The 56866-nt window shown below is 72.0% G+C and carries 50 protein-coding genes (2 of these 50 only partly in view); 32 read left to right on the top strand and 18 right to left on the bottom strand.

Annotated elements, in window-relative coordinates; all coding sequences use genetic code 11:
• Both ACOJVX_RS15400 and ACOJVX_RS15395 read left to right on the top strand, forming a co-directional pair.
• Positions 1 to 77: the 3' end of a helix-turn-helix domain-containing protein gene (locus ACOJVX_RS15400; protein WP_016699280.1), read on the top strand. The gene continues 133 nt to the left of window position 1, outside the view; 77 of the gene's 210 nt are visible here — the last part of the coding sequence; the start codon falls outside the window, past its left edge; it ends in the stop codon at positions 75 to 77.
• 300 nt (positions 78 to 377) lie between these two features.
• Complete coding sequence (locus ACOJVX_RS15395; RefSeq protein ID WP_422646876.1) at positions 378 to 1145, top strand: phosphotransferase; 768 nt, start codon at positions 378 to 380, stop codon at positions 1143 to 1145.
• A gap of 58 nt (positions 1146 to 1203) precedes the next feature.
• Here the strand turns inward: ACOJVX_RS15395 and ACOJVX_RS15390 are convergent, their stop codons facing one another.
• Entirely contained in the window at positions 1204 to 1935 is a 732-nt protein-coding gene (locus ACOJVX_RS15390; protein ID WP_026418823.1) for a 3-keto-disaccharide hydrolase, read from the bottom strand.
• 102 nt (positions 1936 to 2037) lie between these two features.
• Entirely contained in the window at positions 2038 to 6243 is a 4206-nt protein-coding gene (locus tag ACOJVX_RS15385) for a PQQ-dependent sugar dehydrogenase (protein ID WP_418155829.1), read from the bottom strand.
• A gap of 419 nt (positions 6244 to 6662) precedes the next feature.
• Here ACOJVX_RS15385 and ACOJVX_RS15380 point away from each other — a divergent pair, with 419 nt between their 5' ends.
• Positions 6663 to 7271, top strand: a complete 609-nt coding sequence (locus tag ACOJVX_RS15380) for a TetR/AcrR family transcriptional regulator (RefSeq protein ID WP_026418825.1) — start codon at positions 6663 to 6665, stop codon at positions 7269 to 7271.
• 54 nt (positions 7272 to 7325) lie between these two features.
• Here the strand turns inward: ACOJVX_RS15380 and secD are convergent, their stop codons facing one another.
• Positions 7326 to 9674, bottom strand: a complete 2349-nt coding sequence (gene secD, locus ACOJVX_RS15375) for a protein translocase subunit SecD (protein ID WP_422646875.1) — start codon at positions 9672 to 9674, stop codon at positions 7326 to 7328.
• Positions 9675 to 9764: 90 nt separating this feature from the next.
• Entirely contained in the window at positions 9765 to 10199 is a 435-nt protein-coding gene (locus ACOJVX_RS15370) for a hypothetical protein (protein WP_418155825.1), read from the bottom strand.
• A gap of 232 nt (positions 10200 to 10431) precedes the next feature.
• Here ACOJVX_RS15370 and ACOJVX_RS15365 point away from each other — a divergent pair, with 232 nt between their 5' ends.
• A complete protein-coding gene (locus tag ACOJVX_RS15365) occupies positions 10432 to 13740 on the top strand; it encodes a UvrD-helicase domain-containing protein (RefSeq protein WP_422646874.1) in 3309 nt (1102 codons plus the stop codon).
• Here the strand turns inward: ACOJVX_RS15365 and ACOJVX_RS15360 are convergent.
• A complete protein-coding gene (locus ACOJVX_RS15360) occupies positions 13722 to 14282 on the bottom strand; it encodes a GNAT family N-acetyltransferase (RefSeq protein ID WP_418155823.1) in 561 nt (186 codons plus the stop codon). The genes ACOJVX_RS15365 and ACOJVX_RS15360 overlap by 19 nt on opposite strands.
• A 446-nt stretch (positions 14283 to 14728) precedes the next feature.
• On the opposite strand from ACOJVX_RS15360, the gene ACOJVX_RS15355 reads away from it, so the two are divergent.
• The 4 genes from ACOJVX_RS15355 to ACOJVX_RS15340 all read left to right on the top strand — a co-directional run bounded on the left by ACOJVX_RS15355 (position 14729) and on the right by ACOJVX_RS15340 (position 16778).
• Positions 14729 to 14932, top strand: a complete 204-nt coding sequence (locus tag ACOJVX_RS15355) for a cold-shock protein (protein WP_026418830.1) — start codon at positions 14729 to 14731, stop codon at positions 14930 to 14932.
• A 112-nt stretch (positions 14933 to 15044) separates the two neighbouring features.
• Entirely contained in the window at positions 15045 to 15476 is a 432-nt protein-coding gene (locus ACOJVX_RS15350; protein ID WP_156038808.1) for a hypothetical protein, read from the top strand.
• A 261-nt stretch (positions 15477 to 15737) separates the two neighbouring features.
• Positions 15738 to 16301, top strand: coding sequence for a TIGR03086 family metal-binding protein (locus ACOJVX_RS15345; protein WP_026418832.1), 564 nt, complete (start codon positions 15738 to 15740; stop codon positions 16299 to 16301).
• Positions 16302 to 16340: 39 nt separating this feature from the next.
• Positions 16341 to 16778: an ester cyclase gene (locus ACOJVX_RS15340; RefSeq protein ID WP_026419822.1), complete on the top strand. Its 438-nt coding sequence runs from the start codon at positions 16341 to 16343 to the stop codon at positions 16776 to 16778.
• An 82-nt stretch (positions 16779 to 16860) separates the two neighbouring features.
• On the opposite strand, the gene ACOJVX_RS15335 is transcribed toward ACOJVX_RS15340, so the two are convergent.
• Positions 16861 to 17790 carry a S66 peptidase family protein gene (locus ACOJVX_RS15335; protein ID WP_422646873.1) on the bottom strand — a complete coding sequence of 310 codons (930 nt, stop codon included), beginning with the start codon at positions 17788 to 17790 and terminating at the stop codon, positions 16861 to 16863.
• Positions 17787 to 19766, bottom strand: coding sequence for a S9 family peptidase (locus ACOJVX_RS15330; protein WP_422646872.1), 1980 nt, complete (start codon positions 19764 to 19766; stop codon positions 17787 to 17789). The genes ACOJVX_RS15335 and ACOJVX_RS15330 overlap by 4 nt, the downstream gene beginning before the upstream one ends.
• Before the next feature lie 118 nt (positions 19767 to 19884).
• On the opposite strand from ACOJVX_RS15330, the gene ACOJVX_RS15325 reads away from it, so the two are divergent.
• Together ACOJVX_RS15325 and ACOJVX_RS15320 are read left to right on the top strand one after the other, a co-directional pair.
• On the top strand, positions 19885 to 20463 hold the full coding sequence (locus ACOJVX_RS15325; RefSeq protein ID WP_026066394.1) for a DUF3090 domain-containing protein: 579 nt from the start codon (positions 19885 to 19887) through the stop codon (positions 20461 to 20463).
• A gap of 14 nt (positions 20464 to 20477) precedes the next feature.
• Entirely contained in the window at positions 20478 to 21272 is a 795-nt protein-coding gene (locus tag ACOJVX_RS15320) for an SCO1664 family protein (RefSeq protein WP_030105278.1), read from the top strand.
• A gap of 71 nt (positions 21273 to 21343) precedes the next feature.
• Here the strand turns inward: ACOJVX_RS15320 and ACOJVX_RS15315 are convergent, their stop codons facing one another.
• On the bottom strand, positions 21344 to 21844 hold the full coding sequence (locus ACOJVX_RS15315; protein ID WP_418154663.1) for a MarR family winged helix-turn-helix transcriptional regulator: 501 nt from the start codon (positions 21842 to 21844) through the stop codon (positions 21344 to 21346).
• 206 nt (positions 21845 to 22050) lie between these two features.
• Here ACOJVX_RS15315 and ACOJVX_RS15310 point away from each other — a divergent pair, with 206 nt between their 5' ends.
• Entirely contained in the window at positions 22051 to 24237 is a 2187-nt protein-coding gene (locus ACOJVX_RS15310) for an MMPL family transporter (RefSeq protein ID WP_051314196.1), read from the top strand.
• Between the two features lie 128 nt (positions 24238 to 24365).
• Positions 24366 to 25610 carry a cysteine--1-D-myo-inosityl 2-amino-2-deoxy-alpha-D-glucopyranoside ligase gene (gene mshC, locus ACOJVX_RS15305; RefSeq protein ID WP_418154661.1) on the top strand — a complete coding sequence of 415 codons (1245 nt, stop codon included), beginning with the start codon at positions 24366 to 24368 and terminating at the stop codon, positions 25608 to 25610.
• Between the two features lie 21 nt (positions 25611 to 25631).
• Here mshC and ACOJVX_RS15300 read toward each other — a convergent pair whose 3' ends face one another.
• Positions 25632 to 26291 carry a SanA/YdcF family protein gene (locus tag ACOJVX_RS15300; RefSeq protein ID WP_337661884.1) on the bottom strand — a complete coding sequence of 220 codons (660 nt, stop codon included), beginning with the start codon at positions 26289 to 26291 and terminating at the stop codon, positions 25632 to 25634.
• Between the two features lie 256 nt (positions 26292 to 26547).
• Entirely contained in the window at positions 26548 to 27444 is an 897-nt protein-coding gene (locus ACOJVX_RS15295; RefSeq protein WP_026419816.1) for a PAC2 family protein, read from the bottom strand.
• Between the two features lie 49 nt (positions 27445 to 27493).
• Here ACOJVX_RS15295 and metH point away from each other — a divergent pair, with 49 nt between their 5' ends.
• Both metH and ACOJVX_RS15285 read left to right on the top strand, forming a co-directional pair.
• A complete protein-coding gene (metH, locus tag ACOJVX_RS15290; RefSeq protein ID WP_418154658.1) occupies positions 27494 to 31054 on the top strand; it encodes a methionine synthase in 3561 nt (1186 codons plus the stop codon).
• A gap of 57 nt (positions 31055 to 31111) precedes the next feature.
• The gene (locus ACOJVX_RS15285) at positions 31112 to 31792 is read left to right on the top strand and encodes an HAD family hydrolase (protein ID WP_418154666.1); all 681 of its coding nucleotides are present in this window, start codon (positions 31112 to 31114) and stop codon (positions 31790 to 31792) included.
• 6 nt (positions 31793 to 31798) lie between these two features.
• On the opposite strand, the gene ACOJVX_RS15280 is transcribed toward ACOJVX_RS15285, so the two are convergent.
• On the bottom strand, positions 31799 to 32194 hold the full coding sequence (locus ACOJVX_RS15280) for a GNAT family N-acetyltransferase (RefSeq protein ID WP_030105287.1): 396 nt from the start codon (positions 32192 to 32194) through the stop codon (positions 31799 to 31801).
• A 335-nt stretch (positions 32195 to 32529) separates the two neighbouring features.
• Between ACOJVX_RS15280 and ACOJVX_RS15275 the strand changes: the two genes are divergently transcribed.
• Both ACOJVX_RS15275 and hisG read left to right on the top strand, forming a co-directional pair.
• Complete coding sequence (locus ACOJVX_RS15275; protein ID WP_016698532.1) at positions 32530 to 32793, top strand: phosphoribosyl-ATP diphosphatase; 264 nt, start codon at positions 32530 to 32532, stop codon at positions 32791 to 32793.
• Positions 32794 to 32812: 19 nt separating this feature from the next.
• Positions 32813 to 33658, top strand: coding sequence for an ATP phosphoribosyltransferase (gene hisG, locus ACOJVX_RS15270; RefSeq protein ID WP_026419812.1), 846 nt, complete (start codon positions 32813 to 32815; stop codon positions 33656 to 33658).
• Between the two features lie 22 nt (positions 33659 to 33680).
• On the opposite strand, the gene ACOJVX_RS15265 is transcribed toward hisG, so the two are convergent.
• Positions 33681 to 34610: a RecB family exonuclease gene (locus ACOJVX_RS15265; RefSeq protein WP_418154656.1), complete on the bottom strand. Its 930-nt coding sequence runs from the start codon at positions 34608 to 34610 to the stop codon at positions 33681 to 33683.
• A 113-nt stretch (positions 34611 to 34723) separates the two neighbouring features.
• Between ACOJVX_RS15265 and ACOJVX_RS15260 the strand changes: the two genes are divergently transcribed.
• Both ACOJVX_RS15260 and ACOJVX_RS15255 read left to right on the top strand, forming a co-directional pair.
• A complete protein-coding gene (locus ACOJVX_RS15260; RefSeq protein ID WP_422646871.1) occupies positions 34724 to 35869 on the top strand; it encodes a M50 family metallopeptidase in 1146 nt (381 codons plus the stop codon).
• Positions 35870 to 36064: 195 nt separating this feature from the next.
• A complete protein-coding gene (locus ACOJVX_RS15255; protein ID WP_026419809.1) occupies positions 36065 to 36895 on the top strand; it encodes a tRNA (adenine-N1)-methyltransferase in 831 nt (276 codons plus the stop codon).
• 12 nt (positions 36896 to 36907) lie between these two features.
• On the opposite strand, the gene ACOJVX_RS15250 is transcribed toward ACOJVX_RS15255, so the two are convergent.
• Positions 36908 to 37453, bottom strand: a complete 546-nt coding sequence (locus tag ACOJVX_RS15250; protein ID WP_026419808.1) for a hypothetical protein — start codon at positions 37451 to 37453, stop codon at positions 36908 to 36910.
• Between the two features lie 96 nt (positions 37454 to 37549).
• Here ACOJVX_RS15250 and ACOJVX_RS15245 point away from each other — a divergent pair, with 96 nt between their 5' ends.
• Positions 37550 to 37885 carry a hypothetical protein gene (locus tag ACOJVX_RS15245; RefSeq protein WP_155886218.1) on the top strand — a complete coding sequence of 112 codons (336 nt, stop codon included), beginning with the start codon at positions 37550 to 37552 and terminating at the stop codon, positions 37883 to 37885.
• 188 nt (positions 37886 to 38073) lie between these two features.
• Here ACOJVX_RS15245 and ACOJVX_RS15240 read toward each other — a convergent pair whose 3' ends face one another.
• A complete protein-coding gene (locus ACOJVX_RS15240; protein ID WP_026419806.1) occupies positions 38074 to 38994 on the bottom strand; it encodes a hypothetical protein in 921 nt (306 codons plus the stop codon).
• A 280-nt stretch (positions 38995 to 39274) separates the two neighbouring features.
• Here ACOJVX_RS15240 and arc point away from each other — a divergent pair, with 280 nt between their 5' ends.
• The 3 genes from arc (at position 39275) to ACOJVX_RS15225 (ending at position 43460) form a co-directional block, all read left to right on the top strand.
• A complete protein-coding gene (gene arc, locus ACOJVX_RS15235; RefSeq protein WP_026419805.1) occupies positions 39275 to 41071 on the top strand; it encodes a proteasome ATPase in 1797 nt (598 codons plus the stop codon).
• Positions 41072 to 41906: 835 nt separating this feature from the next.
• Complete coding sequence (locus ACOJVX_RS15230; protein ID WP_418154653.1) at positions 41907 to 42449, top strand: DUF3558 family protein; 543 nt, start codon at positions 41907 to 41909, stop codon at positions 42447 to 42449.
• 45 nt (positions 42450 to 42494) lie between these two features.
• Complete coding sequence (locus tag ACOJVX_RS15225; RefSeq protein WP_030226756.1) at positions 42495 to 43460, top strand: aldo/keto reductase; 966 nt, start codon at positions 42495 to 42497, stop codon at positions 43458 to 43460.
• A 6-nt stretch (positions 43461 to 43466) separates the two neighbouring features.
• Here ACOJVX_RS15225 and ACOJVX_RS15220 read toward each other — a convergent pair whose 3' ends face one another.
• Entirely contained in the window at positions 43467 to 44009 is a 543-nt protein-coding gene (locus tag ACOJVX_RS15220; RefSeq protein ID WP_026419802.1) for an NUDIX hydrolase, read from the bottom strand.
• A 201-nt stretch (positions 44010 to 44210) separates the two neighbouring features.
• Here ACOJVX_RS15220 and dop point away from each other — a divergent pair, with 201 nt between their 5' ends.
• The 4 genes from dop to prcA all read left to right on the top strand — a co-directional run bounded on the left by dop (position 44211) and on the right by prcA (position 47721).
• Positions 44211 to 45710 carry a depupylase/deamidase Dop gene (gene dop / locus ACOJVX_RS15215; RefSeq protein WP_026419801.1) on the top strand — a complete coding sequence of 500 codons (1500 nt, stop codon included), beginning with the start codon at positions 44211 to 44213 and terminating at the stop codon, positions 45708 to 45710.
• 96 nt (positions 45711 to 45806) lie between these two features.
• Positions 45807 to 46001, top strand: coding sequence for a ubiquitin-like protein Pup (locus ACOJVX_RS15210; protein WP_016697490.1), 195 nt, complete (start codon positions 45807 to 45809; stop codon positions 45999 to 46001).
• A gap of 54 nt (positions 46002 to 46055) precedes the next feature.
• Positions 46056 to 46904 (top strand): proteasome subunit beta, encoded by an 849-nt coding sequence (gene prcB / locus ACOJVX_RS15205; RefSeq protein WP_418154650.1) that lies wholly within the window; start codon positions 46056 to 46058, stop codon positions 46902 to 46904.
• 58 nt (positions 46905 to 46962) lie between these two features.
• Positions 46963 to 47721 carry a proteasome subunit alpha gene (gene prcA, locus ACOJVX_RS15200; protein WP_026419799.1) on the top strand — a complete coding sequence of 253 codons (759 nt, stop codon included), beginning with the start codon at positions 46963 to 46965 and terminating at the stop codon, positions 47719 to 47721.
• 24 nt (positions 47722 to 47745) lie between these two features.
• On the opposite strand, the gene ACOJVX_RS15195 is transcribed toward prcA, so the two are convergent.
• From ACOJVX_RS15195 to ACOJVX_RS15185, 3 genes are all read right to left on the bottom strand, one after another.
• Positions 47746 to 48183 (bottom strand): universal stress protein, encoded by a 438-nt coding sequence (locus ACOJVX_RS15195; protein ID WP_030105304.1) that lies wholly within the window; start codon positions 48181 to 48183, stop codon positions 47746 to 47748.
• Between the two features lie 36 nt (positions 48184 to 48219).
• The gene (locus tag ACOJVX_RS15190; protein ID WP_162147325.1) at positions 48220 to 48366 is read right to left on the bottom strand and encodes a hypothetical protein; all 147 of its coding nucleotides are present in this window, start codon (positions 48364 to 48366) and stop codon (positions 48220 to 48222) included.
• 196 nt (positions 48367 to 48562) lie between these two features.
• The gene (locus ACOJVX_RS15185; protein WP_422646870.1) at positions 48563 to 50068 is read right to left on the bottom strand and encodes a bifunctional phosphatase PAP2/diacylglycerol kinase family protein; all 1506 of its coding nucleotides are present in this window, start codon (positions 50066 to 50068) and stop codon (positions 48563 to 48565) included.
• A gap of 66 nt (positions 50069 to 50134) precedes the next feature.
• Here ACOJVX_RS15185 and pafA point away from each other — a divergent pair, with 66 nt between their 5' ends.
• The 6 genes from pafA to ACOJVX_RS15155 all read left to right on the top strand — a co-directional run.
• Entirely contained in the window at positions 50135 to 51493 is a 1359-nt protein-coding gene (gene pafA, locus ACOJVX_RS15180) for a Pup--protein ligase (RefSeq protein ID WP_026419795.1), read from the top strand.
• A gap of 89 nt (positions 51494 to 51582) precedes the next feature.
• The gene (locus ACOJVX_RS15175) at positions 51583 to 52563 is read left to right on the top strand and encodes a helix-turn-helix transcriptional regulator (RefSeq protein WP_026419794.1); all 981 of its coding nucleotides are present in this window, start codon (positions 51583 to 51585) and stop codon (positions 52561 to 52563) included.
• A complete protein-coding gene (locus tag ACOJVX_RS15170) occupies positions 52560 to 53534 on the top strand; it encodes a helix-turn-helix transcriptional regulator (RefSeq protein WP_026419793.1) in 975 nt (324 codons plus the stop codon). The genes ACOJVX_RS15175 and ACOJVX_RS15170 overlap by 4 nt, the downstream gene beginning before the upstream one ends.
• Positions 53535 to 53557: 23 nt before the next feature.
• Positions 53558 to 53809: a hypothetical protein gene (locus tag ACOJVX_RS15165; protein ID WP_245588892.1), complete on the top strand. Its 252-nt coding sequence runs from the start codon at positions 53558 to 53560 to the stop codon at positions 53807 to 53809.
• 59 nt (positions 53810 to 53868) lie between these two features.
• Positions 53869 to 54177, top strand: a complete 309-nt coding sequence (tatA, locus tag ACOJVX_RS15160; RefSeq protein ID WP_026419792.1) for a Sec-independent protein translocase subunit TatA — start codon at positions 53869 to 53871, stop codon at positions 54175 to 54177.
• 36 nt (positions 54178 to 54213) lie between these two features.
• Positions 54214 to 56866 carry the 5' portion of a DEAD/DEAH box helicase gene (locus tag ACOJVX_RS15155; protein WP_026419791.1) on the top strand. Its footprint extends 131 nt past the window's final position, so only the first 2653 of its 2784 coding nucleotides appear in the window; it begins with the start codon at positions 54214 to 54216; its stop codon lies beyond the right edge, outside the window.

Genomic DNA, 56866 nt, shown 5'->3' with positions numbered 1-56866 from the left:
TCGTGCATCGCGTGCTCAGCGAGTCCGGTGTGCAGCTCCGCGGTCGTGGCGGTGCGACCAGGAGCAAGAAGAAGTAGGCGATGCCCCCAGGTGACGTCGCGGCTAGGCCTCCCGCCCGCGTGTCCGGACACCCCGGAACGCGGGCGGGCCCGCGTCCGGCCTCGGAAGCGGGGCGTCCTCGGTCCAGGTGAACCGCCGTCACCCACGACCAGCCAGCCCGGCTGGACCCCGCCGTCACGAGAACGCCCCGCCACCCCCTTCCCGGCGGACCGGTCGCCAGCGATCATGGTCGGAACAGCTGGCCGAACGGGACGACGGCCGCTCCGGTGCTCCTCGCGTCGGGCCGCCCTCCCCCGTCGAGGGAGCGGGAGGGCACCGTGGAGGAACCGTTGCCGGGCGGGAACGCCGACGCCGGACAGGTGGTGCGGGTCGGGGACACCGTGCGTCGGCCGGGGAGGCCGTGGACCCCGGCGGTACTGGCCCTGCTGGCTCACCTGCGTGATCGAGGCCTGTCGTGGGTGCCCGAACCGCTGGGGGTCGACGAGCGGGGGCGGTCCGTCCTGCGCTACCTGCCCGGGGACAACCCGTTCCCCGCAGGTCTCTCCGCCTTCGCCACCGACTCCGCCGCCCACCGCGTCGGCGCGATGATCCGCGATCTGCACGACGCGGTCGCCGACTTCGTGCCACCAGCCGACGCGCGCTGGCAGGTGCTGTACCCGCACGCGGGGAACGAGATCATCGCCCACCAGGACCTGGCGCCCTACAACGTGCTGGTCCACGGCGACGAGTGGTACCTGATCGACTGGGACGCCGCCGCGCCCGGTGACCGGCTCTGGGACCTCGCCTACGCCCTGCGGGGTTTCGTCCCGTTGAGCGGGGACGGCGCGTGGGAACCGGGCGGTACCGAGCGGCGGCTGCGGCTGGTGGTGGACGGGTACGGCGCCACCGGCCCGGAACGGGAGCTCCTGGCCGGCCTGGTGGTCGAGCGGGTGAGATCGATGGCCGAACTCCTCCGGAAGGGGTGGCGGCACGGCCGGCAGCCCTGGGCGCGGATGTACGCCGAGGGCCACGGGCCGTACTGGGCGGCGGAGGCCGGGTTCGCCGCCGCACGCGTCGAGACCTGGCGGAGGGCGCTCCTCGCGTGAGCGGCGTCCCCCGCCAGGTCAGCTCCCGCCCCGGGTCAGCCCGCTCGGCGGCGCCCGATCAGCGGCAGGACTCGACCAGCCAGATGTCGCGGAACTGCGTCCGGGTGTCCGGGTCGTGGTTCTGGAGCCCGATGTGCCCGACGGTCCCCCGGTCCGGGTCGTCACTGGTGAAGTCGTTCACCAGCTCTCCGTTGAGGTAGACCCGGTAGCGCTCGCCCTCGACGCGCAGCGCGTACCGGTTCCACTCGCCGACCGGCCTGGACGGGTGGGAGGTGGCGTCCTGCTGGTTGTAGATCGCTCCCGTCTTCTGCGGGTCGCCGCCGGGGTTGTCGTTGATCTGCACCTCGTACCCGTGGTCGACGGCGACCCAGGGGTCGTCACCCGGGTCGGGGAAGCGCAGGAAGACACCGGAGTTGTCGGTCTCGGCCGTCACCCTCCAGTCGAGGAACAGGGTGTAGTCGCCGAACGGGGCGCGGTCATACCACAGCAGACCCATCCCGTCCCGGGTCTGGAGCGTGCCGTCCACGACGTCGAAGCCGCCCGGACCGGCCTGCGACCAGCCCTCCAGCGTCTCACCGTCCCACAGGCGGGTGATGCCGTGCCCGGGCAGGCCGCCGGGCAGGCCCGCGCAGCGCAGGGCACGGGGCACGTCCCGCGCCGAGGCTTCCGCCGCTTCCGGAACCGGGGTGTCCTGGGTGGAGGGGTCCGAGGAGGTCGGGGTGGGTCCGGCGAGGACACCGGGGGTCACCAGGGCGAGGCCGGCGACGACGGCCGAGATGAGTGCGCGCATGACGTTCCCTTCTCCGTGTTGTCGGCATGGGGTGCCGGAGGGGGGCGGCACGCGCCGCCCCCCTCCGGCCCGAGGGCCGTCCGAGCTGGTCGGTCGGTGCGATCAGTCGCGTCGACCGATGTCGGACGAGACCGCGGCGTGGATGACCCGGGCCCGTTCCGCGGTGTCGAGCAGCCCCTCCGCCGCGAGGTCGGCGGTCAGCTGGCGGACGTGGGCGACGAACACGGCGTGGCCCGACCACTCCCTCGTCTCGTCCACCAGGTCGTTGACGGTGCACCCGTCATCCCTGACCCGGTTGGGGACGCCGCTGTCCTGGCCGGCGTGGACGGTCTCCCGGAGATCCGAGCCGGGGCAGGCGTCGTGGCGGATCACGAAGGAGAGCTCCGCCTCCTCCGACACCGCGCCCCCCGCCGTCCGCGAGCGGTAGCCCAGGACGTGTTCGCCCTCCTCCTCGCTGGTCAACGGTTCGGAGTAGGTGCTCCAGTCGCCGTCACCCCACCGGTACTCGATCTCGGTGCCCTCGCCGCCCTCCTCCACGGAGAGGGTGGCGGTGACGGGGGAGTGGTAGGTGCCCTCCCAGTCACCGTGCGGGTCACCGTTGGGCTCGGCCGGGTCCAACGCCGCGGTGACCGCCGGGGCGCCGGGCGGCTGCTCGTCCTCACCCAACGGCTTGATCCGCAGGTTCCGGAAGCGCAGCTGCGAGTCGGCGTTCTCGACGCCGATGTGACCGCTCAGCCCCCGGCTGCCGTCACCGGTGTACTCGGTGACGATCCGGTCGTTCAGCGTCACCGTGTACTGCTGGTCGACCACCTCGATCTCGAAGGTGTTCCAACCCCCGTACGGCGGATTGGCGGTCAGGTACTTCGCCGCCATGTAGCCGTTGATGGAGCCGGTCCGGTTGATGGCGTCGTCGACCCGGTCGAGGATCGCCACCTCGTAGCCCTGGTCCGAGGGCACCGAGAGGTCGCCCCGAGGGTCGGGGAAACGCTGGTAGAGACCCGAGTTCGCGCTGACGCTGTAGGTCTCGTACTCGGCCTCCAGCACGTAGTCGTCGAACTCCCGTTCGGCGTACCAGAGGATGCCCCGGGGGCCGTGCGGGCGCAGCGTGCCGTCCTCGTCGACGGTGAACCCGCCGCCGCCCAACTGCTCCCAACCGGCGAGGCTCTTCCCGTCGTAGAGGTTGAGGAAGCCGTCCTCGTCGGCCACCACCTGCCAGCTGGCGGCCGCCGTGGCCGTGGACAGGTCGGTGCGCAGGTTCAGGATGTCGGTGCCGTCCGCCCCACCGGTCACGAGGGTGTCCCCGCCCCGGACGCAGCCGCCCCCGTAGCCGAGGCAGGCCACCACCCTCTCCTCCGAGGTGACCGTGCTCGCGTAGTCCAGGGTGACGGTGCCGTCCTCGTCCGGTGTGCCCACCGTGCGTTCCACCAGCAGGTGGGGGACCCCCTCGTCCTGCCCCGGGGGGAGGGGGCTGGCCGGGGACCGCCGGTAGACCTCCAGGGTGACCTCCGCGTCGCGGGCCTCCTCGCTGACCGTCGCGGTCACCGTGTGGGTGTCGTCGGTGGTCAGCTCGGCCCCGGCGGGGTCGACGTCCAGCGTTCCCGTGACCGCGTCGTGCACGGTCACCTCCACGGTGTCGGTCGCCCGCACCACCCCGTCCGGGTCGGTGACCGTCACCGTCGCCGTGTGCTCACCGGTCTCGGTGTAGGTGTGCTCCACGGCATCCCCGGACGCGGTGGCACCGTCGCCGAAGTCCCACTCGAAGGACGAGCCCTCCGGCAGCGCCTCGCCCTCCGCGGTGAAGGCCACGTCCAGCGGTGCCGGGCCACGGTCGACGTCACCCACGGCCTCGACGTGCCGAGGTCCGGCCGCCCCGAGGCCCTGGAACGAGATGTGGTCGAGGTCGAACAGGTTCGAGCCCTCTCCCGCGAAGACGAGGAACAGTTCGTGCGTGCCCCCGGGGTCGGTCAGTTCCACCGGGTCGAGGTCGACGAACTCGCCGTCGCCCGAGGGCACCGGCAGCGTCGCGACCAGCTCCCCGTCCGGCGCGCCGAGGCGCAGCTCGACGGCACCCTCCGCGTCACCGGTGGCGACCCGCAGGTTGACCCCGTCGATGTTGAGCAGGTTCATCGGGCGGTAGGAGATCCAGTCGCCCGGGTCGATCTCGGTGACGACCTGACCGCCCTCGGCGCCCTCCCGGTCGCCGACGCTGATCCCCTCGGACGAGGAGAAGTGCTGCGCCTGCTTGGTCTTGGGCTGGAGGATGATCTCCTGCTCGCTCGTCGTCGAGCCCACGCCTTCCGAACCCCGGTCCGAGTAGCTGGTCCGCGCCACCCAGAACAGGTTCGCGTCACCGCTGTGCGAGCCGGACTCGGGGGAGAACACGCCCTGGCAGTTCTGGAAGTTGTCCTGCGGGTGGGCGTGCGTGTCGTGCCCGAGCGCCGTCTGCGTGGTCACCTCCGTGCAGGAGATGCCGTCGCCGATCGACCCGTCCTCGACGTCGTCGACCTCGACGCGGTACGCGATCTGGTCCTCCCAGTCGAACATGCTGCCGTCGGGAGGCGTCGAGAAGCGGACGTCGGGCGCGTTGTTGCCGATGGTGATCGTGATGCGTTGCACCGTCTCGCGACCGGCGGTGTTGCTGACCGTCAGCTTGGCGTGGTAGATGCCGTTCTCGGCGTAGGTGTGCCGCGCGGTCGGCCCCTCAGCGTCGTCCACGCCGTCACCCTCGAAGTCCCAGGCGAAGGTCAGCTCACCGCCGTTGGGATCCGTGCTCCGGCTGGCGTCGAAGGACACCGGCAGCGGGGCCTCACCGGAGGTCTGGTCGACGCTCAGCTCCACGGCCGGCGACTGGACGCCCTGGGTGTGGTCGATGCGGTACAGGCCGGCGTAGGTGCCCGGCGTGAAGAACCCACCGCCGTACTCGAGGACGTAGAGCGAGCCCTCCGGCCCGAACTCCATGTCCATCGGCTGGTTGAAGTCGAGCTCCTCGAGGAACGGCGTCATCGACTCGTACTCGCCGGACTCGTCGAACCGGACGTCGGCGACGAAATTGCGGGAGTATTCGTAGAAGAAGTGGGCGCCGTCGAAGGACTCGGGGAACTTCGTGTTCGACTCGAGGTTGGGGTCGTAGCGGTAGACGGGGCCGCCCATGGCGGTATTGCCGCCCTCGCAGGGCAGCTCGGGGAATTCGTCCGAGCAGCCGTAGGAGTACCAGACGTCCGCCGCCGTGGCCGGGGGGAGCTCGGCGAGGCCCGTGTTGTTCGGCGAGTCGTTGACCAGGTTGGCGCAGTCGAAGGTCTCACCCGACTGACCGTTGGTGAAGTCGTAGTCCACGTAGGGGGTGTTGTTCCCCATGCAGTACGGCCAGCCGCCGTTGCCGGGCCCGTCCATCAGGTAGACCTCGTCGAAGGCCTCCGGACCGCGTTCCGGGTGCGCGTCCCGCGCGTCCGGGCCCACGACGCCGAGGAAGATCCGCCCGGTCTCCTGGTCGACGCTGAAGCGGAAGGGGTTGCGCAGGCCCATGTAGTAGATCTCCGGGCGTGTCCCCTCGGTCCCCTCCTCGAAGAGGTTGCCCTCCGGGATGGTGTACCCGCCGTCGTCCTGGACCGTGATCCGCAGCAGCTTGCCGCGCAGGTCGTTGGTGTTGCCGGAGGAGCGCTGCGCGTCGAAGGGTTCCCGTCCCTCCCGCTCGTCGATCGGGGTGTACCCGTCGGACGCCCAGGAGTTGGTGTTGTCCCCGGTGGAGAGGTAGAGGTTGCCCTCCGCGTCGAAGTCGATGTCGCCACCGACGTGGCAGCACAGGTCCCGCTGGGTCGGCACCTCCAGGATGACCTGCTCGCTGGCGAGGTCGAGGGTGTTGCCGTCCAGTTGGAAGCGGGAGAGGACGTTGCGCGGTTGCGGGTCCGGCGGGGCGTAGTAGGTGTACACCCAGCCGTTGTCCTCGAAGTCCGGATCGAGGGCGATGCCCTGGAGCCCGTCCTCCTCACCGGCGTAGACCTCGATGTGGCCGGCGGTCGTCACGTTGTACGAGTTGGGGTCGAAGATCTTGATGGTGCCCCGGCGGTCGGTCATGAGCACCCGGCCGTCCGGTGCCACGGCCAGGGCCATCGGCTCCCCGACGTCCTCGGTGAGCTGGATCTTCTCGAAGTCCCCGTCGACGGCCGCGTACGGCCGGAGCGTCGCCGTCGAGCTGACGTGGACGGCGTCGTCGGGATCGTCCGGTTGGGCCGCTGCCGGCGGACCGGCGAGCGGGAGCAGCAGCGCGGCCGCGGCGAACGCGGTCACCGCACGGCGGCGTGACAATGACATGCTTCGTCCTTTCCAGACAGGGCACAGCCAGGGGTGTGTTCTCCCCGCCGCCACGGAGAACACCCTTCCGCCCTCGCGGGGTGAATGCTAGGAGTCCCGGTGGGAAAAAGCACGGGGTTAATTTTCGCCCATTGCTGTGCTATGGAAGTGGCGATCCTCTGCCATGTGAGTGAGGGTGGGCCTCTCAATTCCGTCACTGTGCGTGGTTCGCGGGCTCGGTGATCCGTGGAATTAGACGATTCGGGTTCGGCGGATTGTTCTCCTTTCGGGTTCGTCCATTGCGCGAACAAAGGAAAATCGCCGACCCCGGTCACTCGGCCGATCGGTTCGCGACACGTGCGGGTCCTCCGGGTACCTCGGGCCCGCTCGGCGTGCGGGTATCTTCCGGGCGAGGACGACCGACGGGAGCTGAACCCGGTATGGGGCGACGTGGGGAACGCCGGGAGCTGCTGGCGGAGGCCGCGATCGAGGTGCTGGCCGCCGTCGGTGGGCGAGGGCTGACACATCGGGCGGTGGATCGTGAGGCGCGCGTCCCGGAGGGGACGACGAAGAACTACTTCCCCTCCAGGGAATCCCTCCTCGCGGCCATCGCCGACCACCTGGCGGAGGACCACAGGGCCGCCGTCGCCAGCCTGCGCAGGCACACCCCCGAGTCGGTGACCGCCGGCCAGCTCGACGCCCTGTACCGGGGCATGTTGCGGCGTTCCACCGGCGTGGGCCGGTCCCGGCTCCTCGCGTTGCTCGAGCTCTACCTGGAGTCGATCCGCCGGCCCAGCGTCCGCGACGCGTTGGGTTCGATGGCCCTGGCGAACACCGACGCGACCATCGCCCTGCACGAGAGCGCGGGCCGGCGCCTGACCCGGGCCCAGGCCGGCCGCCTCGACGCCTACCTGCTGGGGCTCTCCCTGCTGCTGCTCGCGCTGCCCGCCGACGTGCTGCGCGGCGCGGGCCTGGACCCGGCGCCGCTGCCGACCGACGCCATCAGCGACGGGCCGGAACGTGACGGCGGGCCCGGCTCACCGAGGTGAACCGGGCCCGCCAACCACCGCCCCCGGGGCGCGCACCGCGACCCGGGGGAACGGTCACACCACGGCGCCGGTGCTGTTCTCGTCGCGACGCTTCTTCTTCTTGGGACGCGCCGCGCCCGGCCACCTCGTGTCGAGCAGCACGGCGAACGGCGACGCCACGGTGATCGTGGTGACGTTCCCGACGAAGCTGCCGACGATCACCGCGAGGGCGAAGTCGACCAGTGAGCCACCGCCCAGGAAGAGCAGCGCGCCGAGCACCGCGAACACACCGATGCCGGTGTTGATCGTCCTCGGCATCGTCTGGAGGATCGCCAGCCCCGCCACCCGGAAGAACGGGTCCTTCGGGTGCGAGGCGCGCAGCTCCCGGACCCGGTCGAAGACCACGACCGAGTCGTTCACCGAGTAGCCGATCACCGTCAGCATCGACGCGATGAACACGCCGTCGACCAGCCGGCCCGTCCAGGCGAAGAACCCGAGCAGGAAGAGGATGTCCGCCGCCAGACCGGCCATCACGGCAACCGCCAGCCGCCAGTCGAAGCGGAAGGACAGGTAGATCACCTGCACGAGCACCGCCAACAGGAAGGCGAGGATCGCCTGGTTCCGCAGCTCGTTGCCCATGCTGGGGCCGATCAGGTCGGACCTGAGCTGTTCCACCTCACCGCCGGCCGCCGTGCTGACCGCGTCGGCGATCCGGCCGACCTCGGACTCGTCCAGGGGAACGGTGCGCACCGAGATGCCGTTGTCGTCGGTGCTCGACACCTGCGCGTCGGGGAACCCGGCTGCCGCCAGCTCGGAGCGGACGTCGCCGAGATCGACCTCCTCCGACGAGGAGTACTCCAGGTACCTGCCACCGGTGTACTCGACACCGAGGTTGAGCCCGCGCACGGCCAGCCCGAGGCCCACGACGAGCAGCACGACCAGCGATCCCACCAGCCAGCGGCGGTGCCGCCGGTAGAAGTCGGGCGACCGCCGCTCGAACCACTGGCGGACCCGACCGATGCTGGCGATACCGCTGATCGCGGGCTTCCTCGCCACCACACCCCGGAAGGTGAGCTGCTGCAGGACCCGGCTGAGCACGAAGGCGCTGAACATCGAGACCGCGACACCGACGCTGAGGGTGACGCCGAAGCCCCGCACCGGGCCAGCGGCCAGGGCGAACAGCAGCGCCGCCGCCAACAGGGTGGTGATGTTGGAGTCCGCGATCGCGGTGAGCGCGCCCCGGAACCCGCCCGTCACGGCGTTCTGCATCCGGCGGACCGGGGACTTGGTGCCCGTTGCCGCCGCGTACTCCTCCCGGGACCGTTCGTAGATCAGCACGTTCGCGTCCATCGCCATACCGATGGCGAGAACGAAACCCGCCAACCCGGGGAGGGTGAACGTCGCGCCGATCGCGAGCATCAGCCCGTAGGCGATCGCCGTGTACCCGGCGAGCGCGATGGTGGCGATGAGACCGGCCATCCGGTACACGACCAACAGGAAGAGACCGGTCAGCGCGACACCGATGATCGAGGCCATCACGCTGGCGTCGATCGCGTCCTGCCCCAGGGTGGGGCCGACGGTCCGCTGCTCCACGACCTCGACCTGGACGGGCAGCGCGCCGTCGCTGATCAGCAGGGCCAGCTGGTTGGACTCCTCCTCGGTGAAGTCACCGGTGATCTGCGTGGTCCCCCCGGTGATACCGACGTTGCAGCGCACGTCCGGCGTCACCTGGGGAGCGGAGATGATCTCGTTGTCCAGGACGATGGCCACCCGCCGCGCTGGGTCACCGTTGGGCGCGCACGCGGCCTGGCCCGTGATGTCCGCCCACCCGCGGCCGTCGTGGAAGTCGAGGGAGACGTGCCAGCCGAGCCCCTGCTGGCCGTCCAGCCTGGCGGTGGCCCGGTTGATGGCCTCACCAGTCATCGCGGCCGGCGCGAGCTGGAGCCGCTGGCCGCTCTCGTCGGGCAGCACCAGTTCACCGGTCTGCTCCTGGTCGGAGTCCCCCTCCGGGGGGGTCGACTCCTCCGGAGGAGCCAGGCCGACGACGGGGTGGATCGTCAACTGGGCGGTCCGGCCGATCGTCTCCAGGGCCTCCTCAGGGTCCTGGACGCCCGGCATCTCCACGACGATGCGGTTGGAGCCGGACCGGATCAGGTTCGGTTCGGCCACTCCGAGGGAGTCGACGCGGCGGCGCAGCACCTCCAGCGTCTGGTCCATCGTCTCGTCGTCCAGGGTGCCGCCGGGGGCCTCCTCGGCCTCCAGGGTGATCTGGGTGCCGCCCTGGAGATCGAGTCCGAGCCGGGGCTCGGTCGTGAGCAGCATGGTCCCCGCGCCGAGCAGCACGAGGAGGGCGAGCAGTCCTCGGAGGAGGAGCGAACGTTGGTCCGAGGAGCGGGTCGAGCGGGTGGAGCGGGGTGGTGGCACGGTGTGGTCTCCACTGCGGTGGGCGCACGACGGCTGGTGTCGCCACGTGCTGGGGTGACGGGGGCGGCGGTCGCCGTCCCTCCGGACGCCTCAGTGCCGTGCCACCCCGGGCGGTCCCCGGCCGGTGCTCATGCCGTCCGCGCCGGGACGGGCCGGAACCCGCGGCGGGGACAGACGGGGGAGGTGGGCGGTGAACGGAGCCCGACCCAGTACCGGAGCGCCACCGTCCAGCACGGCGGGATCACGGGTGGGCCCGGTCTCCCCGACCGCCTGGTGGGCGAACGCGGCGAACGCGGCGCGGGCGGGCACCGGTCCGCCGGACCCGGTCCGGGTCGCGCGAGGGCCGGTCCGTTCGTGCTGGTTGGCCGGGTCCGCGCGCAGCGCGTGCGACACGCCGCCGGCCGGGCCGGTCCCGCCCGCGCCGGGCCGGGCGGCGGCGGGGGCCGCCAGTCCCACCAGCGTGCACAGCGCACCCACGAGCACCATGCCCGACCACGACAGGAAGCGGCCCGGGCGTGCGCTCATGCGTGCTCCCTGGGTCGCCGTCAGTGGTCGCGCGGAGTGTATCGGGACCACGGGGGGTGTCCAGTAAGCCGGAAGGACCCTTCGCGTGCCGTCCACCGCACGGCCGGTGGGGTCGGGACGCCCTCGCGAGCCACCGCGCGCGCCATCACCCGGAGCGACCAGTCGGGACCGACAGCGATCTCCCGCCGGACGCGCCCGTCGCGTGGATGACGGGGCATGACAAGATCCACCAGTGCGCTTCTTCGCCGATCTGCACATCCATTCCAAGTACTCGCGGGCCTGTAGCCGCGACTGCGACCTCGAGAACCTGGCATGGTGGGCCCGGCGCAAGGGCCTCCACCTCGTCGGGACCGGCGACTTCACACATCCTCGCTGGTTCGAGCACCTCCGGGACACCCTCGAACCCGCCGAACCCGGGCTCTTCCGCATCAGGCCGGACCTGGACCGGGACATCCTCCGCCGCCTGCCGGCCTCCTGTTCCTCGCCGGTCCGATTCCAGCTGTCGGTGGAGATCTCCACCATCTACAAGGCGGGCGAGCTGACCCGCAAGGTCCACCACCTGGTGTACATGCCCGACTTCGCCGCGGCTGAGGAGTTCAACCGCCGGCTGGGCAGGATCGGCAACCTCGGTTCCGACGGGAGGCCCATCCTGGGCCTGGACTCGCGGGACCTGCTGGAGATCGCGCTGGAGAGCGGCGACGGCGCCTACCTGGTGCCAGCCCACGTGTGGACGCCCTGGTTCGCGGTGCTGGGCTCCAAGTCGGGGTTCGACACGGTGGACGAGTGCTACCGGGACCTCGCGCCGCACGTCTTCGCCCTGGAGACCGGCCTCTCCAGCGATCCCGCCATGAACTGGACGGTCTCGGGACTGGACCGCTTCCAGCTCGTCAGCAACTCCGACGCGCACTCGCCTCCCATGCTCGGACGGGAGGCCACCGTCTTCGACACCGAACTGGACTACCACGCGGTGCGCCGCGCCATGGAGACGGGCGACGGACTCGCCGGCACCGTCGAGTTCTTCCCCGACGAGGGCAAGTACCACCTGGACGGACACCGCAAGTGCGGGGTCCGGTGGACACCCGAGCAGACCAGGGAGCACGGCGGGACGTGCGGTGTCTGCGGTCGGCCCGTCACGGTCGGCGTGTCGAACCGGGTCGCCCAGCTCGCCGACCGGCCGGCCGGGCACCGGCCGGAGAGGGCGACGTCGTTCCGGAGCCTGGTCCCCCTGCCGGAGATCATGGGGGAACTGCTCGGCGTCGGGCCCAAGAGCAAACGGGTGCTCGGCGAGATCGCGGAACTCACCGGCCTGTACGGACCGGAACTCGCCATCCTCGACGAGGTGCCCGTCGACGAGCTGTCCGCGCGGTCGACCCTGCTCGGTGAGGCCATCGCCAGGCTGCGCCGAGGCGAGGTGATCCGTGACGGTGGCTACGACGGCGAGTACGGGGTCATCCGGCTCTTCGAACCCGGCGAGCTCCGGCGCGACCGGGAACGGCACACCCCCGCCCTCTTCGACGCCGAGCCGACCCCCGCCCCCGTGCGGGCGAGGCCGGGAACCGTGCCCGGTGGAGCCCACGCGGCGACCACCGCCGGGGCCCCCGGTGTTCGGGGAGGGGCGTCGACCCCGCAGCCGACCACCGCCGCCGCGCCGGACGGCGCCGTGGAGGGGACCCCCGTGGCGGCGGAACAGTCCGACGGCCCACTGGCGGGGCTGGACCCGGACCAGCTCCGCGCCGCCGGTGCCCCGGCGGGACCCCTGCTCATCGTCGCCGGTCCGGGAACCGGCAAGACCCGCACCCTGACCCGCCGCATCGCCCACCTGTGCGCGCGGGGCGTACCACCCGAACGAGTCCTCGCGATCACCTTCACCAGGAGGGCTGCCGAGGAGATGGCGGAGCGGTTGGCCGACCTCGTCGGCGACGCGGCCCGCGCCATGGCGGTGACCACGTTCCACTCGTGGGGTCTCCGGCTGCTCCGCGAGTTCCCGCAGCGGTTCGGGCTCACCCCCGACTTCGCCGTCGCCTCCGAGCAACGACGACTCGAGGTGGTCGGCACCCTCACCGGAGACGCCCGCGGCGCGCGGGCCGTGCTGGGCGAGCTCTCCCGTCTCCGGAGGTCCGGGTGCGTGCCGACGGGCACCGCCGCCGTCACTCCGGGCGAGGACGGTGCCGGGACGCCCCCCGAGGTCGGCGCGCCCAGCGGGGAGCCGGATCCGGAGCTGGTGGAGCTCGCGACCCGCTACCTGGGGGTGCTGCGCTCCCACGACCTCGTCGACCTCGATGACCTGGTCGCCCTGCCCACCGAGCTGCTGGAGTCCGACGCCGACCTGCGCTCCCTGGTCCGTGCCCGGCATCCGTGGGTCTCGGTCGACGAGTACCAGGACGTCGACGAGGTGCAGTACCGCCTGCTGCGGGCGCTGGTGCCCCCCGAGGGGAACCTGACCGCGATCGGTGATCCGGACCAGGCCATCTACTCCTTCCGGGGGGCCGATGTGCGCTTCTTCCTCCGGTTCCAGGAGGACTTCCCCGGTGCGAACACCGTGTCGCTGACCAGGAACTACCGCTCCAACCGGCACATCGTCGCCGGGGCGCTCCAGGCGATCGCCCCGACCACGCTGGTCCCCGGACGAGCCCTGCTCCCCTCGGCGGCGCTCCCCGCGACGAGGATCGGCCTGCACCAGGCCGGGGACGAGCGCGCCGAGGCCTCCTTCGTGGCCAGGACCATCGATGCCCTCCTCGGTGGTTCGTCGTTCCACTCGCTCGACTCCGGGCGGGCCTCCGGTGAGGGCGACGAGGGGCTGGGCTTCTCCGACATCGCGGTGCTCTACCGCACCGACGCCCAGGCCTCGGCCGTGGTCGAGGCGCTCACCGTCGCCGGCGTCCCCTTCCAGAAACGGTCGCACGACCGGTTGCGGGAACGGCCCGGCGTCGCCGAGCTGGTGGCCGAACTGCGGTACGTCCCGCCAGCTCCCCCAGGCGGCGGAGGCCCGGTGACCGTGCTCGACCGGCTGCGGCGCGCGGCCGACCGGCTGGCCGCTCGCGTCCCGGTGGGTGAGCGCGCCGAGCGGCTGGTCCTGCTCGACACGGCGGTCGACCTGCTGCGAGGACTGGCCGCACGCTGCGGGGCGGACCTGGATCGCTTCCGGGACGAACTGGCACTCGGAGTGGAGGTCGACACGCTCGACCCGAGGGCCGACCGGGTCGCGTTGCTCACCCTGCACGCCGCGAAGGGGCTCGAGTTCCCCGTCGTGTTCCTCGTCGGATGTGAGGACGGGCTGTTGCCCCACCGCCTTCCCGGCACACCACCGTGGGAGCAGGACCCGGCGGCGCTCGCGGAGGAACGACGGCTGTTCTTCGTGGGCATGACCCGGGCCCAACGCCACCTCTACCTGAGTTCGGCCGCGAACCGGTTCCGCCACGGCGCCAGCCGGCCAGGGGTGCCCTCGTCCTTCCTGTCCGCCCTCGACGGTGGGGTGTACCAACGCATCGGGCAGGCTGGCCCGAAGGCCAGCCTGCCGGCGCGTCAGCTCCGACTGCTCTGATCGCCGCGAACGGGGGCTGCCTCGCCCCCGGCCAGGCTCTTCTCGAACCAGTGGTCGGAGTACGGGGCGTTCGAGTAGGCCGGGATCTCCCGGAACCCCCGGCTCGTGTAGAGCGAGCGCGCCTCGACGAGATCGGCACGGGTGTCGAGTCTCATCCGGGTGGCGCCGAGATCCCGGGCCGCGTCCTCCGCAGCCGAGAGCAGCCGCGCGCCCAGGCCCCGTCCCCGGTGGTCGGGCAGGACGAACAGGCGTGTGAGTTCCGCGGTCAGCGGGTCGAGCACCCGGACCCCGACGCACCCGGCCGTCGTCCCCGCCCACCGGGCGAGGAGGAACTCGCCGTGCGGGGGAGTGAGGTCGTCGCCGGGCTCGTCGGCGAGTGCCGTCTCCCATTCGGCGGTGGTGGCGGGACGACCCCACCGGACCAGGAAGTAGCGGTCGACGATGTCCCGGTAGTAGGTGCGCGACACGGCCACCGATTCGGCCGCCCGGACGTCCTGCGGCTGGATGACCCACCGTGCGGGGCCGGCGGGAACGCTGCTCATGCCGTCATTCTCGCGCCTCGCCGGCGCCGCGGGCAGATCACCCCGCACCGGCTCCCGCCAGGGGGCCTGGCCAGCCCCGACGGGGGCCGATCGCCGCGGTGGCACGCGGTGGGCCGGTCCTCGCCACGCCCGACTCGCGGGTCGTGGTCGATCGAACCGGATGGTGGCCTCGCGGACCCTTCTCCGCAGGTCGGAATGGCCCTCACCCCGTACGGTGACGACGCCGCGCCCACAGATTCCCCCGTTAGGCCGCTACCCGTCACGGAGCCGCGTGCTAACCTTGCACTCGGTTGCTGTTGCAGTTCCTCGCATGTTCTTGGACGCCCGCGGAGCCACATTGCGGGCGTTTTTTGTACGTGGGCCCCGGTCCATGACGGGGGACGGTCACAACCAGGGAGCCGCGCAGTGCGGTTCTCGATAACGTCCCTCACAAGGAGACACAGTTCATGGCTCAGGGCACCGTCAAGTGGTTCAACTCGGAGAAGGGCTTCGGCTTCATCGCCCAGGACGGGGGACCGGACGTGTTCGTCCACTACTCCTCCATTGACACCCAGGGGTTCCGCACGCTGGAGGAGAACCAGCGCGTGGAGTTCGACATCACCCAGGGGACCAAGGGCCCGCAGGCCGAGCGCGTCCGTCCGCTGAGCTGAGGTGTGACCACCGTGTGCCCCGGCGAGTCTCCACTCGCCGGGGCACACGTCTACTGATGGTCGTCCGTCGTAGGGTCGTGGTGTGCGTCGGGAGAGTCACCAGGGGAGTGCTGTGAAACGCAGGATGGATCTGGGAGCGGTTCGTTTTCGACTCCGCGTGACCTGGCACCGCAAGGTGATGCTCACGCTCACGGGATCCACGCCTCGGAGCTGCCGGGTGGATGTCGGCCTGCACCAGGTCGTCGTGCGAGCGGGGCGGTTCTTCCGCACCGCGTTCCCGCTCGGCGCCGTGCAGGCGGTGCGGGTACTGCCGCACCACAAGGCACCCGGGGCGGACATGCGCTCCCGGGACGGCGTGCGCCTGCTGGGTGCGCGGACCTCGGTGGTGCAGATCCTCCTGGAGGCTCCGGCGCACGCCCGGCGCCTCGGCCGGCGGGTGGCGGTACGTCGGCTCACCCTCTCCGTGGACGACCCCGGGCTGCTCAAGACGGTGTTGAGCAACCGGGGCAACCGGTGGCGGCGCCAGGAGTGGTCCGCCAACTGAGACGCGGTGGGCTGACCCGCGCCTCGGGCTCCCCCAGGGGTGCGGCGAACACGGCTCGTCCCGCCTCGCGCGTACCGCCCAGCGCGCCTCCTGCCCGCCCAGCCCTTCGGTCGCGGTGGCCTTCCCCCGGCATCGGCCGGGGGGTTGCGGCCCTCCGGCCCCGGGTAGCCCTGGTGCGAGGTCCCGCCACTGGCGGGCCGTCGCGTCGACGGTGCGGGCCGGGCGCGGGACGACGAGGACCGGGGCGAGGGGAGACGGCTCATGGACCTGCTCACGGCGCACGGCAGGGCGATGGCGGAGTTCGACCGACGGGTCCGGCAGGTGACCCCCGACCAGTGGACCAACGCCACTCCCTGCACGGAGTGGACGGTGCGGGACCTGGTGAACCACATCGTCACCGAGCAGCGGTGGGCACCGGTCCTGCTCTCCGGGGCCACCGTCGCGGAGGTCGGGGACCGCTTCGACGGGGACCAGCTCGGTCCCGATCCCGTGGCGTCCTGGGCGGAGGCCTCGGCCGCCGCCCGCGAGGCCTTCCGCCGGCCCGGGGTGCTGGAGGGGCGGGTGAGCGTCAGCTCCGGATACCTCCCGGCGAGTGAGTACGGCTGGCAGATGACCTCCGACCTCGCGATCCACGCGTGGGACCTGGCCAAGGGGATCGGTGTCGACACGACCTTGGACTCCGGGTTGGTCGAGGCGGTGGACGACGTCATCCGTCCCGAGATCGACGACTGGGACGCCGCCGGCATCTACGCGCCCCCGGTTCCCGTGTCCCAGGCATCGGATCCCCAGGCGCAGCTCCTCGGACTTGTCGGACGTCACCCCTAGCATCGCCGTGGAACGCGGACGACGGGAAGGAACGCGCCAGTGGAGACGACGGATCTCGCGATGCGCTACGACCGGTGGCTGACCGGGTTGTGGCAGGCCCCACCGGAGCGGATGGCCGGGTTGGCACGGGAACTGTTCACCGAGGACGCGGTGGGGCACTGGTCCCGGGGCGACGCCCACGGCCCCGAGGGCATCGCGGCGAACGTCCGCGAGACGACGGCGTTGTTCGACGAGGTCAGGACGGAGCTCCTGGTCGGCCCCGTCGTCGACGGGGCGCTGGTGTCCGCGGTCTGGCGCTTCTCCGGACGCGTGCGGGCCGGGGTTCCCGGCGTGACCGCCGAGCCGGGTGGCCTCGTCACCTTCACGGGCGCGGACATGTTCCGGGCCGTCGGCACCCGGTTCGCCGAGTACTGGCCGCACGGTGACGCGTTGAGCTGCCTGTCCCAGCTGGGGCTGGTCCGGATGACGACGCCCTGATCCGGGCCGGGCTCGCCTCACCGTCCGGTTCGGCCGCGCTGGTCCGCCTCGGGCGGGGTTCGCCTGCTGGACGGCTTCGGGATCAGGGAGGGGACAGCAGCGTCAGCACGCCGACGTCGGCGTCGAGGCTCACCGGTACGTTCAACGGAACGGTCACCTGGTCGGCGCAGTGCCCGAAGCCCACCTCCCACGCCACCGGGACGCCCAGCGGTTCCAGTCGGTCGGCGAGGACGTCCCGCACCCGCTCCGGCGGGCCGCACCGCTCCCAGGACCCGAGCGCCACTCCCGCCACCGCGTCGAACCACCCCGCCGCGAGGAGCTGGGTGAGCATTCCGTCGAGGCGGTAGGGCTCCTCGTCGATGTCCTCCAACAGCGCGATCGCGCCGTCCGGGGGCCGGGGGACGTCGGGTCGGTCGAGGCTGGCCGCGAGCAGGCTGAGCGTCCCGCCCCAGCTGGTACCGCTGGCCCGGCCACCCCGGATCGGCATCCCGGAGCCCCGGCCGAGTGGGCCCAGCTCGTCGGGGGCGAACAGGACCTGGTGGAGGTGTTCCCGCGCGGCCGGCTGGTCCACGAAGTAGGTGCTGCCGACCATCGGGCCGAAGAGCGAGGCGACCGGGAGGCGGGCGCCCAGCGCGGCGTGCAGCGCGGTGATGTCGCTCGACCCCACGAGCAGGCGGGGGGTGTGGCCCTCGACCCGGTCCCAGTCGAGATGGCTCAGGGTGCGGGCCGAGCCGTAGCCGCCGCGGGCGCAGAGGACGGCGCGGACGCCGCGGGCGGACAGCGCCCAGGTGAGGTCGTCGGCCCGCTGGGTGTCGTCGCCGGCGAGGTAGTCCAGCACCGGGTGGCGGCGCAGGACGTGCCGGCCGAGCGAGACCTCCAGTCCCCAGTCCCGGAGCGTCGTCAGCCCCCGGTCCAGGGTCTCCTCGGCCACCGGGCCGGCCGGTGCCACCACGGCGACGCGGTCGCCGGGCCGCAGTGGCCGGTGCGGCCAGGTCCTCCCGTCGGCCGTCACCGCTGGATCTCCAGCTCCGGGACGTCGGCCGCCTCGAATCCGAGGACCTGCCCGTAGAAGGACAGTTCGGCCTGGAGGACGGCGCGGATGGTGTCCGCCCGGCGGAACCCGTGCTGTTCCCCGGCGAAGGCGAGGTAGGCGTGCGGCACGCCGTGCTCGGCCAGGGCGGCGACGAAGCGCTCGCACTGGTCGGCGGGGCAGATCTCGTCCTCCAGTCCCTGGAGGACCAGCAGCGGGGCCAGCATCTCCTGCACCCGGTTGACCGGTGCCCGTTGCCGGTACCGTTCCCGCTGCTCGGGGTAGGGCCCGACCAGGCCGTCCAGGTAGCGGGACTCGAAGTCGTGGGTCCCCCCGTTCGCCCACCCCTCGAGGTCGAGGACGGGGTACATCGCGGTCCCGCAGCGGTAGGTGTCGACGCAGGTGAGGGAGGAGGCCGTGGTCCACCCGCCCGCGCTGCCACCCCGGATCGCGATCCGGTCGGGGTCGGCGATGCCCTCCGCCCCCAGCGCCCGGGCCACGGTCGCGCAGTCGCCGACGTCGACGACGCCCCAGTTCTCGCGGAGCCGTTCCCGGAACTCACGCCCGTAGCCGGTGGACCCGCCGTAGTTCACCGCGACGACCCCGATGCCCCGGCTGGTGAAGTAGGCGAAGTCGATGTCCAGCACCGGCGAGACCCGGCCGGTCGGCCCACCGTGCGCGTGGACCAGGAACGGGGGGAGTTCGTCGTCCGCCGCGGCGAAGTCGGGGTTGCGGGGGCGGTAGAGGTAGGCGGGGATCCGCTCGCCGTCCGGACCGGTGAAGGTCCGTTCCTCCGGTACCGGCAGGTACCGCTCGTCGGGCAGGGTGCCCGGTGTCGCGGTGAACCGCCGCACGCGTCCGGAATCCGGGTCGACCGCGACCACCGCCCGTCCGTGCCGGGGTCCGGCGGCGACGCCGAGGACCTCCCCGGTGCGGACCGCGAGCGTCGGCCCCCAACTGGGCAGTGAGCTCCCCACGTCCACGGGGAGACCGGTCAGTTCTCCCCTGTCCGAGTCCAGCAGGGCGAGCGCACCGGACCGCAGCACCGCGAAGCGGCCGTCCCCGAGGTCGGCGAACCAGCGGGCCCCGACCTGCCAGAGCGGGCCGCCCAGCTCCTCCCGGACGGAGCCCAGGTTCTTGCGGGTACCGTCCAGTTCCACTCGGAAGAGGTTCCACCAGCCGTCCGGGTCGGTGGAGACGGTCAGCGCGTCGGCGGACGCCCACTCCGCCTGGCACACGGACTCCCCGTCGTCACCGCACAGGACCCGGTGCTCCGACAGCTCGCCGGACTCGTCGATGTCCGCGACGCACAGCTCAGTGCCGTCCCAGGGCATGGCAGGGTGGTTCCAGCCGATCCAGGCGGCGTGACGCCCGTCCGGGCTGGGGCGTGCCCCGGTCATGAAGTGGTGGCTGGCCGCGAGGACGCGGACGCCGCCCGGATCCTCACCCGCGGCGCCCGTGACCGGAAGGGCCACCAGGTCGCGGCGGATGTCCGTCCGGCCCTCCCCGGTGACCTCCTCCCGGACGCACCACACCTCGTCGCCCCCGGGACCCGCCGCCAGGTCGCCGTACCGGAACCCGTGTTCGATCTCGGGTGCCGGGGAGATCGCCCGGGGTTCGGCGGCGGGATCCTCCAGCTCGAGGAGGTAGACGCGCTGGTCGGCCCAGTGCGTGAAGGCGAGCAGATCGCGACCGTCCCGTTCGAACACCACCCAGGGCCGGCCGCCGTACTCGTGCAGCCGGTTGCGCACGTTCCACGGCGCACCGAGCACTTCGCGGGCGTCGCCCGGCGTGTTCGCTCTCAGCAGAGCGACCCGGCCGCCCTCGGCGGGACGGCTCTCCGTCCACCACACCTGCTCCCGGTGGGTGTCGGCGAGCAGCGGACCACCGCCGGCCGCCGCGGCATCGTCCGCGCTGATCGGAGAGGTCCAGGTGCCGTAGCGGGAGATCGTTACCACATTCGGACCTTATCCCGGAGTGGCCGGGGAGGGGGAGAAGCTGAAAGCGTGTTGATTGATCAGCATGTGGGGGAGGGCGCTGCCGTCCGAATCCCGGTGGCCTAGTGTCGGAGGTGTCATGGCTCGTGTCATTCACGTATTCCGTCAGCCCGACCGCTTCGTAGCAGGCACGGTCGGGCAGCCCGGCGAACGCATGTTCTACCTCCAGGCGTCCGAGGACGTCAGGCAGATCAGCGTTCAGCTGGAGAAGCAGCAGGTGTCGGTGCTCGCCGAGCGCATCAGCGCGCTCCTGGAGGAGGTGGTCCGCCGCTTCGACGCGGAGGTACCGCCGGACGCTCCCGAGGAGTCCATCGACACGGAACCCCTCGAGGTGCCGGTGGAGGAGGAGTTCCGCGTCGGCACCATGGGGTTGGGTTGGGACGCCGAGACCCACGCCGTCGTGATCGAGTTGTTGGCGATCACGGAGGAGGAGGTCGACGAGTCCGTGGTACTCGACGACACCGAGGAGGGGCCGGACGCCGTCCGGGTGTTCCTCACCCCTCTCCAGGCCAGGGCGTTCGCGGCCCGGGCGGAGCGAGTGGTGAACGCGGGGCGGAAGCCCTGCCCGCTCTGCGGGGAGCCCCTCGACCCGGCCGGTCACATCTGCCCGAGGCAGAACGGCTACCGACGGGGCGACCCGGCGCTGCCGGGGTTGTAGAACGGCTCGGCGAGGTGGGGGTTGACGAGGCCGACGCCCTGGCACTGCTGGAGCGGGGTGACCTCGAGGTGCGCGGCCGGATGGTCGACGCCTCGAACGCCACGCTCTTCTGCGAGGTCAGCGCGGACGGCGTGACGGCGAGTTGCGTCTACAAGCCGGTACGGGGCGAGCGCGCCCTGTGGGACTTCCCCGACGGGACGCTGGCCGGCCGGGAGGTGGCCACCTACCTGCTCTCCCGGGCGGCGGGCTGGGACCTGGTGCCACCGACCGTGCTGCGGGAGGGGCCGCTGGGCCCCGGCATGGCGCAGCTGTGGATCGAGACCACCCCCGAGGACGCCCTCGTGGACGTCGTGCCCCCCGACCGGCTGCCGGAGGGATGGCGGGCGGTGCTCCACGCCCACGATCGCTTCGGTGACCCCGCCGTGCTCGCCCACGCCGACCACCCCCGGCTGCGCACGATGGCGGTGTTGGACGTCGTGGCGAACAACGCCGACCGCAAGGGTGGTCACGTGCTGCGGGCCACCGACGGCGCCGTCTACGGGGTCGACCACGGGATCTGCCTGAACACGGAGCACAAGCTGCGCAGCGTGTTGTGGGGTTGGGTCGGGGAGCCGCTGTCGGAGGAGGTGCGGGAGGACCTCCGGCGCCTGGGCTCGCTCCTCGACGGGAGCCTCGCCCCCACGCTGGGCACGCACCTCACCCGCAAGGAGGTCCTCGCGGTGGGACGGCGGACGGCGCAGCTGCTCGCGGCCCCGGTCTTCCCCGGGCCCAGCGGTGACTGGCCGCCCATCCCGTGGCCGGTGTTCTGAGCGTCACCGCGCCCGCCGCTGCCGATGGGTGAGCGGGGGGCCTGGCGTCGCGAGCCGGTGCCCCTCGTCGGTCAGCCGCGTCCGGATCCGCTGGCTGGCCGGCCGGGGAGGTCCGGATCCCCGGCGGGCTCGGGGTCCGGTGGGAGTGGCGGCGGGGTGCCCGCCCCGCCGAGCGCGCCGATCAGGCGGAGCAGTTGGTCCCGGAACGTCTGGTAGTCCGCCAGCCCTCGGAGCACGGCGGGGTCCGACCGCTCGGCCTCCAGCGCCTCCTCGTGCACCGCCAGCCCTTGCGCGGTGGGTGTCACCAGCATCCGCCGCCGATCCCGTTGGTCGGCGGCCACGCGCACGTACCCCGCGCGGCGCAGTCCCTCCACGGTCCTGCTCATCGTCTGGTCGGTGACCTTGCACCGGCGGGCCAGTGGTCGTTGGGGGGACGGGCCGTCCTCACTGAGCACGTGGAGGGCGATCAGGCCGGCGTGTGTGAGTCCCCGCGTGCGGAGGTACTCCTCCCAGGAGCTCTCCACCAGCCGCGCGGCGACCGAGAGCAGCCGTCCCGTTGGCCAGCTCGACACCGCGCCACCCGGATCGTCAGGGGGACCATCCGGCGAGGGTGGTGTGTGGGGCGTCACGTTCACGGACCTCCAGATCTGAATTGTTCAGCTAGCTGAGTAATACTTCCGGTCGTACTGGTCGGCGGCCGGAGGGCGCACACGTCCCGCCGCCGAACGCCCAAGCCTACGAAGCCCGACGACGGGCGGACGGGATGAGTGAGACGCCGATGAGCCCGGCAGGACCCACCAGGCCCTCCCATGACGAGCGGACGACTCGGAGAACCCGACTGCGCTGGTTGCTCCCCGCGTTGCTGATCCTGGGCTGGCTCGGGGTCGTCACGATCGCCGGCCCCTACGGTGGTCGGCTCTCCGAGGTGCAGCAGAACGACTCGGCCGCGTTCCTCCCCGAGACCGCCGAGTCCACCGAGGTGGCCGCGTTCCAGCGGGAGATCTCCGGCGACCAGCCCCTGCCGGCGGTGGTGGTCGCCGAACGTGACGGGCGGCTGACCGACGCCGACCTGGCCTTCCTCGGTGAGCGGTCCGAGGAGATCGCCGTCATGGACGGGGTCGACGCGCCACCCAGCCCACCCATCCCCTCCGAGGACGGCCACGCGGCGCGCCTGTTCGTCCCCCTGGCCAACGGCGGCGACGCCGAGCCGAAGGAGGTGGTCGAGGACATCCGACGGCTGCTGGCCGAGGACCGCCCGGACGGGCTGGACATCCACCTCACCGGACCCGCGGGCATCATCGCCGACCTCACCGCCGCCTTCGCCGGCATCGACGGCCTCCTGTTGCTGGTCGCCGCCGGCGTCGTGGCGGTGATCCTCGTCATCGTCTACCGCAGTCCCCTGCTCCCGCTGACCGTGCTCGTGTCGTCCACCTTCGCACTCGTGGTCGCGGTCGTCGTCGTCTACTTCCTCGCGACGAACGGGTGGGTCACCCTCAACGGCCAGAGCCAGGGCATCCTGTTCATCCTCGTCTTCGGCGCCGCGACGGACTACGCCCTGCTGCTCGTCGCCCGCTACCGGGAGGAACTGGGCTCCACCGAATCCACCTGGACGGCGATGCGCCGAGCGTGGCGCGCCACCGTCGAGCCCGTGCTCGCCTCGGCCGGGACCGTCATCGCCGGGCTGCTCTGCCTGCTGTTCAGCGACCTCAGCTCGAACAGCAGCCTCGGTCCCGTCGCCGCGGTGGGCATCGCGGCCTCGGTCCTGGCCGCGCTGACCTTCCTCCCGGCCGCGCTCGTCCTCCTCGGGCGCCGGGCCTTCTGGCCCTTCCGGCCCGAGGCCGGTGCCATCGGCCGCCGAGGACTCTGGCAGCGCATCGCCGACATGGTGGCCGCCCGGCCGAGGCGTTTCTGGGTCGGGACGACGCTCGTGCTGCTGGTGGGCGCCGCCTTCATGCCCCAGCTCCGCGCCACCGGGACCTCCGAGACCGAGGTCTTCCTGACCAGCGTCGAGTCCGTCGCAGGCGAGGAGGCGCTGGCCAGGCACTTCCCCGGCGGGTCCGGGCTCCCCACGGTCGTCGTGACCGAGGCGGACCGGCTGGACGAGGTGCTCGCGGCGACCGAGTCCGTCGACGGCGTCTCCGAGGTCTCGGTACTCGGCGCGACGGACCCGTCGGCGCCGCCCTCGGGTCCCCCGGCGGACGGGCCGGCCGATCCGGTGGTCCTCGACGGGCGCGCCGCCGTGGAGGCCGTGCTGGACCACCCCGTCGACAGCGACGCCGCGGTGGACACCGTCCGGGAGCTGCGGGAGGTCCTCGCGGGGGTCGAGGGCGCCAACGCGCTCGTCGGCGGCCCGACCGCCAGCCAACTGGACACCCAGGAGACCGCCACCCGCGACCTCGTGGTGATCGTGCCGATCGTGCTGGTCGTGATCTTCGCGATCCTCGCCCTGCTGCTGCGGGCCCTCCTCGCCCCGTTGCTGCTCATCGCGACCGTGGTCCTCTCGCTGGCGGCGACCCTCGGCGTCGGGGCGCTGCTGTTCAACCACGTCCTCGACTTCCCCGGGGCCGACCCCTCGGTGCCCCTCTTCGCGTTCGTGTTCCTGGTGGCCCTGGGCATCGACTACAACATCTTCCTGATGACCCGGGTCCGGGAGGAGTCCGTGACCAAGGGCACCCGCGTCGGCACGGTTCGCGGACTCGCCGTCACCGGGGGAGTCATCACCTCCGCGGGACTCGTGCTCGCGGCGACCTTCTCGGCCCTGGTGGTGATCCCCCTGCTCTTCCTGGCGCAGCTGGCGTTCCTCGTCGCCTTCGGAGTGCTGGTCGACACCCTGTTGGTCCGGTCGCTGCTGGTGCCGGCGCTCACGCTCGACATCGGCAGCCGGGTCTGGTGGCCCTCCCGGCTGGCCAGCGGGCGAACGGAGGAGGCCGCCCCCGAGCCCGCTCCGACAGGGGAACAGGGCTGACCCACTCCCCGATCCCGGCGGCCCGGCGGTCACGTAACGTCACGACCGCTGGGCCGCCCGCGTCCGCCGACCGGCCGAGTGCGCACCACCGCCGCCGCCGGTCGGCGGAAGTCCTTACAGTCGGTTCCATGCAACCTTGGGCTACCACCCCGGTCCCGCGAACCCCGGGAACCCCGCGGCCGCTCCGCCTGTTCGACACCGCCTCCCAGGAGGTGCGCCCCACCGCCCCGGGGAGGACGGCCGGGCTCTACGTCTGCGGCATCACCCCCTACGACGCGACCCACCTCGGCCACGCCGCCACCTACCTGACCTTCGACCTCGTCAACCGGGTCTGGCGGGACAACGGCATCGACGTGACGTACGTGCAGAACGTCACCGACGTGGACGACCCGCTGCTGGAGCGCGCCGAACGCGACGGCGAGGACTGGGTGGTGCTCGGGCTGCGGGAGACGGCCCTGTTCCGGGAGGACATGGAGGCACTGCGAGTCCTGCCCCCCGCCCACTTCGTCGGCGCCGTGGAGGCGGTACCCGAGGTCGTGGAGGTGGTGGCCAAGCTGCTGGCCGACGGGGCCGCCTACCGGGCGGACGATCCCGAGTACCCGGACATCTACTTCGACCACCTCGCCACCGGCCGCTTCGGCTGCGAGTCGAACTACGACGAGGCGACCATGGGCACGTTGTTCGCCGAGCGCGGGGGGGACCCCGACCGCCCCGGCAAGCGGCACCCGTTGGACGCGCTGCTCTGGCGCGCGGCGCGGCCGGGCGAACCCGCCTGGGACACCGAGCTGGGCCGTGGCCGCCCTGGATGGCACGTCGAGTGCTCCGCCATCGCCCTGAACCGGCTGGGCATGGGTTTCGACGTGCAGGGAGGGGGGTCGGACCTCGTCTTCCCGCACCACGAGTTCAGCGCCGCCCACGCCGAGGCCCTGACCGGGGAACACCCGTTCGCCCGCCACTACTGCCACACCGGCATGATCGGCCTCGACGGGGAGAAGATGTCGAAGTCCAAGGGCAACCTGGTCTTCGTCTCCCGGTTGCGCGCCGACGGGGTCGACTCCCGGGCCGTCCGGCTCGCGCTGCTGGCGGAGCACTACCGGTCCGACCGGTCCTGGACATCCGACCTGCTGGCGGAGGCCGAGGCCAGGCTCGACCGGTGGCGCCGCGCGGTCGCCCTCGACGCCGGGCCCGGGGCCGGGGACACCCTCGACCGAGTGCGCACCTACCTCTCCGACGACCTCGACACACCGGCCGCGTTCGCGGCGCTGGACTCCTGGGCCGCCGAGGCCGCGGCGGGCGCGGGTGACGACCGGGACGCCCCCGGCCTCGTCGCCACCGCCGTGGACGCGCTCCTCGGGGTCGACCTCCGCGCCTGAGGGCCGCTGGGCTCCGGGCGGTCAGTAGCCGCGGCCGCCCGGAGCCGCCGCCTCCCACCCCTCGGGGGCCTCCGTGACGGCGGGGGCCTTGCGCAGCACGCCCTGGAGCATCGACGAGCCGTTGGCGAGGGTCTCCCGGAGCCTGCCGACCCTCGTGCCGCCCGGGTTGTCCCGCGCCGAGTCGTGCCCGACCCCCCACGCGTCGATGCCGGCGGCCCGGCACAGCGCCACCGCCCTCGGCAGGTGGAAGGACTGCGAGACGACGACGGCCTCCGACACCCCGAACACGTCGCTGGCCCGGACGCAGGAATCCCAGGTGGACAGGCCATCCGGGTCGAGCACCATGTCCCGCTCGCTCACCCCCAGCCGTGCCAGGTAGGCCCGCATCGTCCCCGGTTCGTCGTAACCGTCGGGCCCGGTGCTCCCCGAGAGCAGCAGGACGTCAACCCGACCCGACAGGTAGAGCCGCGCGGCCACGTCGAGGCGGCCGGCCAGCAACCGAGTGGGCCGTCCGTCCTCCCGCACACCAGCCCCCAGGACCAGCGCCACCGGCGCGGGTGGGACGTCCTCCGGTCCGCCGATGTGGCCGTGGCTGGAGCCGTGGGCCCAGACCGCCGGCACCCCGATCGTGACGACCGCCGTGATCGCACCGGCCACCAGCCAGCGTCGAGCGCGTCCCACCACGTCCTCCGTTCGTCGGCGGTCCCCGCACGGACAGACGCGTGGGGCGGCGGCGGGTTCCCTCGGCGCCCGGCGGGGTGCCATCCACCGCCGCGTCCACGCGGCCCTCCGGGCGCTGATCGCGGTCCCCTCGCCGCGGGTGGGCGTCGAGGGGGCTGGGGCGGCCAGCGCGGGTGCGTCGACCGCGTGCCCGGGTGTGGCACCTGGGCCGTCCGCGGTGCCGCGGGGCCGGTGGCCGGCGTCGCCGGCCGGGAGGTCAGCCGCCCTTGCTGGGCCCACCCCACCCGCCGCGGTGGCGGCGCTGGAGGTACCGCTCGAACTCGGCCGCGATGACCTCCCCGTTCGCCTCGGTGAGCGTGATCTCGTCCCCGCGCTCCTCCAACGCGCGGACGTAGTTCTTCACGTCCTCGTCCTCGTCGGCCATCTCGCTGACCGTCTCCTCCCATTCGGCGGACTGCTCGGGCAGGGTCCCGACCGGGACCTCGATGTCGAGCGCGTCCTCCACCCGCCGCAGGAGCGCCAGGGTCGTCTTCGGGGAGGGGGGCTGTGAGACGTAGTGCGGCACCGCGGCCCAGAACGACACCGCGGGGATGCCGGCCCGCACGCAGTAGTCGTGGAACACGCCCAGCACGCCGGTCGCCCCCTCGTAGCGGGAGCGGTCGAGCCCGAACCGGCTGGCGGACTCGGCGTCGTAGGCCGTTCCGGTGACCGGCACGGGCCGGGTGTGCGCCGTGTCCGCGAGCAGCGAACCCATCGTGACGACGGTGCTGATCCCGAGTCTCTCGATCACCGACACCAGTTCGGCGCAGAACCTGCGCCACCTGATGTTCGGCTCGATACCGTGCAGCAGTACCACGTCGTGGGACACCCCGGGGGGCCGGCAGACCGTGAAACGCGTGGTCGGCCACTCGACGCGTCGTGTTACACCATCGACCAGAGATAGAGTGGGCCTGGTCACAGTGAAGTCGTAGTACTCCTCGGGATCGAGTTCCGTCAGCGGGCTCGCGTCCCAGCTCAACTGGAGGTGCTCGATCGCGGCACTCGCGGCGTCACCTGCGTCGTTCCAGCCCTCGAATGCGGCCACCAGGACGGGATCGGTCAGCTTGGGCAGAGCGGGATTCGACTCGTCGGCGCCAGGATCGGGGTGGGTCACCGCGCCAGCCTACGGCCAACGGACGTGTTGGCAATCGTAGGCTGGTCCCATGTCGGACCGCGCGGTATCGCCCTTGCTCACCGCCCTCCGTGACCGTGTCGTGGTGGCGGACGGCGCGATGGGCACGATGCTCCAGTCCTGGCCCCTCACCCTCGACGACTTCGCCGGCCTCGAAGGCTGCAACGAGATCCTCAACGTCACCCGCCCGGACGTCGTGCGCGCCGTGCACCGGGGCTACCTCGAAGCCGGAGCGGACGCGGTCGAGACCAACACCTTCGGCGCCAACCTCGCCAACCTCGCCGAGTACGACATCACCGACCGGATCCACGAACTCGCCCTCGCCGGGGCGCGGCTGGCCAGGCAGGAGGCCGACGCCTTCAGCGAGACGGGCCGCCCCAGGTTCGTCCTCGGCTCGGTCGGCCCCGGGACCAAGCTGCCCACGCTCGGCCACGCCCGGTACGAGGTGCTGCGGGACGCCTACCAGCGGCAGGCCGCTGGCATGCTCGCCGGCGGGATCGACGCGGTCCTGGTCGAGACCTGCCAGGACCTCCTCCAGACCAAGGCCGCGATCATCGGAGCACGACGCGCGATGGACGCCGAGGGGATCACCGTGCCGGTGATCGCCCAGGTCACCGTGGAGACCACCGGCACCATGCTGCTCGGTACCGAGATCAACGCGGCCCTCGCCGCCCTGGAACCGCTGGGTATCGACCTGATCGGCCTGAACTGCGCGACCGGCCCCGCCGAGATGAGCGAACACCTGCGCCAGCTGGCGCGGCACTCCCGCATCCCGCTCTCGGTCATGCCCAACGCGGGGCTACCCGAACTCGGACCCAACGGCGCCGTGTACCCGCTCGGCCCGGAGGCGTTGGCCGAGGCCCTGGCCGGTTTCGTTCGCGAGTTCGGGGTCGGCCTGGTCGGCGGCTGCTGCGGTACCACGGGCGACCACATCTCCGCCGTGGTCGACGCGGTGCGCGACCTGCGGCCGGCCGACCGCGCGCCGCGCCCGGAGGCGGGGGTGGCCTCCCTGTACCAGGCGGTCCCCTTCCGGCAGGACGCCAGCGTCCTGATGGTCGGGGAGCGCACCAACGCCAACGGGTCCAAGGCCTTCCGCGAGGCCATGCTCGCCGAGAAGTACGAGGACTGCGTCGAGATCGCCCGCACCCAGACCCGGGAGGGCGCCCACCTCATCGACCTGTGCGTCGACTACGTCGGGCGGGACGGCGTCCAGGACATGACCGAGTTGGCGGGGCGCCTGGCCACCGCGTCGACCCTGCCGATCATGCTCGACTCCACCGAGCCGGAGGTGCTCCGCGCCGGTCTGGAGTGCCTGGGTGGGCGCTGCGCGGTCAACTCGGTCAACTACGAGGACGGCGACGGACCGGACTCGCGGTTCCAACGCATCATGCGGCTGGTCGCCGAGCACGGTGCCGCCGTCGTCGCCCTCTGCATCGACGAGGAGGGGCAGGCCCGCACCGCGGAGTGGAAGGTTCGCGTCGCCAGCCGGCTCATCGAGGACCTGACGGCCAACTGGGGCATGCGCGTCGGGGACATCATCGTCGACTGCCTCACCTTCCCCATCTCCACCGGGCAGGAGGAGGTGCGCCGGGACGCCATCGAGACGATCGAGGCGATCCGGGAGCTCAAGCGGCGCTACCCGGAGGTGCAGACCACCCTCGGTGTCTCCAACGTCTCCTTCGGTCTGAACGCCGCCGCCCGGCAGGTGCTCAACTCGGTGTTCCTGCACGAATGCGTCGAGGCGGGCCTGGACACCGCGATCGTGCACGCCAGCAAGATCCTGCCGATGGCTCGGATCCCCGACGAACACCGCGAGGTCGCCCTCGACCTGGTCTACGACCGGCGGCGGCCCGACTACGACCCGCTCCAGCGCCTGATGGCCCTCTTCGAGGGGGCTACCGCCTCCTCCACCCGTGCCTCCCGGGCGGAGGAACTGGCCGCGCTGCCGCTCTTCGAGCGCCTGGAGCGGCGCATCGTCGACGGTGAGCGCAACGGCCTGGAGGACGACCTCGACCTCGCCCTCGCGGAACGGCCGGCGCTGCGCATCATCAACGACACCCTGTTGGCGGGGATGAAGACCGTCGGCGAGCTCTTCGGCTCCGGCCAGATGCAACTCCCGTTCGTGCTCCAGTCGGCCGAGGTCATGAAGACCGCGGTCGCGCACCTGGAACCCCACATGGAGAAGGCCGACGAGGGTGGCAAGGGGCGCATCGTGCTCGCCACGGTCAAGGGGGACGTCCACGACATCGGCAAGAACCTCGTGGACATCATCCTGTCCAACAACGGCTACGAGGTCGTCAACCTCGGCATCAAGCAGCCCATCACCGCCATCCTCGACGCCGCCAGCGAACACCGTGCCGACGCCATCGGCATGTCCGGGCTCCTCGTCAAGTCCACGGTCATCATGAAGGAGAACCTGGAGGAGATGAACACCCGCGGCGTCGCCACCCGGTGGCCCGTGCTGCTGGGCGGAGCCGCCCTCACCCGGTCCTACGTCGAGAACGACCTCTCGGAGGTCTACCGGGGCGACGTGCGCTACGCGCGGGACGCCTTCGAGGGTCTCCGGCTGATGGACGCCATCATGGACCGCAAACGGGGTGGGACGGCCGTCGTCGACGAGGCGGAACAGGCGAGGATCGCCGAGCGGAAGGCCCGGCACGAACGGTCCCGCCGGATCGCCGAGGCCCGCAGGGCCAAGGCGGAGGCGGAGGAGGCGCAGGAGCCGACCCGGCGATCGGACGTGGCCACCGACGTCCCGCTGCCCACCGCGCCCTTCTGGGGCAGCCGGATCGTCAAGGGCATCCCGCTGGCCGACTACTCGGCCCTGCTCGACGAGCGGGCCACCTTCTTCGGGCAGTGGGGCCTGCGGGGCACCAAGGGCGCGGCCGGCCCGAGCTACGAGGAGCTGGTGGAGACCGAGGGACGGCCGAGGTTACGGTACTGGCTCGACCGGCTCTCCACGGAGAACATCCTGCAACACGCCGCCGTCGTCTACGGCTACTTCCCCTGCGTGGCCGAGGACGAGGACCTCGTGGTGCTCGCCGGACCGGACCCGGTCTCGCCCGAGGTCTGCCGCTTCACGTTCCCCCGGCAACGGCGGGACCGCCGGCTGTGCCTCGCGGACTTCTTCCGCCCCCGCGAGCTGGCGGCCAGCTCGGGACGGGTGGACGTCCTGCCCCTCACCCTGGTCACGATGGGCCAGCCCATCGCCGACTTCGCCAACGAGCTGTTCGCCGCCAACGCCTACCGCGACTACCTGGAGGTCCACGGACTGGGCGTGCAGCTCACCGAGGCGTTGGCGGAGTTCTGGCACCAGCGCATCCGCCAGGAGCTGACCTGGGCCGACGGCAGGAGCGTGGCGGCCGAGGACCCGAGCGACGTCACCGAGTTCTTCCGGCTCGGATACCGGGGAGCCCGGTTCTCCCTCGGTTACGGCGCCTGCCCGAACCTGGAGGACCGCGCGAAGATCGCGGCCCTCCTGGAGCCGGAGCGGATCGGGGTCACCCTGTCCGAGGAGTTCCAACTGCACCCGGAGCAGTCGACGGACGCGCTCGTCGCGCACCATCCCGAAGCCAAGTACTTCAACGCCTGAGCGAAGCGCTCCCCGCCAGGGAGAACGAGGAGGAATTCCGTGAGTTCACCGTCCCAGATGGACGGCGCCAGCCGCCTGCCCGCCGCCGTGCTGTGGGACATGGACGGCACGCTGCTCGACTCCGAGAAGCTGTGGAGCATCGCCCTGGAGGAACGCGCCCAGGAGCTCGGTGGCCAGCTCAGCGCGGAGACCAGGGCGGCGATGGTCGGGTCGAACCTGACCAGGAGCATGGGGCTGCTGCTGGCGGACCTCGGACTGCCCGTCACGCCGGAGGCCACCGAGGCGAACTCGGCCTGGGTGATCGACCGGATGCGGGAGCTGTTCCGCACCCGGCTGCTCTGGCGGCCCGGAGCGGAGGACGCCCTCGCCGCCATCCACGCCTCGGGTGTCCCGATGGGGCTGGTGACCTCCACCGTCCGCACGGTCGCCGAGGTGCCCCTGGAGAACATCGGCTGGCACCACTTCAAGGCGGTCGTGTTCGGCGACGAGGTCACCCACAACAAGCCCCACCCCGACCCCTACCTGCGGGCCGCGCGCCTGCTGGGCGTCGACCCGGTCGAGGCGGTCGCCGTGGAGGACTCGCCGGCCGGTGTCGCCTCCGCCGTGGCGGCGGGGTGCACGGTACTGGTGGTGCCCTGCGAGGTCGACGTGGAACCGGGTGAGCGGCGAGTGCACCGCGCTTCGCTGGAGGGAGTGGACATCGAGGCGCTGGCGGACGTGCTGGCGGGTCGTGGCTGACGAGGGCTACAACGCCACCAACCCGGCGGAGGTGGGGGCGAAGCCGCAGCTCGACAGGTAGAAGCGCGCCAGGTCCGCCTCGAAGTCGACGTGCACCCACTGGCACCCCGACGAGCGGGCCCCGATGACGGCGGCGCGCACCAGGCCGGTGCCAACGCCGGTGTGGCGGTGGTCGACCGCGACCACCGTGTCCAGCAGGAAGGCGTGCCGGCCCCCGTCCCAGGCCACGTTCACGAAACCCACCAGGCGGTCGTGGTCGTGCGCGGTCACCCAGCCCAGGCTGTGCCGTTGGAGCCGTTCCGCCCAGCAGTCCGCCCGGCCGTCCGTGCCGAAGCCCTCCGCGTGCAGGGCGCGCAGCTCCTCGTCGCGCACCGGGGCGCGCCACCGGAAGTCGATCGGCACGACACGGAGTGTAGCCACGAGGGCCGCGGGGGGCACCACCCCAACCCGGTCCCGCCCCGCCCCACCGGCGTCCCGCGTTCGACGCGGCCACCGTGCTCGACCGACCGGGTGCCCCGGGGGATGGACGTGCCGCCGGTCGCCCGGGCCGCCCCCGAGGTCGGCGTGTTCGCCGGAGGGGACGGGATGGTGGCGGCGGGACGAGGACCGGGACCGGGCCCGCACCCGGCGGAGGACGGGCTACCGACCCCGCTCCGGTGGTCCCCGCGCGGCGGCGACGGGCGGAACGACGCACCGATGACACCCACGGGCGGGAGGAAGTGCGAGGATGACACACCGTGAAGACGTTCGACCAGCTGTTCGCGCAGCTCACGGAGAGGGCGGCGGAACGCCCTGAGGGATCGGGAACGGTCGCCGCGCTCGACGCGGGCGTGCACGCGCAGGGCAAGAAGGTTCTCGAGGAAGCCGGGGAGGTGTGGATCGCGGCCGAGCACGAGTCGGACGAGCGCCTGGCCGAGGAGATCTCCCAGCTGCTCTACCGCGTCCAGGTGCTCATGCTCGGTCGCGGGCTGAGCACCGAGGACGTGTACCGCCACCTGTAAACCGAGCAGGAGACCCCGCATGCTGCGCGTCGCCATTCCCAACAAGGGCTCGCTGGCCGAGTCCGCCGCCGAGATGCTGGCCGAGGCCGGTTACCGCCGCCGCCAGGGCCCGAAGGACCTGACGGTCATCGACCCCACCAACGAGGTCGAGTTCTTCTTCCTCCGCCCCAAGGACATCGCGATCTACGTCGGAGCCGGCACCCTGGACATGGGGATCACCGGACGGGACCTCGCCCTGGACTCCGGTGCGCCGGTGCGCGAGCGGCTGGCCCTGGGCTTCGGCAAGTCCACCTTCCGCTTCGCCGCCCCGGCGGGGGCCGACTGGAAGGTGGAGGACCTGCACGGCCGGCGTGTCGCCACGTCCTACCCCCGGCTGGTGCGCGACCACCTCGCCGAAAGGGACATCGAGGCCGAGGTGATCCGACTCGACGGGGCCGTGGAGATCTCGGTGCAACTGGAGGTCGCGGACGCGGTCGCCGACGTCGTCGAGACCGGGACCTCCCTCCGCCAGCACGGCCTGGTCGCCTTCGGGGACCCGATCTGCGTGTCGGAGGCCGTCCTGCTGGAGGGTGAGTCCGCGCGGGACAGCCAGGACCGGGCCCAACTGGCCGCCCGGCTGCGGGGGGTGGCCCGAGCCCAGCAGTACCTGATGCTGGACTACAACTGCCCCGACCACCTGCTGTCGGCGGCGGTGGCCCTCACCCCCGGCCTGGAGTCACCCACGGTCTCCCCGTTGGCCGAGGAACGCTGGAACGCCGTGCGGGCCATGGTGCCCCGCAAGGATGCCAACAGCGTGATGGACCAGCTCTCCTCGCTCGGGGCCCGAGCGATCCTGGCCTCGGACATCCGTTTCTGCCGCCTCTAGGCCCGCGGCCGCGGCCCACGCGTCAGTCAACCCTGCCCAACGCGGTCTCCCCGCCCTCCCCGGCCAACGCCGACGGTTCCGGCCAGCCGGGGTAGGGCGGGGGAGTACCGCCGAAGGCGGGACAGCGCGCCCGGTGGTCGCACCAGTCGCACAGCCGGCTCGGGTTCGGCGGGAAGTCGCCGGTGCGACCCGCGCGGAGGATCGCCTGCCAGATCGCGTCCACTGTCCGCTCGAAGCGGCGGAGCTCCGCCTCGTCCGGCGTGTAGACGAGTGCCTGCCGGTCGGCCAGGTACATCAGCTTCAGCTGGGCCGGGACCACGCCCCGGAGCCGCCACAGCGCGAGGGCGTAGAACTTCATCTGGAACAGTGCCTTGGCCTCCCCGATCTGGCGAGGCGCCGCACCCGTCTTGTAGTCGACCACCCGGATCTCCCCGGTGGGAGCCACGTCCAGCCGGTCGAGGTAGCCCCGGATGAGGACCCCGGACTCGAGCTCCGTCTCCACGAGCAACTCGCAGGCCTCCGGCTGGAAACGGGTCGGGTCCTCCAGGGTGAAGTAGCCGCCCAGTAGCTTCTCGGCGGTCGCCAGCCAGCCCGTGAGTTCCGGGTCCTCCGCACCACCGAAGAGCTGGTCGAGCAGTTCTGGCTGCTCCTCGACCACCTCCTTCCAGGCGGGTTCGACCAGTTCACGTGCCCGTTCCTCGGTGCGCTGCTCGGGCGGGAGCGCGAACAGCCGCTCCAACACCGCGTGCACGACGGTGCCCCGCACCTGGGCCTTGCTGGGCTTCTCGGGTACCCGGTCGACCGCCCGAAGCCGGTACAGCAGGGGGCACTGCTTGAAGTCGCTCGCGCGCGACGGCGACAGCGCCGGGCGTCGCCGAGCTCGGGACCCACCGCCCGCCGTGCCAGCATCGCCGGGGGGCTGTCGGGGGTCGGTGACTACCGCGTCCGCCATGACCCGGCACTGTAGGCCACCCCGGCGACGGTTCGGTGAGGCGCTCCGCACGGTGCGCGGCGCGTCCGGCCTGGCACACTGCCGCAACACCGTCGGCGTTCTAGGCTTCGTCAGTGCCCGCTTCGATCCGCTGGACCCCCGCGACCGGCCACGAAGGCGGCCTGGTGGTCGCGCGTGTCCGTGGGGTTCCGGTGCTGCTCGCGCCCTCGTGGTGGTTCATCTCCCTGCTCATCGTCGTGCTCTACACGCCCCTGGTGCGCATGATGCTGCCCGGCGTCGGTCTCCTGGGGGGAGCGTTGCTCGCGGCGACCTTCACCGTGCTGCTCGGTGTCTCCGTGCTGCTCCACGAGCTCGGCCACTGCCTGGTCGCGCTGCGGATGGGGATGCCGGTGCGACGGGTGCGCCTCCAGTTCCTCGGTGGCGTGGCCGAACTGGTCAGGACCCCCTCCCGGGCGCGGCAGGAGGGCCTGATCGCGGCCGCCGGTCCGGCGGTCTCGGTGCTGCTCGCGCTGCTGTCGGCGGCGCTCCTGCTGGTGGTCGAGCCCCGGACCGTCCTGTGGTTGCTCGTGGTCCAGATCACGGTCGCCAACGCCGCGGTCGGGGTGTTCAACCTGCTGCCCGGCCTCCCGCTGGACGGCGGCCGGGTTCTGCGGTCCCTCGTGTGGGGGCTGACCGGGCGTCGCTCGGCCGGCACCCGCGCCGCCGCCGTCGGTGGGGTGCTGGTGACCATCGCCCTGGCCTGGTGGGCGATCGTGGGGCTGCTCGCCGCCAGTGAGGACCGGTGGCTGCGGCTGGGTGTGTGCGTGGTCATGATGTGGTTCATCGGGGTCGGCGTCGTCGCGGAGCTCGGCAGCGAGAACCGGCGCAACTGGCCACCCGGTCTGCGGCTGGCGGACATCGTCCGCCCGGTCCTCCAACTCCCCGCGGAGAGCCCCGTCTCCGACGCGCTGGCCGCGTCCGCGGGAAGAGGGGTGGTACTGGTCCGGGCCGACGGCATGGCGGTGGGCCTGCTCGACCTGACCGCCGCCGAGAACCTCTCCCGGCAGGCCCCCGTCACGCCGGCCGAACAGGCAGCGGAACCGATCTCCGCCGAGAACGTCCTGCTCGACTCCGAACAGGGTGAGGACATCGTGGAACGCGTGTTCTCCAGCGCGTCCTGGCAGTTCCTCGTCGTCGACGGTGAGGGCCGGCCCTCCGCCGTGCTGCACCGGGACGAACTGCGCAACGCGTTGCTGAGCCATCGGGGCAACGCCGCCTGAGTCAGGGGGCCGGTGGTGGACGACGCGGTCCCCCGCCGCCAGGAGGGCGGGCACCTCCGAGGGGCACGTCCGGTGGCCGGGTACCGCGACCCGGGCAGCCGGTGGGGCGTTGGAGCCGTCTGCCAGGATCGACGTCCGACCAGGCGGGTTCAGCCCGCCCTCGGAACACCACGTCGAGCAGGAGGTTCAACGCCCGTGAGCACCCCCAGCGGCCCCTTCCGGGAGGGCGACCGCGTGCAGCTGACCGACCCCAAGGGACGGCGCTACACGATCGTCCTCGAGGCGGGCAAGGAGTACCACACCCACCGGGGGGCACTCGCGCACGACAAGATCATCGGCCAGCCCGAGGGGACGGTGGTCGGTTCGGGCGGTGGGACCAGCTTCCTCGCGCTGCGGCCCCTGCTGTCCGACTACGTGCTCTCCATGCCCCGAGGGGCACAGGTGATCTACCCCAAGGACGCGGCGCAGATCGTGATGTGGGGTGACATCTTCCCCGGCGCCCGTGTGCTGGAGGCCGGCGCCGGGTCGGGTGCCCTGAGCTGCTCCCTGCTGCGAGCGGTGGGGCCGGCGGGCAGTGTGCTCTCCTACGAGGTGCGGGAGGACCACGCGGAGCACGCGGCGCGCAACGTGGAGCGGTTCTTCGGCGAGCGTCCCGCGAACTGGCGGCTGCGGGTGGCTGACCTGAAGGAACACCAGGACGAGCAGGTCGACCGGGTGGTGTTGGACATGCTCGCGCCCTGGGAGGCACTGGACACGGTGGCCGACAACCTCGTGCCCGGTGGGGTGCTCGTCGTCTACGTCGCCACGGTCACCCAGCTCTCCCGGATCACCGAGGCCCTGCGCGAGCAACAGAGGTGGACCGAACCGGAGTCCTGGGAGACGATCCAGCGCCCCTGGCACGTGGTGGGGTTGGCGGTACGGCCCGAACACCGCATGATCGGGCATACCGCCTTCCTGCTCACCACACGCCGCCTGGCGGACGGGGTCACCCCCCTGCGGCAGCAGCGGCGACCCAGCAAGGGCTGAGCTCGCGGCCGCTCACCGGGCGGGCGGGACCTCCTCGTCGTCGAGGAGGCGGATGTCGCACATCTTCCACCCGTTCTCCTCGACGAACCACACCCCGATGCGGGCCGTGGTCGGGAACCCGGCCAACTCCGGGGGCAGGTTCGACAGGTGCTGCCGGAAGATGGCCTGCGCCTCCACCTCGCTCATGACGGCGGCCGCCTCGAACTCGTAGCTGGCCTCCACCTGCTCCAGGGCGGCGGCCACCTCAGGGGGGACAGGGACACCCAGGGCGGCGGCCGGGTCCAGGCGCTCGATGGCGTCGTCGAAGTACTCCGCCCTGGACGTGCAGGTGTGGGCGAGCAGGGTCTGCCGGTCGTCCGCGCTCATCGCCGTGACGAGGGAACGGGCGACCTCATCGATGTCGGTGCTCGTACGGCCCCCGCCGGCCGGGGGTTCCGCGTCGGTGCCGTCCTGCCCGAGCGGTGGTTCGTCACCCCCGGCGTCCTGGCCGGTCGTCGGGGCGCCGTCGCCGGTGGCGGAGGGGGTGTCGTCGTCCCCCGTCAGCACGAGGACCAGCACGACGGCCAGGACGATGACGAGTACCCCACCGCCTCCGAGGACCCACGGCAGCGGGCTCTTCTTCGGCGGACCACCCGGGCCGGGCGGCGGGTAGCCGTGCGGTGGGCCGTAGTGCGGGTACTGCTGCCCGCCGGGTCCCTGCTGCGGCCAGCCGCCGACCGGGGTGGCCTGCGGCTGCCGGGGCCATCCACCGGTGGGGTCCCCGGCCTGCGGTGGCGGGGGCTGCTGCGGCCAGCCGCCCGTGGGAGGACCCTGCTGCGGCCAGCCGCCGCTCGGCGGGCCCGGGTGCGGCTGCTGGCCGTGGGGCCCCGGCGGCCCGCCGTGGGGTCCGGGCTGCTGTGGCGGGACGGACATCTGCTCTTCTCCTCCGGGAGGCGGCTGTTCTCCGCGATCGGTGACTCGGTGCGCGTCGCCGCGCACAACGCAACCTAGCGGTGACGGCAGGTGCTCAGGAGCGATCTCCCCGTGAAGGGTCGGATGACGCCGGACACGTCCGACACGGCCGGCTGGCGCCCCGCCGGGCTCTCAGGTCGTCGGAACGGCGGAAGGCCGCGACGCGGGAACGTCGCGGCCTTCGCGGGAGGGCTCCGGGTGGGGGCGGACGAACCCGCCCCACCGCCTCAGTAGTCCAGGTTGTTCAGCTCGTCGAGGTGCCGCTGCATCTCCTCGAGCTCCCGCTGGAGCTCGGGGTCGCCGAAGTCGGGGATGTCCCGGTTGTCGAGGTCACCCATGTCCAGGCTGCCCGGGTCGAAGTCGGGGATGTCCAGGTCGCCCGGATCCGTGTCGGGGACGTTCGGCGTGCCGGGCGCGCTGTCCTCGGTCGGCTCCGGTACCCCGCACAGGAGCCAGGCGTCGTCCTCCTTGGTGAGGGGGGCGCTCAGCTCCATGTCGCTGAGCATCTCCATCATCGGGGCGGCGTCCGCGCCCACCCCGGAGATGTTCAGGGTGACGATCGCCCTCGCGTTGGTCTCGTCGACCTCCTCGACGCGCACCAGCGACCACTCCGCAGTGGCGTTCGCGAGTTCCGGCGGCACATCCGCGTTCTGCGAGGGGTCGAGGTCGGTGATGATGGTCTCGATCTGCTCGCGGTGCGCGCCGCAGCTCAGGTCCGCGAGCCGCTGCGTGTCGTTGTCGTTCATCGCGGCGACCGCGCTCTCCGCGACCGCCTGCGGGGTGCTGTTCGACCCGCCGCCGCCCAGGACGATGACGAGGACGACGACCAGCCCGACGACGAGGACACCGCCGCCGGCGAGGATCCAGGGCAGCGGGCTCTTCTTCTGGGGGCCGCCGGGACCCTGCGGTCCACCCGGGCCAGGCTGGGCGGGGAACCCGCCGCTGGGCGGCCCGAACGGGGGCTGTCCGCCGGGCGGGGGCCCGTAGGGGCCCTGCGGCCCCGGCTGGCCCTGCGGAGGCATACCGCCCTGGGGCCAGCCGCCCTGCTGCCCTGGCTGGCCCTGGGGCGGCATACCGCCGGGGGGCGGCTGCTGGCCCCAGCCGGGCTGCCCGCCGTAGGGGTCGGGCTGGTTGGGCGGGACGGACATGGTTACTCCTTGCGACACTGGACCACTGGGGGCGACGGGCGGCCGAGCCGCCGCGTCGGCGGGGTGCGACGTCCCAGGGCGATCCGAAGTCCACCGGATCGGAGGAAGAACGTGCGCAGCACGCTACCCGCCAGCGATCGACCTCGGGGTGGGAACGGGAGAACTCGTCCCCGGGGTGGCGGAGAGTGACGCAAGGGACACCCGCCCGGTCCGTGGATCATTACCAACCGGGCTGATCGCCGGTACCGTGGACTCCACCAGTACGGGAGGAGGTGCCGAGATGGACCATGACCGTCCCGGCAGCCAGCCTGAGCCAGGCGGCACACGGCAGACCGACGGTGAAGATGTCGAGTTGACGGCGCAGATCCGATTCCTGGAAGACGAGGTGGCGCTGCTGCGCCGCAAACTGACCGAGTCACCTCGCCACAACCAGTTGTTGGAGCAGCGGCTGGCCGAGGCGTCCAACCGCATCAACCAGTTGACCGAACGCAACGCCAAGCTGGTGGACACCCTGAAGGAGGCCCGAGGGCAGCTGCTCGCCCTCCGTGAGGAGGTCGACCGGCTGGCGCAGCCGCCGAGCGGCTACGGAGTGTTCCTCCGGGCCTACGAGGACGGCACCGTCGACGTCTTCACCGCGAGCCGCCGGATGCGCGTGGCGGTCTCACCGGCGGTGGAGGCCGCCGAACTCAGCCTGGGGCAGACCGTCCGGCTGAACGAGGCCCTCACCGTGGTGGAAGCCGGTGAGTTCGAACGCACCGGTGAGCTCTGCACCCTCCGCGAGGTCCTGGTGGAGGAGCAGGAGGGGCTGCCCCGACGGGCTCTCGTCGTCGGGCACACCGACGAGGAACGGGTGGTCTGGCTTTCCACCCCGCTGGCCGAGTCGAAGCTCAAGTCCGGTGACTCCCTGCTGGTGGACGGCAAGGCGGGTTACGCCTACGAGCGCGTTCCCAAGGCCGAGGTGGAGGACCTCGTCCTGGAGGAGGTCCCCGACGTCCGCTACGAGGACATCGGCGGTCTGGGACGTCAGATCGAGCAGATCCGCGATGCCGTCGAGCTGCCGTTCCTGCACGCCGGCCTCTTCCACGAGTACGAACTGCGCCCCCCGAAGGGCGTCCTGCTGTACGGACCTCCCGGGTGCGGGAAGACCCTGATCGCGAAGGCCGTCGCCAACTCGCTCGCCAAGCAGGTCGTGGTGGCGCAGGGCGGGGAGGCCGGGCAGGCGAAGTCCTACTTCCTCAACATCAAGGGGCCCGAGCTCCTCAACAAGTTCGTGGGGGAGACGGAGCGCCACATCCGGCTGATCTTCCAACGCGCCAGGGAGAAGGCGTCCGAGGGCACCCCCGTGATCGTCTTCTTCGACGAGATGGACTCGATCTTCCGCACCAGGGGGAGCGGGGTCTCCTCGGATGTCGAGACGACCATCGTGCCGCAGCTGCTGAGCGAGATCGACGGGGTCGAGGGACTGGAGAACGTGATCGTGATCGGTGCCTCCAACCGGGAGGACATGATCGATCCCGCCATCCTGCGGCCCGGGCGGTTGGATGTGAAGATCAAGATCGAGCGGCCCGACGCCGAGGCGGCGCAGGACATCTTCTCCAAGTACCTGACGCCGAGCCTGCCCATCCACGCCGACGACCTCGCCGAGTTCCAGGGGGACAAGGCGGCGTGCATCGACGCCATGATCCAGCACACCGTGGAGCGCATGTACGCGGAGAGCGACGAGAACCGCTTCCTCGAGGTCACCTACGCCAACGGTGACAAGGAGGTCCTCTACTTCCGCGACTTCAACTCGGGAGCGATGATCCAGAACATCGTCGACCGGTCGAAGAAGGCGGCCATCAAGTCCGTGCTGGAGACCAAGCAGCCCGGGCTCCGCGTCCAGCACCTGTTGGACGCGATCGTCGACGAGTTCGCCGAGAACGAGGACCTGCCCAACACCACCAACCCGGACGACTGGGCACGCATCTCGGGCAAGAAGGGTGAGCGCATCGTCTACATCCGCACGCTGGTGACCGGGAAGAACCAGGACGCCGGCCGGGCGATCGACACCGCGACCAACACCGGTCAGTACCTCTGAGGAACCTCCGGGGTCGAACGACCCGTGACCTGGGGCCTCCGGCCGTCGCCGGGGGCCCCAGGCGTTCGTCGGGAGCCCCGGGCGTTCGTCGGGGCCCGCCGAGGTGGTGGGAACGGTTCCTGGCGCCGCTGCCGGGTCCACACGACGGGCGTCCACGGGCTCGGGGGAGGGGCCGGGGCGCCAAGGGCACTCACGGGCCCGAGGGGGGAGGGGCGAGCCCGCCGTCCCCCATGTCGGCGGGGACGGGAACACCGCGCGTGGGGGACCGGTCCGCTGGTGGCCGCGCGCGTCCAGTCCCCGGCCGTGAGCACCAGCGGGGTCCACGGGGTGGTGCGCACCCGGGGTCCGACCGTGCGGAGCACCGTTGAGCCCGAGGGGCGGCGTCGGTGGCGTCTCCCGTGCCGGCGCTCCCGCCTTCTTGTTCTTGCCGAACGAAAATTTCCGGACCTGGTGAATGGTTGGCGTTGAATTCAGCAACCGCGAAAACCTTTCGCCCACGGTCGGCGGGATTGTTGGCGCCAACCCGCCAAAATCCGATAGTGCTCACCCATAAGGGTGATCAACATCACGGATAGTGGAGGTGAATATGTTCCTCCACTGGCACCTTCTGTCAGGATGCGCCATTGATGCGGCCAAAGGGTGAGGTCGGTCGTGACGCAATGCCGCAACGCGGTGCGGCGACGCAATCGTTCACCCATCCGTGGTTCCCAGCTGGTCACCGTCCGGCCGGCGGTGCGTTGCCTTCGCGACGGGACCCACGGTGGCACGGCCGTGGAACCCGCCCGGGGCGCCGGCCCCGGAGGGACACCGACCAACCCGTGAGGAGTCCACACCGATGCCAGGTTCACCCAGGTCCGTCGTCATCCCGGCGGCCTCCGCCGGGCTGCTGCTGCTCACCCTGGCCGCCTGCGGACAGGAGGAACCGGTGGACGCGGGCAGTGGCCCGACCACCAGAACCACCCTCGAAGCCGCGCAGGAGCGACTGGGCAACGCGGTCAGGAGCAGCTGCGAGAGCCAGCCCGGGGCCGTCCAGCAACTGATGGCGGACCCGAGCCCCAACTACAGCACCAACCGGGCGCAGGGGCCCACGTGCACGTGGTCAGCCGGTTCCCGGCAGCGCGTCGTCATCACCGCCGTGACCTCCGAGCCCTACTCCCAGTGGCGTGCCACCAACGAGCTGCTGGTGGGGGAGGGGACCGGTTTCCAGGTCAGGGGGCACGACGCCACCTGGGCCCCGGGCAGTGGCGAGGAGGGAGGCTGCCTCGTCGTCGCCGACGTGGACGACACGGCGCTGACGATCCAGTTCGGGGGGGTCGAGGACGCCGACTGCGCGGGAGCGCGGAACCTGGCCGACCAGGTGCTCGGGAACCTGGACTGATGCCGTCGCCAGCCCCACTCCGATCCCCCCGGTAATGTCACCCGGATGGATAAGTCCCAACCGGTCGACGATGCCGGGATCCGGAGGCTTGGCCTCGGGCTCGCGGCGCTGGGTCGACCGGCCTACATCAACCAAGGGGGAGCGGACGCCCTGCCGGCGGAGCGCACGGTGGAGGCGATGCGGCGGAACTGCCACGACGTGCTGGACGCCGCGTACGCGGCTGGCGTCCGGTGGGTTGACACGGCCCGCTCCTACGGCCTCGCGGAGGACTTCCTCGCGGACTGGCTCGCGGACCGGGGGCACCGTGACCTGACGGTGTCCAGCAAGTGGGGGTACACCTACGTGGGCGAGTGGCGTGTCGACGCCGAGGTCCACGAGGTGAAGGAGCACAGCGCCGAGCGGTTCGACGAGCAGTCGCGGGAAAGCCGCGACCGGCTCGGGGATGCGCTGGGCGTCTACCAGGTGCATTCGCTGACGCCCGACAGCCCGCTGTTCGACGACCGGGCACTGCTGGGGCGGCTGGCCGAGCTGGCCGGAGGTGGTACCCGGATCGGGTTCTCCACCTCCGGCCCACGCCAGTCGGAGACCATCGAGCGCGCGGTGGAGCTGGAGGTCGACGGCGAGCGGCTGTTCGCGACGGTGCAGTCCACCTGGAACCTGCTGGAGCCCTCGGTCGGTCCGGCGTTGGCCGCGGCCTCGGAGGCGGGCCTGCGGGTGCTGGTCAAGGAGCCGCTGGCCAACGGGCGGCTGGTCGTCGACGCGCCTGACCTGATCCGCGTCGGAGCCGAACGAGCCGGAGTGGGCCCGGACGCCGTCGCGATCGCGGCGGCGCTGGCGCAGCCGTGGGCGGACACCGTCCTGCTCGGGCCGGCCAACGTCGAGCAGCTCAGGCGGAACCTGCTCGCTGTCGGCGTCCCGTTGCTCCCCGCCGAGAGGTCGGCGATGGTCGCGACCCTGGCCGAGCCAGCCGAGCGGTACTGGCGACGCCGGTCCGCGTTGCCCTGGCACTGACCTCCCTCACGTCCCCAGACCACCCGCGGCGGAGCGTCGGAACCACTCCCGAACCAGCAGCCGGCTGTCCGGCACCAGGGGCCATCCGGGGTCGACGCTCCGCCGCCGCAACTCCTCCAACGGCATCCACCAGCCCGACGCGATCTCCTCGGGCTGGTGCCGCACCTCACCGCCCCACCGCGCCTCGAAGAGGTGGGTGCGCACCCGGAGCCCCGGCCCCTCGTAGGAACCGACGAGGACGGGCCGCAGCGGCACTCCGACCACCCCCAACTCCTCCGCGAGTTCACGGCGCGCGCAGTCGGCGGGGTCCTCGCCCGCGTCCACCACGCCCCCGGCGAAGCAGTCCAGCCCTCCGGGGAAGATGTCCTTGGTGTCGGTGCGCCGGTGTACGTATGCCTGGTCGCCGCCGGGCGAGAGCAGCAGGACCGCCCCACACCCGTGCCACAGGTTCTCCGCCCTGACCCGCCTCCTGGGGGCGCTGCCCACGACCGTGCCGTCGGCGTCGTAGACGGCGACCAGTTCGTCTCCCCGGGAGACCGGTTCACCCATATCCCCAGCCTCGCACGACGACACCACCGGGCCGAGCACCACCACAGCTGTGGTGGTATTCCACCACCCATGTGGTGGTGCGGCTGGTCGGAGCGATTCCACCCGACGAGGCGAGGACGGAGAGTGTCCGTCCGGTCACTCTTTCAAGTGTCGCGCTCATGATCAAGCCGAGAAAGGTCCCGAAGCCGTAGGCTGAAACCCATGCGGCGGATCATGGGAACCGAAGTCGAATACGGGATCACGGTGCCGGGTGAGAGCACCGCCAACCCCGTTCTCACTTCCACCCAGGTGGTGCTGGCCTACGCGGCGGCCGCCGACATCCCCCGGTCCCGCCGAGCGCGGTGGGACTACGAGGTGGAGTCCCCGCTGCGGGACGCCCGTGGCTTCGACCTGGGAGGGCCGAGCCTGCCCGCCACCGACCACGAGGGCGACGACCTCGGCGCGGCCAACGTCATCCTCACCAACGGCGCGCGGCTCTACGTCGACCACGCCCACCCCGAGTACTCCACGCCGGAGGTCACCAACGCCAGGGACGCGGTGATCTGGGACAAGGCGGGGGAGCGGGTGATGGAGGAGGCGGCCATGCGGGCCGCCACCGTTCCGGGACAACCGCACATCCAGCTGTACAAGAACAACATCGACAACAAGGGCGCCAGCTACGGCAGCCACGAGAACTACCTGATGGCGCGCGGCACGCCCTTCACCTCGGTGATCTCCGGCCTGATCCCCTTCTTCGCCTCCCGCCAGGTGGTGTGCGGGTCGGGGCGGGTCGGGCTGGGCGCGTCCGGCGACGGCGCGGGGTTCCAGCTGTCCCAGCGGGCCGACTACATCGAGGTCGAGGTCGGGCTGGAGACCACCCTCAAGCGGGGCATCATCAACACCCGCGACGAGCCCCACGCCGACGCCGACAAGTACCGGCGCCTGCACGTGATCATCGGTGACGCGAACCTGGCCGAGTACTCCACCTACCTGAAGCTGGGCAGCACGGCACTGGTCCTGGACATGATCGAATCTGGCCACCGCTTCGACGACCTGCGGCTCGGCGACCCGGTGCGGGCCGTGCACACCATCAGCCACGACCCCTCGCTCCGCGCGACCGTCCCGCTCGCCAACGGGCGGCGTTTCACCGGGCTCGACCTCCAGTGGGCGTACCACGAACGCGCCGTCCGGCACGCCGAGTCCGAGGGCGTCGACCAGGAGTCCGCCCACGTCCTCCAGACCTGGGGCGAGGTGCTGAACAGGCTCAGCCGGGACCCGGCGGAGTGCGCGGACATGCTCGACTGGCCGGCGAAGCTCCGGCTGTTGGAGGGGTACCGCGCCCGGGACAACCTCGGGTGGGCGTCCTCCCGCCTGCACATGATCGACCTCCAGTACTCCGACGTCCGGCTGTCCAAGGGGCTCTACAACCGGCTGGTCGCGCGGGGCTCGATGCGGCGGCTCGTCGACGAGGAGGAGGTGCGGGCGGCGATCACGCTGCCCCCGGAGGACACCAGGGCCTACTTCCGCGGCCAGTGCATGGAGCGGTACCCGGCCCAGATCTCGGCGGCCTCCTGGGACTCGGTGATCTTCGACCTCGGCAGGGAGTCCCTGGTGCGCATCCCCACCCTGGAGCCGCTGCGAGGGACGAAAGCCCACGTCGGCCACCTGCTTGAGGCCTCGTCCAGCGCTGAGGAACTCGTCGACTCGCTGACCCGGCGGTAGCGGGACCACCCCGGTCGGCCGCTCGGCGGGACGACGGACGCCCCGCCAACTGGGTAATCTTGGGACACGGGCAACGCCCTGACATCGGGAGGACTGATGGCACAGGAACACGCGCAGAAGCACGGCGGTGGCGACGGGGACGACGAGGCCCAGGAAGCCACGACCGCGGGCCAGGAGCGGCGCGAACAGCTTGGCGAGGACGTCGACACCATCCTGGACGAGATCGACGACGTCCTGGAGGAGAACGCCGAGGACTTCGTGCGAGCCTACGTCCAGAAGGGCGGCCAGTAGGCCGTCGGCACCGCCCGCCGTACCCGTCACGCCGACCCAGGAGTACACCGCCTCATGGAGAACCCGACAGCCCGCGCCCATTTGGGCGCGGCCCTGCCGAACGCCTACTTCGCTCCCGGATCATCCTTCGTCGACTTCGTGCGGGCGGCCGCGCCCGAACTGCTGCCCGGAAACCGGGCGATGCCAGAAGGGCAGGTCGGGCACCCGCCGCACGGCACGACCGTGGTGGCGTTGAAGTACCGGGGCGGAGTGCTGCTGGCGGGTGACCGGCGGGCCACCGCGGGCAACCTCATCGTGCAACGGGACATCGAGAAGGTCTTCACCGCGGACGCCTACTCCGCGGTGGCCATCGCGGGGACGGCCGGCATCGCGCTGGAACTCGTCCGCCTGTTCACGGTGGAGCTCCAGCACTACGAGAAGATCCACGGGGTGTCGCTCTCGTTGGAGGGCAAGGCCAACCAGCTGTCGAACATGATCCGTGGCAACCTCGAGCTGGCGATGGCCGGACTGGCCGTCGTACCGCTGTTCGTCGGGATCGACGTCGACTCGAACGGGACGGAGTGGCCGGGCCGGATCTTCAACTACGACGTGACCGGGGGCCGCTACGAGGAGCACGGCTCCTACCACGCCGTCGGTTCGGGCTCCCTGTTCGCCAAGTCGGCGCTGAAGAAGCGCCACGAGCGGGACGTGGACGAGGACACCGCGATCCGCAACGCCGTGGAGGCGCTGTACGACGCGGCGGACGACGACACGGCCACCGGCCACCCGGACCTCGCGAGGAAGATCTACCCGGTCATCGTCACCATCACCCCGGAGCACGGCGCGGTCCGGCTGACCGACGAGCGGGCCGCCTCGGTGGCGGAGTCCGTCGTCGCCGGTCGCCGGGACAACCCGGGCGGCTGAGCCCGGCGAACGACGACCCAGCCCAGCCAGACCCTCTCATCCCGCCGGGAGCTCCCACGTGACTCTGCCCTTCTACACCTCGCCAGAACAGCTGATGCGCGAGCGCTCCGACCTGGCCCGCAAGGGCATCGCCAGGGGCAGGAGCGTCGTCGTCCTCACCTACTCCGACGGGGTGCTCTTCGTCGCGGACAACCCGTCCAACACGCTGCACAAGGTCTCGGAGATCTACGACCGGATCGGGTTCGCCGCCGTCGGCCGCTACCCGGAGTTCGACAGCCTCCGGGTCGCCGGCATCCGGCACGCGGACCTCACCGGGTACGCCTACGACCGGAAGGACGTCTCGGGTCAGACGCTGGCCAACGTCTACGCGAAGGCGCTCGACGCCGTCTTCACGGAGCGGGTGAAGCCCTACGAGGTCGAGGTCTGCGTCGCCGAGGTCGGCTCCTCGCAGGAGAACGACAAGATGTTCCGCCTGTCCTACGACGGGTCGATCGACGACGAGTCCCGCTTCGTGGTGATGGGCGGCCAGGCCGACACCATCCGGGGTGTCCTCCGGGAGGACTACCAGGAGGGTCTGGAGCTGGCCGCTGCCCTGCGGCTGGCCGTACGGGCCCTCGGCGCCGAGGTCGGGACGGGCTCGGGGAGCGGGGGCGCCGCGGCGCCGAAGCGCGAGATCTCCGTCAACCAGCTGGAGGTGGCGGTGCTGGAGCGGTTCCGACCGAACCGGGCCTTCCGGCGGATCCCCACCGCCACCCTGGCGACGCTGGTCGAGGAACGGTCGAGCGAGGACGCGCCGGACGGTCCCGCCGCCGAGTAGCGGCGCCCGAGGTTCGACGCCCGATCACCGCACCACCAGGACCGGGCATTCGGCCGCGCGGACGCACTGCGCGGCCACCGAGCCCAGCATCAGCCGGCCGCCCCGGCCCCGGTGGCCGAGAACCAGCAGACCGGCGGTCGCGGACGCCGCCAGGAGGACGGTGACGGCGCGCCCCCGGGGCGCGCCCACCGTGACCTCCTCAGCCTCACCCAGGCAGTCCGCCACGACCCGGACGGTGTGCTCGCGCATCCACCCGGCGTACTCGTCGAGGCTGGGAACCGTCGCGGGCGGCAGGCCCGGGGGGCGTGACGCGCTCCGCAGCGTCCAGGCCCGCAGGACGTGCAGCGGAGCGGAACGGCACTTCGCTTCGTCGGCCGCGGCCCGGAGCGCGACCAGCGACGGCCGCGACCCGTCCAGGCCGACGACCACCGGCCCTTCGAAGCTCCCCGAGGACGAGTCCATACGGTCCCATCGAACCCGAAGGAAGGGCCGCTGTCGTCATCCGATCAGGTCGACTGCCGGCGACGGCCAGTAGCCGGTCCCGGTCCGGTCCACCGGCAGGGCGGCGGCCCCGGCCGGGGCGGGCGGCGAGGCCGGGGCGTCCTCCGCGCCACCGCCGACCTTCCCCCACCCACGGCGCCGCACGGCCGCTCCGGGCGGGGTCGGGGCGCACGAGCGCCCACCGGCCCGCACGGCGGCGCCCAGCACCACCCGACCCGGCTCGCGATCTCCCTCCGCGGGAAGCCGGCGACATCCCCCGCGTCCGTCGCGAGCGGGCCGGGACGAGCGAGGCGGAGGGGTCGGGCGGGCGGCGGCCCCGCCCGACCACGGCGGTGCTGGTTCAACCACGCCACTCGTCCCGTTCCGGCCAGTGGTAGACGCGCAGCGCACGGGGCCGGGTGGTGAACCGGAACCAGCGTCCCGCTGGTGCCACCTCCCCGTCGACCGCGAGCCTGGTCCGGTCGTCGACCAGGTCTACCTCGAAACGCGGCCGCTCCTGCTGCACGTACGTGCGGCTGTGGTGCAACGCGCCCGTCAGGGCCGCCCCCAGGAACCGCAGCCGTGAGAACGGCACGTCGGCGCGGACGTAGCGGACATCGAGCAGCCCGTCGTCCATCCGCTGGCGGTTCATCGGGGCGAAACCGCGGGGTTCGTACACCCCGTTCCCGACGAAGAGGAGCCAGACGGCGCGTTCCCGGCCGTCGATCCGCACCCGGATCGGCTCCGCCTCCCGCAGCACGCGGACGAGTGCCGCCGCTCCCGCCAACCACCGGCCCCAGCGGGGCTCCCACCGCTCCCGGTACCGGACCAGATCCGGGTAACCGCCGAGGCTCGCCGTGTTCACGAACCACCGGCACCCCGCCCCGTCGCCGTCCACGGTCCCGATGTCCACCTCGATGGCCAAGCCCTCCTCGGTGGCCAACGCGGAACTCCCGGGCGACCCCGAGGCCACGTCCCGCGCGAAGTGGTTCAACGTCCCCGTGGGGATGACCACCAGCGGCAGGCCCCGCTCGGCGGCCACGGTCGCGACCGCGGCGACGGTGCCGTCACCGCCGGCCACGCCGAGCGCGCGCACCGGCTCCGCGCTGCCGGCCACGGCCTCCTCGACGTGCCGCCTCAGGTCGGTGGCCTCGTCGTCCGGCGGGGACAGGATCCGGGCCGACGGCCAGGACTCGGACACCAGATCGGTCGGATCGGCACCACCCGACCCGGAGCCGGGGTTGGCCAGGACCAGCAGCCCCTCGCCGTCGGAGAGCGGGGTGGCCCGCACCGGGGACCGCCGGATCGCGGGCCCGCCGTCCGTCAGCGGCCACCACCGCCGCGTCGCCAGCGCCACCCCACCGCCGAGCAGCGCGCCGAAGACGACATCGCTGGGCCAGTGGACACCGGTGTGCACCCGCGAGTACGCGACCGCCGCACCGAGGGGCGCGACGACCGGGAGGGCTTTCGGCGCCTCCATGCCCACGGCCGTGACGAAGGCCGCAGCCGAGGCGGCATGGCCGGACGGGAACGACGAGGAGACGGGTGGAGCCGCGTAACGCCGCTCCGCCGAGATCAGGTCCGTCGCGGGCCGCCTCCGGGGCACCAACGGCTTCCCGACGAGGTTCGCGGTGAAGCTCGCTCCGGCGATCGAGATCACGGCGCGGTACGCGGCACGCCGCGTCACACCTTCGCGTGACGCCAGTAGGGCGGCGATCCCGAACCAGAGCAGGCTGTGGTTCGCGGCGGTGCCCAGGCCCCTGAACACCGCGTCAGCTCTGGTCGCCGGTAGTCGGCCGCTCGCGCGCACCAGTCTCCCGTCCAGCCGGTTCGTCCGTCTCAGAGCCTCGGACACCCACTTTCGCATCACCAGAAGCTAGCGCCCCCCGAATGGATCACGGAGGGAGCGGGCGGAGTCGCTTACTGTGGAGCCATGCAGCGGCGGATTTTCGGTATCGAAACCGAGTTCGGGGTGACCTGCACCTTTCACGGGCAGCGCCGGTTGTCGCCGGACGAGGTCGCGAGGTATTTGTTCCGCCGGGTGGTCTCCTGGGGCCGCTCGTCCAACGTCTTCCTGCGCAACGGCTCCCGCCTGTACCTCGACGTCGGATCCCATCCCGAGTACGCGACCGCCGAGTGCGACGAACTCATCCAGCTGGTCACCCACGACAAGGCCGGGGAGCGGGTCCTGGAGGACCTGCTGGTCGACGCCGAACGCCGGCTCGCGGAGGAGGGCATCGGCGGGGACATCTTCCTGTTCAAGAACAACACCGACTCGGCCGGCAACTCCTACGGGTGCCACGAGAACTACCTGGTCGCCAGGGCGGGCGAGTTCGCGAGGATCGCCGACGTCCTGCTGCCGTTCCTCGTGACGCGCCAGCTCATCAGCGGGGCGGGGAAGGTCCTCCAGACCCCCAGGGGCGCGGTGTACTGCCTGTCGCAGCGGGCCGAGCACATCTGGGAAGGGGTTTCGAGCGCGACCACCCGCTCGCGGCCGATCATCAACACCAGGGACGAGCCGCACGCCGACGCCGAACGCTACCGGCGGCTGCACGTCATCGTTGGTGACTCGAACATGTCCGAGGTCACGACGCTGCTCAAGGTCGGCACCACCAACCTGGTGCTGGAGATGATCGAGGCGGGCGTCCAGTTCCGCGACTTCACGCTGGACAACCCGATCCGCGCCATCCGGGAGATCAGCCACGACCTCACCGGTCAGCGGGGCGTTCGGCTCGCCGGCGGCCGGGAGGCCTCGGCGCTGGAGATCCAGCGGGACTACCACCAGCGCGCCACCGAGTACCTGCGGGAGCGCGGCAGCGACGCCACTCTCGACCGGGTGATGGAGCTCTGGGACCGCACGCTGCGCGCCGTGGAGACCCAGGACTTCAGCCTGATCGACCGGGAGGTCGACTGGGCGATCAAACACCGGCTGTTGCAGCGCTACCGCGAGAAGCACCAGATCGGCCTGTCCAACCCGCGACTGGCGCAGATCGACCTGGCCTACCACGACATCCGGAGGGGCCGGGGGCTGTTCGACCTCCTCCAGCGCAAGGCACTGGTCGAGCGGGCGACCGACGACGGCGAGATCGAGGCCGCCAAGGACACCCCTCCCCAGTCGACGAGGGCCAAGCTCCGGGGCGACTTCATCTCCGCCGCGCAGAACGCCGGTCGGGACTTCACGGTGGACTGGGTGCACCTCAAGCTGAACGACCAGGCCCAGCGCACCGTGCTGTGCAAGGACCCGTTCCGCGCGGTGGACGAGCGGGTGGAGCGCCTCATCTCGTCGTTGTGACCACTCCCCGGTGCGGGCACCGCCCGCGCGGATGATGTTCCCCCCGGCCTCCCGGAGGGCGGGCGGGGCGGGGCCGCTAGGGTGCGGTGGTGTCCTCCGCACGTGCCGAACGCCTGGTCAACCTGGTGCTCTGTCTGTTGTCCTCCCGTCAGTACCTGACCGCGGACCGCATCCGCGGCATCGTCCCCGGGTACGCGACGGCCCCCAGCAGCGAGGCCTTCTTCCGCATGTTCGAACGGGACAAGGCCGAGTTGCGGGACCTCGGCATCCCCGTGGAGACCGGGCGCAACTCGGTCTTCGACAACACCGAGGGGTATCGGATCACGCGCCCCGACTACGAACTCGGTGAGATCGACCTCGAGGCCGACGAGGCCGCGGCGGTGGGACTCGCGGTCCGGTTGTGGGAGTCCCCGGAGTTCTCCCAGGCCGCGCACGGGGCGCTGCTCAAGTTACGGGCCGCCGGGGTCGAGCTGGACCTGAGCGTGGGGGCCGCCGTCGAACCGAAGGTGCGCATCGCCGAGCCCGCCTTCGACGCCCTGCGCGCGGCGGTGGAGAACGGCCAGGTCGTCACCTTCCGGCACCGCCGTTCCTCGGAGCCGGAGCCGGACGCCCGGCTGCGCACGGTGGAACCCTGGGGAGTGGTCTCCTGGCGAGGCCGCTGGTACCTGGTCGGCCATGACCGGGACCGGGGTGCGACCCGCTGCTTCCGGCTCTCCCGCATCGTCGGCGCTGTTCGCGCCGTCGGCGAACCGGGAGCCGTTCACCGACCGAGCGACGCCGACCTGCTCAGGATCGTCGCCGGCAGCGCCGACCCCGCTCCCGCACCGGAACCGGCAGTGCTCTGGATCGCGGCGGACCGGGCGCACGGTCTCCGCCGGCACGCCACCACCGTCGGCGGCCGCGAGGTGGGTGGGACACCGGGTGACGTCGTCGAGATCGAGTTCCGGTCCCTCTCCTCGGCGGCGGACTGGATCGCCGGCTACGCCCCCGACGTGCTGGTGATCGAGCCGGCCGGCCTGGCCGACGCCGTCGCCGCGGTGCTCGGTGGAATCGTGGAGGAGACCCGATGAGCAACGCGTCCTCGCAGCGGCTCGCCCGACTGCTCGCCCTCGTCCCCTACCTGTTGGCCCGCCCTGGGATCCTGGTCGAGGAGGCCGCCCGGGATTTCGGGGTGACCCCGAAACAGCTGCGCAAGGACCTGGAGCTGCTGTGGATGTGCGGGCTCCCCGGCTACGGACCGGGTGACCTGATCGACCTGTCGTTCGACGACGAGACGGTGACCGTCTCCTTCGACGCCGGCATGGACCGTCCCCTGCGGCTCACCGCCACCGAGGCGACCTCGTTGCTGGTGGCGCTGCGCGCCCTCGCCGACACGCCCGGGGTGACGGACACCGAGGCGGTCAGCCGAGCCGTCGCCAAGATCGAGGACGCGGTGGGCCAGGCCCAGCCCAGCGGCGTCGTGATCGGGTTGGGCGGGCGACCAGGCGTCGCCGAGACGGTCCAGCGCACGGTGACGAGGGCCGTGGACGAGGGCCGGGCCCTCCGCATCCGCTACTACACGGCGTCCCGCGACGCCATCACCACTCGCGTGGTGGACCCGAAGCGGGTCCTCCTGATGGACGGGCACAGCTACCTGGACGCCTGGTGCCGGCAGGCCGAAGCGACCCGGTTGTTCCGGCTGGACCGGGTCGACGAGGCCGTGCTGCTCGACGAGCCAGCCCGCACCCCGGAGGAGGCGGAACCCGTGGACGTCGCGGGCGGGGCGTTCCGCGCCACGCCGGACCAGGAGACGGCGGTGCTCGAACTGACCCAGGACGCCCGCTGGGTCAGCGAGTACTACCCGACGGACGAACGCACCGAACTGCCCGACGGGCGGCTGCGGGTGCGGCTCCGCTACTCGGACCGCTCCTGGGTCGTCCGACTGGTGCTGGGCCTGGGCGGCCGGGCCAGGGTCGTCGAGCCGCTGCCGTTGGGCGCCGAGATCGCCGAACGCGCCGAGCGGGCGCTCCGGCTGGCCGATGAGCTGGCCGACGCCCGCTGAGTGGAGCTCGCTACCGTGTCCCGGTGATCATCGAAAGCTCGCACGTGGTTCTCGCGGTCGTCCTCGCCGTCGTCGCCGTCGCGCTCGTCGTGCTCGCCGTCGCGGTGCGCCGTGCGCTGCGTGCCGCTCGTCGGACCAGTGCCGCGCGGAGCCGGCTGTCCGCGCGGTTCGCTGACCGGGGTGGTCTGCTCCGGGCGCGGACGGCGGCGCTGAAGGTGGCCGTGGCGGAGCGGCGCGGGACGTCGAACACGCGGGGGAGCCGGCGGGAAGCGTAGGCGGATCACACCCGGTCCGGGAGTACCCTGCCAGTGACCCCGAAACGTGGGAGAGGACCATGCCCAACATCGGTACCGCCGAGATCCTGATCATCGCCGTCGTGCTCGTCCTGCTGTTCGGTGCCACGAAGCTGCCGGCGATGGCCAGGTCCCTCGGCCAGTCGGCGCGCATCCTCAAGGCCGAGGTCAAGGGCATGAAGCGGGACGGGGAGCCGCGGGACGGGACGGAGGCCCCGCAGTCCGCCCCCGCCGCCCCCGTGGCCCCCGCCGTCGCGCCGGCCCCGCCGGCCGGCCCCGCGAACACCCTGGCGAACCAGGCCGATGGAGCACCGGCGGCCAACCCCGGCCAACAGGCCCCGCCCTCCTGATCCCCGTTCGTCCGGGGTATGTGAAAGCCTGGGAGCGTGGCCCGACGCCCCGCATCCCAGCACGCCCCGCTCGACCCCGCGCAGCGGTACGCCGCCGCGCGCCAGCGTGCGGCGCATCCCAAGCTCACCGACTTCCTGGGTGAGCTCTCCTTCGAGCTCGACCCGTTCCAGCGAACCGCCTGCCAGGCCCTGGAGGTGGGGCACGGTGTCCTGGTGTGCGCGCCCACCGGGGCCGGCAAGACCGTGGTGGGGGAGTTCGCGGTGCACCTGGCGTTGGGCGAGGGCCGCAAGTGCTTCTACACGACGCCGATCAAGGCGTTGTCCAACCAGAAGTACGCCGACCTCACCGCTCGGTACGGCCCGGACCGCGTGGGCCTGCTCACCGGGGACACCGCCATCAACGGCGACGCTCCCGTGGTGGTGATGACGACCGAGGTGCTGCGGAACATGCTGTACGCGGGTTCCACCACCCTCGAGGGCCTCGACTACGTCGTGATGGACGAGGTCCACTACCTCGCGGACCGCTTCCGGGGCGCGGTGTGGGAGGAGGTCATCCTGCACCTGCCGGAACACGTCCGCCTCGTCTCGCTGTCCGCCACGGTCAGCAACGCCGAGGAGTTCGGTGAGTGGCTGGTGGAGGTCCGGGGAGACACCACGGTCGTCGTCGACGAGCACCGCCCGGTGCCGCTGTGGCAGCACATGATGGTGGGCAACCGGCTGCTGGACCTCTTCGGCGGCGAGTCCGGTGGCGAACTCCGGGTCAACCCCCGGCTGCTGCAGCAGTTGGAGAGGGTGGACCGACTCGAGTTCCCACTCCGCCGCCCGCGCCGGGGCCCCCGGGACCGGGGACGGGACGCCCAGCGGCCACCGGAGAGCCGGTACCGCCCCCCGGGGCGGCCGGAGATCGTGCGCCGGCTCGACGACGCCGCCCTCCTGCCGGCGATCCTGTTCGTCTTCAGCCGGGCCGGTTGCGACGCGGCCGTCGGGCAGTGCGTGCGCTCGGGCCTGCGGTTGACCTCGGAGGACGAGGCCGAGGAGATCCGGCGGATCGTCGACCTGAAGACGGCGGACCTGCCGGACACCGACCTGGGCGTGCTGGGCTTCTGGGAATGGCGGGAGGCGCTGGAGCGCGGGATCGCCAGCCACCACGCCGGCCTGCTGCCGGCCTTCAAGGAGACCGTGGAGGAGCTGTTCGTCCGGGGCCTGGTGCGGGCGGTCTTCGCCACCGAGACCCTCGCGCTGGGCATCAACATGCCCGCCAGGACGGTGGTGCTGGAGAAGCTCGTCAAGTTCAACGGTGAGACGCACGCCGACCTCACGCCCGGTGAGTACACGCAGCTGACCGGTCGCGCCGGGCGGCGGGGGATCGACGTCGAGGGGCACGCGGTCGTCGTCTGGCAGCCGGGGATGGATCCACGGCAGGTGGGAGGGCTGGCCTCGACGCGGACCTACCCCCTGCGCTCGTCCTTCCGGCCCGCCTACAACATGGCCGTGAACCTCGTCCACCGCGTGGGCACGCCGGCCGCGCGCGAACTGCTCGAACAGTCCTTCGCCCAGTTCCAGGCAGACCGGTCGGTGGTGGGGCTGTCCCGCAAGATCGAGCGGTCGGAGGAGGCGCTGGCGGGGTACCGGGAATCGGCCACCTGCCACCTGGGCGATTTCGGCGAGTACTTCGACCTGAGGCGCAAGATCTCCGCGCGGGAGAAGGCGCTGGCACGGCAGAACACCGCCAGCCGCCGGGCCGCCGCGGCCGCCTCACTCGAACGGCTGCGCAAGGGTGACGTCATCGCGGTGCCCTCGGGGCGCCGCTCCGGACTCGCGGTCGTGGTGGACCCCGGGCTCAGCCCGATCAACGAGCCCCGGCCCCTCGTGGTGACCGAGGACAGGTGGGCCGGGCGGCTCTCCGTGGCCGACTTCCCCGCGCCGGTCGAGGCCCTCGGCCGGCTCCGACTGCCCAAGCACGTGGACGTGCGCTCGCCCCGTTCGCGGCGTGACCTGGCCTCCACCATCCGCAACACGGGCATCGACGTCCCACCCCGGAGCCGGCGTCGGGCGGGTGTAGACGACGATGACGAGCTCAACGCGCTGCGCCGTGCCCTGCGGGCCCATCCCTGCCACGGCTGCGACCAGCGGGAGGACCACGCCCGGTGGGCCGAACGCCACGAGCGGCTGAGCCGGGAGGTCCACCAGCTGCGGGGGAAGGTCGCCGGCACCACCCACTCGTTGGTGCGCACCTTCGACCGGATCCGCTCGTTGTTGCGCGCGCTGGGGTACCTCGACGGCGACGGGGCGGAGGAACGGCTCACCGAACACGGCCGTCGGCTCTCCCGCCTCTACAGCGAGTCCGACCTGCTGGCCGCCGAGTGCCTGCGCCGGGACATCTGGCGGGACCTCGAACCGGCGGAGCTCGCCGCCGTCGTCTCCGCGCTGGTGTACGAGTCCCGCCGGGAGGGAGCCGTGGTCGGCCCGCTGCCCGCCGGTCCCATCACCGAGGCCCTGACCCGTACCAGCCAGATCTGGGCCGAGGTCGAGGACCGGGAACGCCAGCACCGGTTGGACCGGACCCGGGAACCCGACCCGGGGTTCGCCTGGCCGGTGTTCCGGTGGGCGCGGGGTGAGTCGCTCGAACGCGTCCTGACCGCCGCCGCGTCGGCGGGGCAGGAACTCTCCGCCGGCGACTTCGTGCGGT

Origin of the sequence: Actinoalloteichus caeruleus, from assembly GCF_049311605.1 — a bacterium.
GTDB lineage: Bacteria > Actinomycetota > Actinomycetes > Mycobacteriales > Pseudonocardiaceae > Actinoalloteichus_B > Actinoalloteichus_B caeruleus.
The sequence above is the reverse complement of the archived record's forward strand: the minus strand, read 5'-3'. Positions and strand labels throughout refer to the sequence as shown.

Excerpts from the sequence above, each read along its gene's own strand:
- ACOJVX_RS15390 (WP_026418823.1), bottom strand. The coding sequence starts at position 1,935 with ATGCGCGCACTCATCTCGGCCGTCGTCGCCGGCCTCGCCCTGGTGACC.
- ACOJVX_RS15385 (WP_418155829.1), bottom strand. The coding sequence starts at position 6,243 with ATGTCATTGTCACGCCGCCGTGCGGTGACCGCGTTCGCCGCGGCCGCG.
- ACOJVX_RS15380 (WP_026418825.1), top strand. The coding sequence starts at position 6,663 with ATGGGGCGACGTGGGGAACGCCGGGAGCTGCTGGCGGAGGCCGCGATC.
- ACOJVX_RS15370 (WP_418155825.1), bottom strand. The coding sequence starts at position 10,199 with ATGAGCGCACGCCCGGGCCGCTTCCTGTCGTGGTCGGGCATGGTGCTC.
- ACOJVX_RS15360 (WP_418155823.1), bottom strand. The coding sequence starts at position 14,282 with ATGAGCAGCGTTCCCGCCGGCCCCGCACGGTGGGTCATCCAGCCGCAG.
- ACOJVX_RS15355 (WP_026418830.1), top strand. The coding sequence starts at position 14,729 with ATGGCTCAGGGCACCGTCAAGTGGTTCAACTCGGAGAAGGGCTTCGGC.
- ACOJVX_RS15345 (WP_026418832.1), top strand. The coding sequence starts at position 15,738 with ATGGACCTGCTCACGGCGCACGGCAGGGCGATGGCGGAGTTCGACCGA.
- ACOJVX_RS15325 (WP_026066394.1), top strand. The coding sequence starts at position 19,885 with ATGGCTCGTGTCATTCACGTATTCCGTCAGCCCGACCGCTTCGTAGCA.
- ACOJVX_RS15310 (WP_051314196.1), top strand. The coding sequence starts at position 22,051 with ATGAGCCCGGCAGGACCCACCAGGCCCTCCCATGACGAGCGGACGACT.
- mshC (WP_418154661.1), top strand. The coding sequence starts at position 24,366 with ATGCAACCTTGGGCTACCACCCCGGTCCCGCGAACCCCGGGAACCCCG.
- metH (WP_418154658.1), top strand. The coding sequence starts at position 27,494 with ATGTCGGACCGCGCGGTATCGCCCTTGCTCACCGCCCTCCGTGACCGT.
- ACOJVX_RS15285 (WP_418154666.1), top strand. The coding sequence starts at position 31,112 with ATGGACGGCGCCAGCCGCCTGCCCGCCGCCGTGCTGTGGGACATGGAC.
- hisG (WP_026419812.1), top strand. The coding sequence starts at position 32,813 with ATGCTGCGCGTCGCCATTCCCAACAAGGGCTCGCTGGCCGAGTCCGCC.
- ACOJVX_RS15265 (WP_418154656.1), bottom strand. The coding sequence starts at position 34,610 with ATGGCGGACGCGGTAGTCACCGACCCCCGACAGCCCCCCGGCGATGCT.
- ACOJVX_RS15240 (WP_026419806.1), bottom strand. The coding sequence starts at position 38,994 with ATGTCCGTCCCGCCCAACCAGCCCGACCCCTACGGCGGGCAGCCCGGC.
- arc (WP_026419805.1), top strand. The coding sequence starts at position 39,275 with ATGGACCATGACCGTCCCGGCAGCCAGCCTGAGCCAGGCGGCACACGG.
- ACOJVX_RS15230 (WP_418154653.1), top strand. The coding sequence starts at position 41,907 with ATGCCAGGTTCACCCAGGTCCGTCGTCATCCCGGCGGCCTCCGCCGGG.
- ACOJVX_RS15225 (WP_030226756.1), top strand. The coding sequence starts at position 42,495 with ATGGATAAGTCCCAACCGGTCGACGATGCCGGGATCCGGAGGCTTGGC.
- ACOJVX_RS15220 (WP_026419802.1), bottom strand. The coding sequence starts at position 44,009 with ATGGGTGAACCGGTCTCCCGGGGAGACGAACTGGTCGCCGTCTACGAC.
- dop (WP_026419801.1), top strand. The coding sequence starts at position 44,211 with ATGCGGCGGATCATGGGAACCGAAGTCGAATACGGGATCACGGTGCCG.
- ACOJVX_RS15210 (WP_016697490.1), top strand. The coding sequence starts at position 45,807 with ATGGCACAGGAACACGCGCAGAAGCACGGCGGTGGCGACGGGGACGAC.
- prcB (WP_418154650.1), top strand. The coding sequence starts at position 46,056 with ATGGAGAACCCGACAGCCCGCGCCCATTTGGGCGCGGCCCTGCCGAAC.
- ACOJVX_RS15195 (WP_030105304.1), bottom strand. The coding sequence starts at position 48,183 with ATGGACTCGTCCTCGGGGAGCTTCGAAGGGCCGGTGGTCGTCGGCCTG.
- ACOJVX_RS15185 (WP_422646870.1), bottom strand. The coding sequence starts at position 50,068 with ATGCGAAAGTGGGTGTCCGAGGCTCTGAGACGGACGAACCGGCTGGAC.
- pafA (WP_026419795.1), top strand. The coding sequence starts at position 50,135 with ATGCAGCGGCGGATTTTCGGTATCGAAACCGAGTTCGGGGTGACCTGC.
- ACOJVX_RS15170 (WP_026419793.1), top strand. The coding sequence starts at position 52,560 with ATGAGCAACGCGTCCTCGCAGCGGCTCGCCCGACTGCTCGCCCTCGTC.
- tatA (WP_026419792.1), top strand. The coding sequence starts at position 53,869 with ATGCCCAACATCGGTACCGCCGAGATCCTGATCATCGCCGTCGTGCTC.